General features: G+C 67.7%; 56 protein-coding genes, 1 tRNA gene and 3 pseudogenes. 24 read left to right on the forward strand and 36 right to left on the reverse strand.

The annotated features are described in order from the left end of the window. A partial coding sequence (gene cysS / locus ACFE87_RS16420; protein ID WP_375460733.1) for a cysteine--tRNA ligase occupies positions 1–919 on the reverse strand: 919 nt, incomplete at its 3' end. Between the two features lie 257 nt (positions 920–1,176). Between cysS and ACFE87_RS16425 the strand changes: the two genes are divergently transcribed. Further along, a complete protein-coding gene (locus ACFE87_RS16425) occupies positions 1,177–1,482 on the forward strand; it encodes a hypothetical protein (RefSeq protein ID WP_375460734.1) in 306 nt (101 codons plus the stop codon). A 3-nt stretch (positions 1,483–1,485) separates the two neighbouring features. Here ACFE87_RS16425 and ACFE87_RS16430 read toward each other — a convergent pair whose 3' ends face one another. The 3 genes from ACFE87_RS16430 to ACFE87_RS16440 form a co-directional block, all read right to left on the reverse strand. Then, entirely contained in the window at positions 1,486–1,989 is a 504-nt protein-coding gene (locus ACFE87_RS16430; RefSeq protein ID WP_375460786.1) for a CreA family protein, read from the reverse strand. A 170-nt stretch (positions 1,990–2,159) separates the two neighbouring features. After that, the gene (gltX, locus tag ACFE87_RS16435; RefSeq protein WP_375460735.1) at positions 2,160–3,497 is read right to left on the reverse strand and encodes a glutamate--tRNA ligase; all 1,338 of its coding nucleotides are present in this window, start codon (positions 3,495–3,497) and stop codon (positions 2,160–2,162) included. Between the two features lie 9 nt (positions 3,498–3,506). Further along, positions 3,507–4,292, reverse strand: coding sequence for a hypothetical protein (locus ACFE87_RS16440; RefSeq protein ID WP_375460736.1), 786 nt, complete (start codon positions 4,290–4,292; stop codon positions 3,507–3,509). A gap of 41 nt (positions 4,293–4,333) precedes the next feature. Here ACFE87_RS16440 and ACFE87_RS16445 point away from each other — a divergent pair, with 41 nt between their 5' ends. After that, positions 4,334–4,480, forward strand: a complete 147-nt coding sequence (locus ACFE87_RS16445) for a hypothetical protein (protein ID WP_375460737.1) — start codon at positions 4,334–4,336, stop codon at positions 4,478–4,480. 60 nt (positions 4,481–4,540) lie between these two features. Here ACFE87_RS16445 and ACFE87_RS16450 read toward each other — a convergent pair whose 3' ends face one another. Beyond that, a complete protein-coding gene (locus ACFE87_RS16450) occupies positions 4,541–5,929 on the reverse strand; it encodes a class II 3-deoxy-7-phosphoheptulonate synthase (RefSeq protein ID WP_375460738.1) in 1,389 nt (462 codons plus the stop codon). Positions 5,930–6,085: 156 nt separating this feature from the next. On the opposite strand from ACFE87_RS16450, the gene ACFE87_RS16455 reads away from it, so the two are divergent. Together ACFE87_RS16455 and ACFE87_RS16460 are read left to right on the forward strand one after the other, a co-directional pair. Then, positions 6,086–6,838, forward strand: coding sequence for an SDR family oxidoreductase (locus ACFE87_RS16455; RefSeq protein ID WP_375460739.1), 753 nt, complete (start codon positions 6,086–6,088; stop codon positions 6,836–6,838). A gap of 477 nt (positions 6,839–7,315) precedes the next feature. Beyond that, the gene (locus ACFE87_RS16460; RefSeq protein ID WP_375460740.1) at positions 7,316–7,672 is read left to right on the forward strand and encodes a hypothetical protein; all 357 of its coding nucleotides are present in this window, start codon (positions 7,316–7,318) and stop codon (positions 7,670–7,672) included. A gap of 18 nt (positions 7,673–7,690) precedes the next feature. On the opposite strand, the gene gor is transcribed toward ACFE87_RS16460, so the two are convergent. After that, complete coding sequence (gene gor, locus ACFE87_RS16465; protein ID WP_375460741.1) at positions 7,691–9,079, reverse strand: glutathione-disulfide reductase; 1,389 nt, start codon at positions 9,077–9,079, stop codon at positions 7,691–7,693. 223 nt (positions 9,080–9,302) lie between these two features. Here gor and ACFE87_RS16470 point away from each other — a divergent pair, with 223 nt between their 5' ends. Next, positions 9,303–10,259, forward strand: a complete 957-nt coding sequence (locus ACFE87_RS16470) for a Bug family tripartite tricarboxylate transporter substrate binding protein (protein WP_375460742.1) — start codon at positions 9,303–9,305, stop codon at positions 10,257–10,259. Between the two features lie 9 nt (positions 10,260–10,268). Here the strand turns inward: ACFE87_RS16470 and ACFE87_RS16475 are convergent, their stop codons facing one another. Together ACFE87_RS16475 and rpiA are read right to left on the reverse strand one after the other, a co-directional pair. Beyond that, positions 10,269–10,769 (reverse strand): DUF2059 domain-containing protein, encoded by a 501-nt coding sequence (locus ACFE87_RS16475; RefSeq protein ID WP_375460743.1) that lies wholly within the window; start codon positions 10,767–10,769, stop codon positions 10,269–10,271. After that, positions 10,766–11,494: a ribose-5-phosphate isomerase RpiA gene (rpiA, locus tag ACFE87_RS16480; RefSeq protein ID WP_375460744.1), complete on the reverse strand. Its 729-nt coding sequence runs from the start codon at positions 11,492–11,494 to the stop codon at positions 10,766–10,768. Before rpiA ends, ACFE87_RS16475 begins: the two co-directional genes overlap by 4 nt. Before the next feature lie 100 nt (positions 11,495–11,594). Here rpiA and ACFE87_RS16485 point away from each other — a divergent pair, with 100 nt between their 5' ends. Beyond that, entirely contained in the window at positions 11,595–12,317 is a 723-nt protein-coding gene (locus ACFE87_RS16485) for an HAD family hydrolase (RefSeq protein ID WP_375460787.1), read from the forward strand. On the opposite strand, the gene ACFE87_RS16490 is transcribed toward ACFE87_RS16485, so the two are convergent. After that, positions 12,274–12,348, reverse strand: a tRNA-Val gene (locus tag ACFE87_RS16490). The two genes, ACFE87_RS16485 and ACFE87_RS16490, sit on opposite strands and share 44 nt — an antisense overlap. Positions 12,349–12,551: 203 nt before the next feature. On the opposite strand from ACFE87_RS16490, the gene ACFE87_RS16495 reads away from it, so the two are divergent. Next, positions 12,552–13,130 (forward strand): L,D-transpeptidase, encoded by a 579-nt coding sequence (locus ACFE87_RS16495; RefSeq protein WP_375460745.1) that lies wholly within the window; start codon positions 12,552–12,554, stop codon positions 13,128–13,130. A 39-nt stretch (positions 13,131–13,169) separates the two neighbouring features. Here ACFE87_RS16495 and ACFE87_RS16500 read toward each other — a convergent pair whose 3' ends face one another. After that, positions 13,170–13,547 carry a gamma-butyrobetaine hydroxylase-like domain-containing protein gene (locus tag ACFE87_RS16500; RefSeq protein WP_375460746.1) on the reverse strand — a complete coding sequence of 126 codons (378 nt, stop codon included), beginning with the start codon at positions 13,545–13,547 and terminating at the stop codon, positions 13,170–13,172. An 89-nt stretch (positions 13,548–13,636) separates the two neighbouring features. Between ACFE87_RS16500 and moaA the strand changes: the two genes are divergently transcribed. From moaA to ACFE87_RS16525, 5 genes are all read left to right on the forward strand, one after another. After that, positions 13,637–14,668 (forward strand): GTP 3',8-cyclase MoaA, encoded by a 1,032-nt coding sequence (gene moaA / locus ACFE87_RS16505; protein WP_375460747.1) that lies wholly within the window; start codon positions 13,637–13,639, stop codon positions 14,666–14,668. Between the two features lie 203 nt (positions 14,669–14,871). Further along, a complete protein-coding gene (locus ACFE87_RS16510) occupies positions 14,872–15,456 on the forward strand; it encodes a TRAP transporter small permease subunit (protein WP_375460748.1) in 585 nt (194 codons plus the stop codon). A gap of 26 nt (positions 15,457–15,482) precedes the next feature. Further along, positions 15,483–17,378, forward strand: coding sequence for a TRAP transporter large permease subunit (locus tag ACFE87_RS16515; protein WP_375460749.1), 1,896 nt, complete (start codon positions 15,483–15,485; stop codon positions 17,376–17,378). Continuing rightward, positions 17,375–18,169 carry a transporter substrate-binding domain-containing protein gene (locus ACFE87_RS16520; RefSeq protein ID WP_375460750.1) on the forward strand — a complete coding sequence of 265 codons (795 nt, stop codon included), beginning with the start codon at positions 17,375–17,377 and terminating at the stop codon, positions 18,167–18,169. The genes ACFE87_RS16515 and ACFE87_RS16520 overlap by 4 nt, the downstream gene beginning before the upstream one ends. Before the next feature lie 64 nt (positions 18,170–18,233). Beyond that, positions 18,234–19,100 carry an NAD(P)-dependent oxidoreductase gene (locus ACFE87_RS16525; RefSeq protein ID WP_375460751.1) on the forward strand — a complete coding sequence of 289 codons (867 nt, stop codon included), beginning with the start codon at positions 18,234–18,236 and terminating at the stop codon, positions 19,098–19,100. Between the two features lie 218 nt (positions 19,101–19,318). Here the strand turns inward: ACFE87_RS16525 and ACFE87_RS16530 are convergent, their stop codons facing one another. From ACFE87_RS16530 to ACFE87_RS16565, 8 genes are all read right to left on the reverse strand, one after another. Next, positions 19,319–20,617, reverse strand: a complete 1,299-nt coding sequence (locus ACFE87_RS16530) for a peptidoglycan DD-metalloendopeptidase family protein (RefSeq protein ID WP_375460752.1) — start codon at positions 20,615–20,617, stop codon at positions 19,319–19,321. Between the two features lie 87 nt (positions 20,618–20,704). Next, positions 20,705–21,418 carry a protein-L-isoaspartate O-methyltransferase gene (locus ACFE87_RS16535; RefSeq protein WP_375460753.1) on the reverse strand — a complete coding sequence of 238 codons (714 nt, stop codon included), beginning with the start codon at positions 21,416–21,418 and terminating at the stop codon, positions 20,705–20,707. A 234-nt stretch (positions 21,419–21,652) separates the two neighbouring features. Continuing rightward, positions 21,653–22,414 carry a 5'/3'-nucleotidase SurE gene (gene surE / locus ACFE87_RS16540; RefSeq protein WP_375460754.1) on the reverse strand — a complete coding sequence of 254 codons (762 nt, stop codon included), beginning with the start codon at positions 22,412–22,414 and terminating at the stop codon, positions 21,653–21,655. 25 nt (positions 22,415–22,439) lie between these two features. After that, positions 22,440–23,951, reverse strand: coding sequence for a serine--tRNA ligase (serS, locus tag ACFE87_RS16545; RefSeq protein WP_375460755.1), 1,512 nt, complete (start codon positions 23,949–23,951; stop codon positions 22,440–22,442). Between the two features lie 182 nt (positions 23,952–24,133). After that, positions 24,134–24,946 (reverse strand): twin-arginine translocase subunit TatC, encoded by an 813-nt coding sequence (tatC, locus tag ACFE87_RS16550; protein ID WP_375460756.1) that lies wholly within the window; start codon positions 24,944–24,946, stop codon positions 24,134–24,136. Beyond that, positions 24,943–25,623 carry a Sec-independent protein translocase protein TatB gene (gene tatB / locus ACFE87_RS16555; RefSeq protein ID WP_375460757.1) on the reverse strand — a complete coding sequence of 227 codons (681 nt, stop codon included), beginning with the start codon at positions 25,621–25,623 and terminating at the stop codon, positions 24,943–24,945. Before tatB ends, tatC begins: the two co-directional genes overlap by 4 nt. A 67-nt stretch (positions 25,624–25,690) precedes the next feature. Continuing rightward, the gene (locus ACFE87_RS16560; RefSeq protein ID WP_375460758.1) at positions 25,691–25,963 is read right to left on the reverse strand and encodes a twin-arginine translocase TatA/TatE family subunit; all 273 of its coding nucleotides are present in this window, start codon (positions 25,961–25,963) and stop codon (positions 25,691–25,693) included. A gap of 256 nt (positions 25,964–26,219) precedes the next feature. After that, positions 26,220–27,800, reverse strand: a complete 1,581-nt coding sequence (locus ACFE87_RS16565) for a cryptochrome/photolyase family protein (protein WP_375460788.1) — start codon at positions 27,798–27,800, stop codon at positions 26,220–26,222. Between the two features lie 84 nt (positions 27,801–27,884). Between ACFE87_RS16565 and ACFE87_RS16570 the strand changes: the two genes are divergently transcribed. Further along, positions 27,885–28,265 carry a hypothetical protein gene (locus tag ACFE87_RS16570; protein ID WP_375460759.1) on the forward strand — a complete coding sequence of 127 codons (381 nt, stop codon included), beginning with the start codon at positions 27,885–27,887 and terminating at the stop codon, positions 28,263–28,265. A gap of 203 nt (positions 28,266–28,468) precedes the next feature. Beyond that, positions 28,469–28,723, forward strand: a complete 255-nt coding sequence (locus ACFE87_RS16575; RefSeq protein ID WP_375460760.1) for a hypothetical protein — start codon at positions 28,469–28,471, stop codon at positions 28,721–28,723. 62 nt (positions 28,724–28,785) lie between these two features. Here ACFE87_RS16575 and ACFE87_RS16580 read toward each other — a convergent pair whose 3' ends face one another. Beyond that, positions 28,786–29,631, reverse strand: a complete 846-nt coding sequence (locus ACFE87_RS16580) for an AAA family ATPase (RefSeq protein WP_375460761.1) — start codon at positions 29,629–29,631, stop codon at positions 28,786–28,788. A 101-nt stretch (positions 29,632–29,732) separates the two neighbouring features. Between ACFE87_RS16580 and ACFE87_RS16585 the strand changes: the two genes are divergently transcribed. After that, positions 29,733–31,547 carry a cation:proton antiporter gene (locus ACFE87_RS16585; protein WP_375460762.1) on the forward strand — a complete coding sequence of 605 codons (1,815 nt, stop codon included), beginning with the start codon at positions 29,733–29,735 and terminating at the stop codon, positions 31,545–31,547. A gap of 73 nt (positions 31,548–31,620) precedes the next feature. Here ACFE87_RS16585 and purQ read toward each other — a convergent pair whose 3' ends face one another. The 8 genes and pseudogenes from purQ to ACFE87_RS16625 form a co-directional block, all read right to left on the reverse strand. After that, positions 31,621–32,313 carry a phosphoribosylformylglycinamidine synthase subunit PurQ gene (gene purQ, locus ACFE87_RS16590; RefSeq protein ID WP_375460763.1) on the reverse strand — a complete coding sequence of 231 codons (693 nt, stop codon included), beginning with the start codon at positions 32,311–32,313 and terminating at the stop codon, positions 31,621–31,623. 155 nt (positions 32,314–32,468) lie between these two features. Next, a pseudogene (gene purS, locus ACFE87_RS16595) lies at positions 32,469–32,702 on the reverse strand (phosphoribosylformylglycinamidine synthase subunit PurS); the annotation flags it as partial. Between the two features lie 379 nt (positions 32,703–33,081). After that, positions 33,082–33,648, reverse strand: coding sequence for a hypothetical protein (locus ACFE87_RS16600; protein WP_375460764.1), 567 nt, complete (start codon positions 33,646–33,648; stop codon positions 33,082–33,084). 684 nt (positions 33,649–34,332) lie between these two features. Next, positions 34,333–35,061, reverse strand: coding sequence for an anti-sigma factor domain-containing protein (locus ACFE87_RS16605; protein ID WP_375460765.1), 729 nt, complete (start codon positions 35,059–35,061; stop codon positions 34,333–34,335). Then, entirely contained in the window at positions 35,061–35,609 is a 549-nt protein-coding gene (locus ACFE87_RS16610) for a sigma-70 family RNA polymerase sigma factor (protein ID WP_375460766.1), read from the reverse strand. Before ACFE87_RS16610 ends, ACFE87_RS16605 begins: the two co-directional genes overlap by 1 nt. Before the next feature lie 75 nt (positions 35,610–35,684). Next, the gene (locus ACFE87_RS16615; RefSeq protein ID WP_375460767.1) at positions 35,685–36,626 is read right to left on the reverse strand and encodes a phosphatidate cytidylyltransferase; all 942 of its coding nucleotides are present in this window, start codon (positions 36,624–36,626) and stop codon (positions 35,685–35,687) included. Next, the gene (locus ACFE87_RS16620) at positions 36,623–37,219 is read right to left on the reverse strand and encodes a lysophospholipid acyltransferase family protein (protein ID WP_375460768.1); all 597 of its coding nucleotides are present in this window, start codon (positions 37,217–37,219) and stop codon (positions 36,623–36,625) included. The genes ACFE87_RS16615 and ACFE87_RS16620 overlap by 4 nt, the downstream gene beginning before the upstream one ends. Next, positions 37,216–37,841 (reverse strand): annotated as a pseudogene (locus tag ACFE87_RS16625) (CDP-alcohol phosphatidyltransferase family protein). Before ACFE87_RS16625 ends, ACFE87_RS16620 begins: the two are co-directional and overlap by 4 nt. Positions 37,842–38,073: 232 nt before the next feature. Between ACFE87_RS16625 and ACFE87_RS16630 the strand changes: the two are divergent. Continuing rightward, positions 38,074–38,412 carry a hypothetical protein gene (locus tag ACFE87_RS16630; RefSeq protein ID WP_375460769.1) on the forward strand — a complete coding sequence of 113 codons (339 nt, stop codon included), beginning with the start codon at positions 38,074–38,076 and terminating at the stop codon, positions 38,410–38,412. A gap of 66 nt (positions 38,413–38,478) precedes the next feature. Further along, the gene (locus ACFE87_RS16635; protein ID WP_375460770.1) at positions 38,479–39,339 is read left to right on the forward strand and encodes a hypothetical protein; all 861 of its coding nucleotides are present in this window, start codon (positions 38,479–38,481) and stop codon (positions 39,337–39,339) included. Here the strand turns inward: ACFE87_RS16635 and ACFE87_RS16640 are convergent. Continuing rightward, positions 39,321–40,019, reverse strand: coding sequence for a hypothetical protein (locus ACFE87_RS16640; RefSeq protein ID WP_375460771.1), 699 nt, complete (start codon positions 40,017–40,019; stop codon positions 39,321–39,323). The genes ACFE87_RS16635 and ACFE87_RS16640 overlap by 19 nt on opposite strands. Before the next feature lie 377 nt (positions 40,020–40,396). On the opposite strand from ACFE87_RS16640, the gene ACFE87_RS16645 reads away from it, so the two are divergent. Then, positions 40,397–41,479: a hypothetical protein gene (locus ACFE87_RS16645; protein ID WP_375460772.1), complete on the forward strand. Its 1,083-nt coding sequence runs from the start codon at positions 40,397–40,399 to the stop codon at positions 41,477–41,479. Positions 41,480–41,538: 59 nt separating this feature from the next. Here ACFE87_RS16645 and ACFE87_RS16650 read toward each other — a convergent pair whose 3' ends face one another. Beyond that, a complete protein-coding gene (locus ACFE87_RS16650; protein WP_375460773.1) occupies positions 41,539–43,065 on the reverse strand; it encodes an acyl-CoA carboxylase subunit beta in 1,527 nt (508 codons plus the stop codon). A gap of 657 nt (positions 43,066–43,722) precedes the next feature. On the opposite strand from ACFE87_RS16650, the gene ACFE87_RS16655 reads away from it, so the two are divergent. Continuing rightward, positions 43,723–44,289: an outer membrane protein gene (locus ACFE87_RS16655; RefSeq protein ID WP_375460774.1), complete on the forward strand. Its 567-nt coding sequence runs from the start codon at positions 43,723–43,725 to the stop codon at positions 44,287–44,289. A 295-nt stretch (positions 44,290–44,584) separates the two neighbouring features. Here the strand turns inward: ACFE87_RS16655 and ACFE87_RS16660 are convergent, their stop codons facing one another. From ACFE87_RS16660 to crcB, 5 genes are all read right to left on the reverse strand, one after another. Continuing rightward, positions 44,585–45,319, reverse strand: coding sequence for an ATP12 family chaperone protein (locus ACFE87_RS16660; protein ID WP_375460775.1), 735 nt, complete (start codon positions 45,317–45,319; stop codon positions 44,585–44,587). Then, positions 45,312–45,983, reverse strand: a complete 672-nt coding sequence (locus ACFE87_RS16665; RefSeq protein ID WP_375460776.1) for an HAD-IA family hydrolase — start codon at positions 45,981–45,983, stop codon at positions 45,312–45,314. The genes ACFE87_RS16660 and ACFE87_RS16665 overlap by 8 nt, the downstream gene beginning before the upstream one ends. 8 nt (positions 45,984–45,991) lie before the next feature. Further along, positions 45,992–46,291, reverse strand: a complete 300-nt coding sequence (locus tag ACFE87_RS16670; protein WP_375460777.1) for a hypothetical protein — start codon at positions 46,289–46,291, stop codon at positions 45,992–45,994. Positions 46,292–46,323: 32 nt separating this feature from the next. After that, positions 46,324–47,340, reverse strand: coding sequence for an RluA family pseudouridine synthase (locus ACFE87_RS16675; protein WP_375460778.1), 1,017 nt, complete (start codon positions 47,338–47,340; stop codon positions 46,324–46,326). Positions 47,341–47,525: 185 nt separating this feature from the next. After that, positions 47,526–47,909: a fluoride efflux transporter CrcB gene (gene crcB / locus ACFE87_RS16680; protein ID WP_375460779.1), complete on the reverse strand. Its 384-nt coding sequence runs from the start codon at positions 47,907–47,909 to the stop codon at positions 47,526–47,528. Positions 47,910–47,980: 71 nt separating this feature from the next. Between crcB and ACFE87_RS16685 the strand changes: the two genes are divergently transcribed. The 4 genes from ACFE87_RS16685 (at position 47,981) to ACFE87_RS16700 (ending at position 49,998) form a co-directional block, all read left to right on the forward strand. Further along, positions 47,981–48,307, forward strand: a complete 327-nt coding sequence (locus ACFE87_RS16685) for a hypothetical protein (RefSeq protein ID WP_375460780.1) — start codon at positions 47,981–47,983, stop codon at positions 48,305–48,307. After that, the gene (locus tag ACFE87_RS16690; RefSeq protein WP_375460781.1) at positions 48,304–48,594 is read left to right on the forward strand and encodes an SH3-like domain-containing protein; all 291 of its coding nucleotides are present in this window, start codon (positions 48,304–48,306) and stop codon (positions 48,592–48,594) included. Before ACFE87_RS16685 ends, ACFE87_RS16690 begins: the two co-directional genes overlap by 4 nt. Further along, positions 48,591–49,175: a nitrile hydratase subunit alpha gene (locus tag ACFE87_RS16695; RefSeq protein WP_375460782.1), complete on the forward strand. Its 585-nt coding sequence runs from the start codon at positions 48,591–48,593 to the stop codon at positions 49,173–49,175. Before ACFE87_RS16690 ends, ACFE87_RS16695 begins: the two co-directional genes overlap by 4 nt. Before the next feature lie 160 nt (positions 49,176–49,335). Then, positions 49,336–49,998 (forward strand): cell wall hydrolase, encoded by a 663-nt coding sequence (locus tag ACFE87_RS16700; protein ID WP_375460783.1) that lies wholly within the window; start codon positions 49,336–49,338, stop codon positions 49,996–49,998. A 2-nt stretch (positions 49,999–50,000) separates the two neighbouring features. On the opposite strand, the gene ACFE87_RS16705 is transcribed toward ACFE87_RS16700, so the two are convergent. After that, entirely contained in the window at positions 50,001–50,537 is a 537-nt protein-coding gene (locus ACFE87_RS16705; RefSeq protein WP_375460784.1) for an ankyrin repeat domain-containing protein, read from the reverse strand. A gap of 144 nt (positions 50,538–50,681) precedes the next feature. On the opposite strand from ACFE87_RS16705, the gene ACFE87_RS16710 reads away from it, so the two are divergent. Beyond that, a complete protein-coding gene (locus tag ACFE87_RS16710; RefSeq protein WP_375460785.1) occupies positions 50,682–51,464 on the forward strand; it encodes a cell wall hydrolase in 783 nt (260 codons plus the stop codon). Positions 51,465–51,599: 135 nt separating this feature from the next. Here the strand turns inward: ACFE87_RS16710 and ACFE87_RS16715 are convergent. Further along, positions 51,600–51,748 (reverse strand): annotated as a pseudogene (locus ACFE87_RS16715) (replication-associated recombination protein A); the annotation flags it as partial.

Consider the following 51,748-nt stretch of genomic DNA (forward strand, 5'->3'; position numbering starts at 1 on the left):
TCAGGGCATCCCGGATCGTGACGAAGTTGCCGAGCGACTTCGACATCTTCTCGCCCTCGACCTGCAGGAAGCCGTTATGCAGCCAGGTATGCGCCATCACCGGTGTGCCGAAGCAGCAGCGCGACTGCGCGATCTCGTTCTCGTGGTGCGGGAAGATCAGGTCGAGGCCGCCGGCATGGATGTCGAAGGTCTCGCCCAGATGCTTCCACGACATGGCCGAGCATTCGATATGCCAGCCCGGCCGCCCCGGCGCCTCGATCCCGGCCGGGGACGGCCAGGACGGCTCGCCGGGCTTCGACGGTTTCCAGAGAACGAAATCGAGCGGCGATCGCTTGTAGGGCGCGACGTCGACCCGCGCGCCGGCCTCCATCTCGTCGAGCGGCCGGCGCGAGAGCGAGCCGTAATCCGGCATCGACGGCACGTTGAAGAGGACATGCCCCTCGGCCGCATAGGCGTGACCCGCCTCGACCAGCCGGTCGATGAGGCGGCGCATCTCGTCGATATGCTCGGTCGCGCGCGGCTCGATCATGGCGACGCGCCGGCCCGGAAGGTTGACGTCGTCCGGCATCAAGACGCCGAGGGCGGCGATGTCCTCGTGGAACTGGCGCTCGGTTTCGGTCGTGACGCGCCGGATGGCCTCGTTCAGCGGCATGCCGGGGAAGTCGCGGGCGGCGCGCGCGTTGATCTTGTCGTCCACGTCCGTGATGTTGCGGACATAGGTGACGTGCGCCTCGCCGTAGAGGTGACGGAGGAGCCGGAACAGGAGGTCGAAGACGATCACCGGCCGGGCGTTGCCGATATGGGCGAAGTCGTAGACCGTCGGCCCGCAGACATACATCCGCACATTCGCCGGATCGATCGGGGCGAAGGGCTCCTTGCGCTTGGTCAGCGTGTTCGTGAGCCGCAGGCCGGGCGCCATTTCAAATCCTCACGGCAGGCGGGTGGGCGTACCGGCGACGGGATGCAAGCTGGCCACACCCCTGGACCAACTTGGCCAGCGGGCGCATCGGCGATTGCCCCACCCCCTCGAATCCGTCAAGACGCGCTCGCCTTGAAGGTCCGACGCAACAAATGCGCGCGACCGTGAAACATGGCGAAGGCTCGCCGGTTTAAGGCTTTGTTGAGGCGTGGCACCGACACTCCGCCACATTCTGGGATCGGGTTCAGGAATTGGTCATGATGCGACGCAAGCTCGCCGTTCTTGGATGTGCCGCGGCGATCGTGGTCGGAACCCTGTCCTTCACCGCCATCTCGACCGAGACAACCCAGGCGGCGACCGTGTCGACGTTCGTCGTCCCGTCGAATGACGGCTACGGCATCGCCGACTGCGTGCAGTCGGGTTGCGGCCAGGTCGTGGCCGATGCCTGGTGCGAGGCGCAGGGCTTTGCGCGCTCGTCCTCGTTCGGCCCCGCCGACGTCGACGTCACCGGATCGATCGCGCCGGGTTCGACGCGGCCGATCTCGGTCACCTGCTCGAACTGATCCTCAGCCGCCGACCCATTCGGAACAGCGCGGTGCCGCGGTCTCCGGCGCCCACGGCATGATCGGCACGCTCGAGGTCGAGTTCTTGGGCGAACCCTCGATCACCCGGTCCGAATAGACGAGGTAGACGAGCACGTTGCGCTTCACGTCGCAGCCCCGCACGATCTGCATCGACTTGAACAGGAGCGAGCGGCGCTCCTTGATCATCACCTCGCCCTGATCGAATTTCGCCTTGAACTTGATGGGTCCGACCTGCTGGCAGGACAGCGAGATGTCGGAGACCTCCTCGGCGAGGCCGAGGCCGCCCTTGATCCCGCCCTTTTCCGGCACGGTGTAATGGCAGGCGACCCCCGACACGAGCGGGTCGTCGACGCCGTAGACGGCGAGCTTGTCGTTCGGCGTGAGGGGCCGCCAGACGGTGGATTTCTTGAAGATCGGATCGGGATCCTCCGCCTGCGCCGGAGAGAGCACACCCAGAACCAAAACCGCCGCGATCAGGTAGCGCATCATCACATCATCCAACTTCGAACCCTGGAGCTATGTGGGGATCGGAACGGGATGTGAAAGCCATTACCCAACCTGCCCGACGCCTCTGGTTCCGACACGTGGTGCGTCCTTCGAGGCCGCGCTTCGCGGGGCGAGCGTCGAAGCACCTACCGACCCCCAGCAGCACCTCGTCAGGCCGTCTCTCCGGACAACCGCCGCCTGGCGCGCTCCGGCCCGATCAGCGGCAGCAGGCTTGCGAGTTCCGGGCCGTGATCGAGCCCGGTCAGGGCGAGGCGGAGGGGCTGGAAAAGCGTCCTCCCCTTCTGGCCGGTCCTGGCCCGAACCTCTCCCGTCCAGTCGCGCCAGGTTTCCGTCGACCAGGGCGGCTCCGGCAGGAGCCCGGCGGCCGCGGCCGCGAGGGCAGAATCCTGGATCACCGGCTCCACCGGACCTTCCACGATCCCCCACCAAAGCCGCACGTCGTCGAAACGCGCGAGGTTGCCCCGCACCGCGAGCCAGAACGGCTCCCCGCCGCCGATCCCGAGCGCCTCGAGCCGTGGCCGCGCCTCGTCCCACGGCATGCCGTGCAGGAGCCGCGCATTCAGCGTCTCGAGATCGGCCTCGTGGAACTGGGCGGGCGCGCGCGAGATGTGGGCAAGGTCGACGAGGCCCGCCAGTTCGTCGAGTCTTGCCACGGGACGCACCGCCTCGGCCGACCCGACGAGGACGGCGAGCGCGTTCACGGCCATCGGCTCGAGCCCGGCCTCGCGGAGGCTCCGCAGCGAGAGCGCGCCGGACCGCTTCGAGAGGCCTTCGCCGCTCGCCGTCGTGAGAAGGTTGTGGTGCCCGAAGGTCGGCACCTGCCCGTTCAGGGCCTCGAAGAGCTGGATCTGGACGGCCGTGTTGGTGACGTGGTCCTCGCCGCGGATGACGTGCGTGATCCCGACCTCGATGTCGTCCGCAACGGAGGGCAACGTGTAGAGGTAGCTGCCGTCCTCGCGGACCAGGACCGGGTCGGACAGCGAGGCCGTCTCGACATGGGAGGGGCCTCGCACGAGGTCGTCCCATTCCACGCGGCGGGATTCGAGCCGGAAGCGCCAATGCGGCCGGCGGCCCTCGGCCTCGAGGCGCGCGCGATCCTCGTCCGAGAGCGCGAGGGCAGCCCGATCGTAGACGGGCGGCTGCCCGCGCGCGAGCTGGATGCGCCGGCGCCGCTCCAATTCGTCCGCCGTCTCGTAACAGGCGTAGAGGCGGTGCTCGGCCCTGAGCCAGGCGGCGGTCTCCTCGTAGATCGCCAGCCGCTCCGACTGACGGATGGTCCGGTCGGGCGGGATGCCGAGCCAGGCGAGGTCCACCTCGATCGCATCGGCGTAGTCGCGCCGGGAGCGCTCGAGGTCGGTGTCGTCGAACCGGAGCACGAAGGTGCCGCCCTGGCGCCTCGCGAAGAGCGCGTTGAGGAGGGCGGTCCGGGCATTGCCGATATGGATCAGCCCGGTCGGGGACGGGGCGAAGCGGACGGTGACGGTCATCAGGCCGGTTTAGCCGGCCCGCCCCCGGATGTCGCGCCAGGCATGGACCCGGTGGATCCGGCGAAAGCCGCGGTCGATCTCGCCCGGCGGCGCCACCTCCCAATCCCAAACCTCGTCAGGTGCCGGGAGCGCGCATTTTACGAGAGCCGTCTCGCCCTGCGCCACGTCACCTCCGCGAGCGACATCGCGATACGAGACGTCGCTCAGGAGGCAGACCGGCGCTCCGAAACCGGCAAGGTCGGCGAGATGTCCCTCCTGGATGACGCGGCCGAGATCGGCGGGCCAACGTCTCGCGGCCTCGGGTCGGCGGTCGAGCCAACGAGCCGGCGCCATCGGAAGCTGGGAGAGGAGATTCGCCGAGACGACCAGATCGATGGCCGGATCCGCCTGCAACGCGGCGAGCGGGGCGACGCGCCCGGCCTCCTCGCCGGAGAGCGACGCCGCGAAGCCGGTCAGGTCGGCGACCCGCGTTTCCGCACGGACGCGGCCCGCCCTCAGGCGAGCCGGCCAGAGATGCACGGCATCGACGAGGATGGTGCGCTCGAACGTGGCGGCGAGGAATGCCAGCGGGACGTCCCGAATCAGGCCGGAGCCGAGCACGAGCAACGTCCTGTGCCGGGCCAGGCTCTCCGCGAAGGACCGCACGAAGGCGCATGAACGCTGCTCGTGCGGCGACCACGCCTTGCGCCTGCGCGTCGCCCGCGACCACAACCCGACCGCGTCGCCGACGAGGCCCAGCGCCCGGAGTTCGGCGGAGGATTTCGCGGTCAGATGAAGCAGCGCTTCGGCGAGCATATCGCGATCAGGAAGATGGGCGGGATCAGCCTCGGAAAGCCGTGGAACCGGTCAAGCATGTCGCGGTTGTCGCACCATTCAGTTCTCGAAGGACCACGACCATGATGAAGGGCGGACTTCTCTGGCTCATCGGCATCCCGCTGCCGATCATTCTCCTCATCGCCCTGTTCACCAACTGGCTGAAATGAGACGAGCGCTCCCATAGCGAGGAGCTAGGGGCGGCGCGAGCCGCCCCTTTTTCTTGACCATTATTCGGCGGCGACCGGCAGGACCGCGCCGCGCAGGAGCCGCTCCCGTTTGATCAGCTCCGCCGTCATGAAGGCGACTTCGAGCGCCTGATCGGCGTTCAATCGCGGGTCGCAATAGGTGTGATAGCGGTCCTGGAGGTCGGCATCCGAGACCGACCGGGCGCCACCGCCGGTGCATTCGGTGACGTCCTTGCCGGTCATCTCGAGATGCAGGCCGCCGGCATGGGTTCCCTCCGCCTGGTGGACGGCGAAGAAATTCTCGATCTCGCCGACGATGAGCTCGAAGGGGCGGGTCTTGTAATTGCCCGACTTCACCGTGTTGCCGTGCATCGGATCGCAGGACCAGACGACGGTGCGGCCCTCGCGGGTCATCGCCCGGATGAGGGCCGGCAGATGGTCGCCTACCTTGTCGGCTCCGAAACGGCAGATCAGCGTCAGGCGGCCGGGCTCGCGAGCCGGATCGAGAATGTCGGCCAGCCTCAGAAGGTCGTCCGCCTTGAGCGACGGACCGCATTTCAGCCCGATCGGGTTCCGGATGCCGCGCGCATATTCGACATGGGCATGGTCCGACTGGCGGGTCCGATCGCCGATCCAGAGCATGTGGCCGGAGGTGGCGTACCATTCGCCGCTCGTCGAATCGACGCGCGTGAAGGCCTCCTCGAAGCCGAGCAGCAGCGCCTCGTGGCTCGTGTAGAAATCCGTCGTCCGCATCTCCTGATGCATCTCGGGATTGATCCCGATCGCCCGCATGAAGGACAGCGTCTCGGTGATCCGGTCGGCCAGCTCGACGTAGCGCGAAGCCTGGGCGGGGTCGCGGGCATAGCCCAGCATCCAGCGGTGGACGTTGTCGAGATTGGCGTAGCCGCCGGTCGCGAAGGCGCGGAGCAGGTTCAGCGTCGCGGCCGATTGCCGGTAGGCCTCGAGCTGGCGGCGCGGGTCGGGCCGGCGCGATTCCTCGTCGAAGGCGATGTCGTTGACGATGTCGCCCCGATAGCTCGCCCATTCGGCGTCGCCGATCCGCTCCGTCGGGGCCGAGCGGGGCTTGGCGAACTGGCCCGCGATGCGGCCGACCTTCACGACCGGCGACGCGCCCGCGAAGGTGAGCACCACGGCCATCTGCAGGAAGACGCGGAAGAAATCCCGGATGTTGTCGGCCGAATGCTCGGCGAAGCTCTCGGCGCAATCGCCGCCCTGCAGCAGGAACGCGTCGCCCGACGCGACCTTCGCCAGCGCCGTCTTCAGCTTGCGGGCCTCGCCGGCGAAGACGAGCGGCGGAAAGCCTGCGAGCTGCCGCTCGACGGCGGCCAGTGCCTCGGCCGGCTCATAGGCCGGCATCTGCTGGACGGGCTTCTCGCGCCAGCTCCCTGGCGTCCATCTCTCGTGTGACATCGTTCTCCGCCCCTGCCGCGCGTGGAGGTTGGGCCTGCCTTGTCGCGGAGGCGGGCTTATAGCGACGCCGCGCCGAGATGGCGAGGTTTATGGCCGAATCGCTCTTGGTCTGCGCCGTGGCCCTCCGCTAAGGAGGCAGCGGGAGGACGTGAAATCATGACAGATACGAACAAGGTCGCGCTGGTGACGGGCGCGGGAACGGGGGTCGGCAAGGCCGCCGTGCTGTCGCTGCTGCGGGACGGTTTCTCGGTCGTGCTCTCCGGCCGCCGCCGCGAGCCGCTGGAGGAAGTCGCCGCGCAGGCCGAGGCCGGCCGCACGCTCGCGGTGCCGGGAGACGTGACGAGGCCCGAGGATGTCGAGGCCTTGTTCGCGCAGACGAAGGAGCGTTTCGGCCGCCTCGACGTGCTGTTCAACAATGCCGGGCGTGGCGCGCCGGCCGTGCCGATCGAGGACCTGCCGCTCGAAACCTGGCGAGTCGTCGTCGACACGAATTTGACCGGCATGTTCCTCTGCATCCAGCAGGCGTTCCGGATCATGAAGGACCAGGATCCGCGCGGCGGCCGCATCATCAACAACGGCTCGATTTCCGCGCATGCGCCGCGCCCGCTTTCGATCGCCTACACGTCGACGAAACACGCCGTGACCGGGCTCACCAAATCCTGCTCGCTCGACGGACGCGTCTACGACATCGCCTGCGGGCAGATCGACATCGGCAACGCCGACACCGCCATGGGCGGCCGCATGAAGGCGGGCGTGCCGCAGGCGGACGGGTCGGTCCGGCCCGAGGCCGTGTTCGACCCGGCCATCGTCGGAGACGCCGTCGCGCACATGGCCTCGCTGCCACTCGGGGCGAACGTGCAGTTCATGACCGTGATGGCGACCAAGATGCCGTTCGTCGGGCGGGGCTGAGGTCCAGGATGTAGCAGCAAACAAATGCCTGGTGTCTGTCAGCTTACCGGAACTCGAGGTAAGTTGGTCAAGTCTCATCTTATTCCAAAGGCCTTCACTCGCCCTACACGGCGCGGCGCACCCCTCGTTCAGGGCGGGTTAGATCATCCGCCCCAAACGAGGTGGGACAGCTGGTACGACCCTGACATCGTTACCAAGGAAGGAGAGCGCATCCTCGCGGAACTTGATGATTGGGCAGTCAGAACGTTGAGGACATTCCGGCTCGTCTGGAGTGGTTGGGGCCCGATTCAGAAGTTGCCTTCTTCGGATGTGGACGAAATAATTGGCACTCCTTGGGGTGTCCGTCGTATTCCTAGCTTTGACACACGTCGGCTTCGACTTTTTTACCTGAGTCTATTGTGGAGAGCTGCAGTAAGCGGTCGTTACGAGTTCGCCTTCGTCAGATTGCCCGAAGCGGACGTTGCGCGTCTACGGGACATGATCATCTCTAGCGAAGCAGGCCCACCAAGCTTTTACCCGCTCACTTTGACACAGCTGTCGACCTTGGGTGAGCGACACAATCAAGCGCCCTCAAAATTTTTGAAGAACATCCCGGCTGTCGATGATGCCGATGGCGTTTCTGTACCGACAAACCGATTCTACTTCGACGGGCTCGCATGCCATGTGGCGCTTGAAGGATGGTCTTCGGACAAAGTTGAGGACGCAGGAGCCTTTGTAGTTGGTAATGACCCCGATGTTCTGATCGTGCAAACTGTAACCTGGGAAGAATCGTCTCAAAAAATCTTTTTGAGCGAGGCAATAGAGGACAGCTTTAGGCATATATCAAGGTATTAAATCTGCCGGGCGACACTTTTAACCCACCGCCACGGACTTCTTCGTCACGAACGGCGTGCGCAGGGTCACGAGTTCCTCGGACGAGGTCGGGTGCACGGCGACGGTTCGGTCGAAATCGGCCTTGGTCGCGCCCATGCCCAGGGCCACTGCGGCGAGCTGGATGATCTCGCCGGCATCGTGGCCGAGGAGGTGGACGCCGAGCACACGGTCGGTCGGGCCGTCCACGACGATCTTCATCATCGTGCGCTCGTCCCTCCCCGTGATCGTCGCCTTCATGGGCCGGAAGCTCGCCTTGTAGATCACGACGTCGTCGCCGTGGCGGGCGCGGGCCGCGACCTCGCTCATGCCGACCGTGCCGATCTCCGGCGTCGAGAAGACGCCCGTCGGAATGAGGCCGTGATCGACCGCGGTCGGCTTGCCGCCGAAGACGGTGTCGGCGAAGGCGTGGCCCTCCCGGATCGCGATCGGGGTCAGGTTCGCCCGGTTCGTGACGTCGCCCACGGCCGAGATCGTCGGGACCGACGTGCGGGAATAGACGTCCACCGGCACGGCGCCGATCTCGTCCGTCTCGATGCCGACCCGCTCGAGTCCGAGCCCGCCCGAATGGGGCCGGCGGCCGGTCGCGACCAGGATGTCGTCGACCTCCAGCACCCGGCCATCGGACAACGTCGCCCGCAGAACCTCACCGGCTCGTTCGATCCGCTCGAGCGTCGTTCCGAGCGCGAGCGCGATGCCGCGTTTCGGATAGGCCTCGCCGAGACCGTCCCGCAGGTCCTCGTCGAAGCCGCGCAGGAGCTTGTCGCCCCGGTGGAGGAGCGTGGTCTCCGAGCCGAGGCCTGCGAAGACGCCCGCGAACTCGACGGCGATATAGCCGCCGCCGATGACGAGGATCCGATCCGGGCGGCGCTCGAGGTCGAACACGCCATTCGAGGTCATGGCGAGCTCTCCTCCGTCGATCGGAGGATCGAGGGTCGGCGTCGCGCCGACCGCGATCAGGATATGGCCCGCCTTGATCCGGCGTCCGGAGCCCGGCAGGACGACGGTGCCGGCATCCTCGATCAGGGCACGTTCGTGATGGGTCTCGACCCCGGCGGTATGAAGGAGCGAGCCGTAGATGGTTTCCAGCCGCGCGATCTCGGCATCGCGGTTCCGCTTCAGGATCGACCAGTCCAGCCGCGGCTCGCCGACATCCCAGCCGAAGCGGCGCGCATCCTCGAACTCGTCCGAGAACCGGCTCGCATAGACCATCAGCTTCTTCGGCACGCAGCCGCGGATCACGCAGGTTCCGCCGAGCCGATACTCCTCCGCGAGCGCGACTCGGGCGCCGTGGCCGGCCGCGATCCGGGCCGCCCGGACGCCGCCCGACCCGCCCCCGATCACGAATAGGTCGACCTCGTCTCTCGCCATCACACGCGTCCCAGGGTTGGCGGCGACTTAGCGGCTCGCGCCGGACTTGGATAGGCGGTCGCCCGGGCCCGCCCGGAAGCGCCGGCCGAGCCGAGCGGGCCATCCCATGCTGACGGCGCGAGGCTCGACCGGTGAAACTATCCTCGGCCTGCGCCGTACGGGTGCTTGTCCGGTCCTGAAGCGCCGTCTAGCGTGATGAAGGGGGGATGGTTCACGTGAGACGATGAGGGGACCGGCCCTGTCACGAACACCGTTTGCCGCTCTTCTCTGCCTCGTCGTGGCGACCACCGCCTGGGCAGGCGATCTCCGTATCGTCGCGCCGGCCGCGCCGGGCAGCAGCTGGGACCAGCTGGCACAGGCTCTGAAGGCCGCGCTCGCCGACGAGCGAGCGGTGTCGAAAGTCGAGGTCGTGAACGTGCCGGGCAGTGGCGGCACGGTCGGGCTCGCACATTTCGTGGCCGACCCGTCCGACGACGCGCTCCTGGTCACCGGCCTGACGATGCTGGATGCGACCTTCGTGCACCGGTCGACGGTCGGGCTGGACCAGCTCACCCCGATCGCTCGACTGAGCGCCGAATATTTCGCACTCGCCGTACCGGCCGCCTCTCCGTTTCGCGATCTCCACGAGCTTCGGGCGGCCGCGGTCGCGGATCCCGGCAAGGTCACCTGGGCCGGAGGGCCGAGCGCCGGGATCGACCACGTCGCGGCTTTGCTTCTCGCGCGTGCGATCGACAGCGACTCGTCGCGCGTCGTCTACGTGCCGTTCCTGACGAGCGCCGAGGCGGCCCTCGCCGCCGCGGAGGGGCGGGTCTCGGCCGTGTTCGTGTCGTCGGGCGAACTCGCGGCCGAAGTGAAGGCCGGCCGCATCCGGCTTCTCGGCGTCGCATCGCCCTCCCGGATCGACACGGTCGACGCGCCGACCTTCGCCGAGAGCGGGATCACCCTCGACCTCGCCAATTGGCGCGGCGTCATGGCGAGACCGGGCATGCCCCCCGACCGCCGCGCCCTGCTGGAAGGCCGCGTCGCCGGCCTCGCGGCGTCGGCGGGCTGGCGCGAGCTGCTCCAGCGGAAGGGCTGGCAGAACGCCTATCTGCCGTCGGAGGAATTCGGTCGCTTCCTCGCGGCGGAACTGGAGCGGGTGAAGACGGCGCTGAAGGAGGTCGGCCTCATCAAGCGCTGAGCCGGCGGGCTACTGCATCTGGTGCCCGCGCTTCATCATCTCGGCGCGGGTCCGGGCCATGACGTAGTCCGAGGCGAGTTGCGACCAGGCCGTCACCGACTGGACGATGTCGTCGGTCAGGTCGGGCTGGACCATCACGTATTTCATGCCGGACGGGGATTTGAAGAAGGTGAGCGCGTCGCGAACCTCCGCCTCCGTGAGCCATTTGGCGTAGGCGCGCGCGGCGAGGTTCATCGCCTGCTGCTTCTGGGTCTCGAGTTCCGGCTGGAGCGCCTTCACGACCTCGTCCAGGTCCTTCGCGATCTCGGGCCGTGTGATCGCCTGCTGGCGGATTTCGGTGATGAGGGCCGGGAAGATGTTGTCGATGCTCGACCCCGCCCCGGTCGCGACGACGAGTTCGCGGGCTGCCGCCATATGCGCGGGGCCCGGTTCCTGGGCGTGGCTCGGACCCGCCGCGAGAACGAGACAACCGAGAAGGGCGGCAGCGAGCTTGACCGGTCTCATCCTCATGATGCGCGTTCTCCAGAGAGCGGACTCGTCCGTCGAGCGATGTCCATGACGCCGTCCTGCGCTCCAATCAAGGCGCGGGTGGCGAGGTCGATGAAGAGGCCGTGCTCGACCACCCCGAGGATGGCCTTCAGCGCACGCCCCGTCTCGGCCGGCGAAGGTATCGCCGAGAGGCGGGCGTCGAGGATGTAATGCCCGCCGTCGGTCAGGAAGGGCGTCCCCGAGGGGCCGAGCCGCAAGGCGAGCGTGCCGCCCGGCGCGAGCCGGTCGAGCGCGGCCGCGACACGGCGCCGCGTCGTCTCGAGCCCGAACGGCACGATCTCGATCGGCAGCGGGAAGCGGCCGAGCCGGTCGACCCGCTTCGTCGCATCCGCGATGACCACGAGTTTGCGGCTCGCGGCCGCGACGAGCTTCTCACGCAGGAGCGCGCCGCCGCCTCCCTTGATCAGGTTCAGCTCCGGATCGATCTCGTCCGCACCGTCCACCGTCAAGTCGAGCTCCGGCTGTTCGTCCAGGGTGGCGAGCGGGATCCCGAGCGCTTCCGCCTGCGCCCGGGTGGCCTCCGAGGTCGGCACGGCCACGACCGCGAGCCCCGAGGCGACGCGGCGGCCGAGCGCCTCCACGAAGAGTGACGCGGTTGAACCGGTCCCGAGCCCGAGCCGCATCCCGCCCTCGACGAGACCGACGGCCCTCTCCGCCGCGGCGCGCTTCTGTTCGGCGGGGTTCATGGACATCGTGGGACGATTCTCGGAGCGCGGCCTCTCTGGCCGGGGGCCTCGTACACGGCCGCGGGTTGATCGCGCCAGCGCCCGCCGCTAGCGAAGCCGGATGTCGCTCCCCCCCATCGTCGTCTTCGATCTCGACGGGACCCTCGCCGACACGGCGCCGGACCTGATCTCCACCCTGAACGTCATCATGGACAGGGAGGGGCTGCCGCATGTGCCCTTCGAGACCGCGCGCGAGATGATCGGAGCCGGGTCGCGCGCCCTCGTCGAGCGGGGCTTCGAGGCCGCGGGTCGCGAGATGACGCCGGCGCATTCCGACGAACTGTTCCGGCTCTTCCTCACGATCTACGCCGACCGCCTCTGCGTCGAATCGCGGCTCTTCCCCCATGTCGAGGAGGCGCTCGCGACCCTCGCCGATCGCGGATACCGCCTCGCGGTCTGCACGAACAAGGTCGAACTTCATTCGCGGCGGCTCCTCGAAGGGCTCGGCATCGCGGGCCGGTTCGCGGCCATCTGCGGGCGCGACACCTTCCCGTGGTTCAAGCCGGATGCCCGCCATCTCACCATGACGATCGAGGCCGCCGGCGGCGATCCGAACCGCGCCGTGATGATCGGCGATTCCCGCACCGACATCGACACGGCGAAGGCGGCCGGCATCCCGGTGATCGCGGTGCCGTTCGGCTACACGGACACGCCGGTCTCGGAACTCGGCCCGGATATTGTGATCGACGATTTCGACGAACTTGCCGCGGCGGTTGAGCGGCTGCCCGGGCATGGCCGAGTGGTGGGCGCGACAGGGATTGAACCTGTGACCCTTCGCGTGTGAAGCGAATGCTCTCCCGCTGAGCTACGCGCCCGGAGGCCGACCGTCCGGCCAACCCGTGCCGTCTCTATGGGCGAGGTCGCGGAGCGTCAAGCGAGCGCGTGTCGGACCGGCCACGCTTTCCGGAAGGTGGCTAAATCGCGTCATATTCGTGGCGACAGTGGATCGAATGGTCAAGCTCGGTGTTATAGAGCTGCCTGGCTTGCCAAGGCAAGCTGATTCACACGAGGCACATCGATGAGCCGCTTCACACACCTCTTGGCCGGGCTCGCCTGCGCCTTCGCCGCCTTTGCCGCGCCGGCATCGGCCTATGAGATCGATCCCCTGACCCGGGAGCCGATCGTTCCGTTCCAGAACCTGATCCCGCAGGCGACCGCGATCCCCCGCGAAGTCGTGTCCTTCCAGGGCCGCTACGCTCCCGGCACGATCGTGATCTCCACGATCGAGCGGCGCCTCTATTTCGTCCTCGGCAACGGCCAGGCCATCCGCTACGGGGTCGGCGTGGGCCGGCCAGGCTTCGACTGGGCGGGCACCAAGCTGGTCACCCGCAAGGCGGAATGGCCGACCTGGACGCCCCCGGCCGAGATGCTGCGCCGCCGCCCGGACCTGCCGCGCTTCATGAAAGGCGGCCCCGACAACCCGATGGGCGCCCGCGCCATGTATCTCGGCTCGACCCTCTACCGCATCCATGGTTCGAACGAGCCCGACACGATCGGCCAGGCCGTCTCCTCCGGCTGCATCCGGATGATGAACGAAGACGTCGTCGACCTCTACGAGCGCGTCCGGGTCGGCACGCGCGTGGTGGTCCAGCGCTGACGTCGATGTGGCCGGCGAGAGCCGGCCACATTCCGCCGGTCAGCCGAACCTTGGCGGCAGCGGCTCGTGGGATAGGCCGGCCGCGGCTAGTCCGTCCCGGTACTGCCTGACCAGGCCGTTCGGGTCGCGCCCGAGTTCGGCGAGATAGGCCCAGCCGTAGATGCCGGTGGAATGGCCGTCGTCGAAGGTGAGCCGCACCGCGTAATTGCCGACGGCCTCGACGGCCTTGATCCTGACCCCGCTCTTGCCCGGCACGAGCTTCTTCTCTGCGGGCGAGTGACCCCTGACCTCGGCCGAGGGGCTTTCCACCCTCAGCAACTCGGCCGGCAGCGTCAGGAGGCGGTCGTCGAACCGGACCAGCAAGGCCTGGCGGTCGGCGACGAGCCGGATCTCAGAAGGCCAGATGTCGTCCGCCATACCGTCCCCGCTGCCCGACGCGTTTGACCGCCGGCATCCGATCCCCACATAAGGCTTCCAGCCAGCCCAAACGAGGTGCCGAGCGCGCCGTGACGGATCGGACCATCCAGCTTCCTCGACAGAGTGCCGAACCGGCCCTCGTCGACCCTTTCGGTCGGCACGTCACCTATCTGCGCGTCTCCGTCACGGACCGCTGCGATCTTCGCTGCGTCTATTGCATGTCGGAGGACATGGAATTCCTGCCGAAGCGCGAACTGCTGACCCTCGAGGAACTCGACCGGGTCTGCTCCGTCTTCGTGGGCAGGGGCGTGCGAAAGCTTCGGATCACGGGCGGCGAGCCCCTCGTCCGGCGTGACGTCATGCAGCTGTTCCGCTCGCTCTCGCGCCATCTCGAGACCGGCGCCCTGCACGAACTCACATTGACGACCAACGGGACGCTGCTCGAACGTTATGCGGCCGACCTCGCCGCCTGCGGCGTGCGCCGCGTCAACGTCTCGATCGACTCGCTCGACCCGAAGCGCTTTCGCGAGATCACGCGGCGGGGCGACCTCGCCCAGGTGATGCGGGGCATCGATGCCGCACAGCGCGCCGGGCTGAAGGTGAAGCTGAACGCGGTCGCGCTGAAGGGCGTGAACGAGGACGAGATCGTCCCGATGATCGAATGGGCGCACCGCCGGTCGATGGACCTGACCATGATCGAGGTGATGCCTCTCGGCGACATCGAGCCGGGGCGGCTCGACCAGTTCCTGCCACTGTCGCTCGTGCGCGAGCGGCTCGCCTCGCATTTCACGCTGACGGACCTGCCGGAGCGGACCGGCGGGCCGGCGCGCTACATGCGGGTCGAGGAGACCGGGGGCAAGATCGGCTTTATCACGCCGCTGACCCACAATTTCTGCGAGGGTTGCAACCGCGTCCGCCTCACCTGCACCGGCCAGCTCTACCTCTGCCTCGGCCAGGAGGATTCGGCCGACCTGCGCAGCCCGATGCGAATGTCCGAGGGCAACGAGCGGCTCGAGGCGGCGATCACCGAGGCGATCTCGCGCAAGCCCCGCGGCCACGACTTCGTCATCGAGCGCGCGGCTCCGGCCGTCGTCCGGCATATGAGCGTCACGGGCGGTTAGGCCCCGCCGCCGTTCCGGCGCGGGCCAGGATTGCGAGGCCCGGACGGCCTGTCGGAACCATCCCGCGCGGAGTCGTCGGCCCTGCTTGTTCGATCCCGGGCCATGCGTTATCGCCACCCCGAGCAAGTCGACCCAGGGAAGATCGAGCGCTCGCAGGGAACCCTATGGCAGGACTGATCCGGCTAAGCCGAGGCATCGATGCTTTGAACACGGTCGTTGGCCGCGCGGCAGCGTGGGCGATCGTGGTCGCGATCATCGTCTCGGCGCTGAACGCGATTGCCCGCAAGACGCTCGGCATTTCGTCCAATGCCTGGCTCGAACTGCAATGGTACCTGTTCGGGGCGGTGTTCATGCTGTGCGCGCCGTGGACGCTCGCCATGAACGAGCACATCCGGATCGACATCGTGTCGTCGCGGCTCAAGCCGCAGACGCGCAACTGGGTCGAGATGTTCGGGCATGTCTTCTTCCTGCTGCCCTTCGCGCTCGTCCTGACCTACCTGTCGATCCCGTTCTTCCGTCTGTCGTTCGTGAGCGGCGAGGTCTCGTCGAGCGCCGGTGGTCTCGCCATCTGGCCGGCCAAGCTCCTGATCCTCGTCGGCTTCGCGCTCCTGCTGCTCCAATGGCTGAGCGAGGTGATTAAGCGGGTCGGCGTCATGCGCGGCCTGATCGAGGATGAACATACCGCCGCCGGCCATCAGGCCGCGGCCGAGGCCGAAGCCGCCCGCCTCCTCGCCTTGCAGGAAGAGGCCGGGCTCGCCCCGACCGCGCCCCCCGCCCCTCGCGCCTGAAGCACCCTTCCTTCGAAAGTCTGCCCGTGGCCGTCCTGATCGCTCACAATCTCGCGCCGATCATGTTCGGCGCGCTGGTCGTCTTCCTGCTCCTCGGCTACCCGGTCGCCTTCGCGCTCGCCGCGAACGGCCTCGCCTTCTTCATCATCGCGACCGAACTCGCGCCCTATGCCCCGGGCGAGATCACGCTGAGCTGGCCGCTGCTTCAGGCCCTGCCCGAGCGCGTCTTCGGCGTGATGTCGAACGAGGTCCTGCTCGCGGTGCCCTTCTTCACCTTCATGGGGCTCGTGCTGGAACGGTCCGGCATGGCCGAGGACCTGCTCGACACGATCGGGCAGCTCTTCGGCACCGTGCGGGGCGGTCTCGCCTATGCGGTCGTCTTCGTCGGCGCGCTGCTCGCCGCCACGACGGGCGTCGTCGCCGCCTCCGTTATCTCGATGGGGCTGATCTCGCTGCCGATCATGCTGCGCTACGGCTACGACCGGCGCGTCGCCTCCGGCATCATCGCGGCATCCGGCACGCTCGCGCAGATCATCCCGCCGTCGCTGGTCCTGATCGTCATGGCCGACCAGCTCGGCCGCTCCGTCGGCGACATGTACGAGGGCGCCTTCATCCCGGGCCTCGTCCTCGCCGGCATGTATGCGGGCTACATCTTCCTGATCACGCTGATCTATCCCAAGGCCGCGCCCGGTTTGCCCGTCGATGCGATCGGCTTCCGGGAGCCCAGCGGAGCCCGGGGCGTGTGGCAGCTCGGCGTGCTGGTCCTCTTCTCAGGCGTCGTCGGCTATTACGTCATGAGCCAGACCTCGGTGAAGGGCGGCGCCGACTTCGTCATCCTGACGATCTGCGTCTCGACGGTGGTGGCCCTCATCTGCGCGGTCCTCGACCGGCTTCTCGGCGCCAGCCGCGTCCTTCTCTCGATCGTGCTCTCGCTCGCCCTGGTCGTCGCCTATGTCTGGACGATCAGGACGTCGCCGGCCTCGTCCGGTACGGTGATCTTCCTCGAGATGGTGGGCGCCGCCGCGATCTACGCCACCGTGGTCGGCCTCCTGGCGAAAATGACCGGCTTCCACCTGATGTCCCGGATGGCGACCCAGGTCACCTTCGTGATGGTGCCGCCGCTCCTCCTCATCTTCCTGGTGCTCGGCACGATCTTCATCGGCCTCGCGACCCCGACGGAAGGGGGCGCCATGGGCGCGCTCGGCTCCATGATCCTGGCCGCCGGCAAGCGGCGGCTCGACGGCAATCCGGCGCGGTTCAACTGGGCGCTCGTCAAGGCGGCGACGGAATCGACCGCGCGGCTCTCGGCCTTCGTGGTGTTCATCCTTCTCGGCGCGCGGGTCTTCTCGCTCACCTTCTACGGCGTCAACGGCCACCTCTGGGTCGAGCACCTCCTGACCTCCCTGCCCGGCGGCCAACTCGGCTTCCTCCTCTTCGTCAACACGCTCGTCTTCCTGCTCGCCTTCTTCCTCGACTTCTTCGAGCTCGCCTTCATCATCATCCCGTTGCTCGGGCCGGCGGCGGACAAGCTCGGCATCGACCTCATTTGGTTCGGGGTCATGCTGGGCGTGAACATGCAGACGAGCTTCATGCATCCGCCCTTCGGCTTCGCGCTCTTCTTCCTGCGCTCGGTCGCGCCCAAGGTGCCCTATCTCGATCGGGTGACCAAGAAGCAGATGGCACCCGTGACGACGGGCCAAATCTATTACGGCGCGATCCCGTTCGTGATCATTCAGCTGATCATGGTCCTGATCGTAATCTTCTACCCGCAGATGGTCATGCACTATAAGAAATCAGGAACGACGATCGATCCTGCCGCGGTCGAGAAGAGCCTGGAAGGCATCCAGATCCCGGGCCTCGATCTTCCCGGTGGCGGCGGTGTGCCCGGCTTCGACCCGCTGCCGCCTCCGAAGATCGAGTGACCGCCCGACGATCTTTCCCGGCCCGGGCTTTTCTCGGGCTGGCAGCGGCGCTGGCCTTCGCCGCCTCTTTGCTCGTCGCCGCCCCGGAGGCGGCGGCACAGGGCGCGCTCCGCATCGCGACGGAGGGTGCCTATCCGCCCTTCAACTATGTCGAGGGCACCGAGCCGGCCGGGTTCGAGGTCGATCTCGCCAAGGCGCTGTGCAACCGGATGGGCCTGCCCTGCACGATCGTGCTCCAGGATTGGGAGGGCATGTATGGCGGGCTGAAGGCCGGCCGGTTCGACGCCATCCTGTCGTCGATGGAGATCACGCCGGAGCGCCGCACCCGCTACCGGTTTTCGCGCCGCTATTACCGCATCCCGGCCGCGCTCGTCGGCACCCGGAACGGCGACGACGCCGCCATCGTGAAGCCGGACGATCTCGAGGGTCGCAGCGTCGGCGTGGTGAAGGACAGCGAGTTCGCCGATTATCTCGCGACCCTGCCGAAGCCGCCCGTCGTGCGGACCTATCACAAGCTCGACGAGGCCCAGCTCGACCTCCTTACGGGCCGGATCGACTACGTGCTGGGCGACAAGCTCGCGCTCTCCCGCTTCCTCGAAAGCCGCGAGGGCATGGCCTGCTGCCGCGTCGTGGCGGACCTCCCGGTCGACCGCGGCGAGGGTATCGGCGTCGCGCTCCGCAGGGGCGATCGCGGGCTGGCCGAAATGTTCGACCGGGCCATCGAGGCCGTGATGGCGGACGGCACCTACGACCGCATCCGGGCGAAATACATCCCGTTCGACATCAAGTAAGCGGCTCCGCAGAGCTGCGACGGCACGACCGGGCGATGCGCCCGCTACCGAGGGAGATCACGACATGGCGAAGGTTGCGTTCCTGGGGCTCGGCGTCATGGGCTACCCCATGGCCCGGCATCTCGCGGCGAAGGGGCACGAGGTCACCGTCTATAATCGCACGGCGGCCAAGGCGGAAAAGTGGGTCTCGGAGAATGGCGGACGCCATGCGGCGACGCCGGCCGAGGCAGCGACGGGGCAGGAGATCGTGTTCTGCTGCGTCGGCAACGACGACGACCTGCGCCAGGTGACGGTGGCCGACGGCGGAGCCTTCGCGGCCATGGGCAAGGGCACGGCCTTCGTCGACCACACGACGGCGTCGGCCTCCATCGCGCGCGAGCTCGATTCCGCCGCGCGGTCCGCCGGATTCGGCTTCATCGATGCCCCGGTCTCCGGTGGGCAGGCCGGGGCCGAGAACGGCGTGCTGACCGTGATGTGCGGCGGCCAGTCAGACGTCTACGCCTATGTCGAGCCCGCGATCATGAGCTACGCCCGCGCCGCGCGCCTCCTCGGCCCGACGGGCTCCGGCCAGCTCGCGAAGATGATGAACCAGATCTGCATCGCCGGCCTGGTCCAGGGCCTGGCCGAGTCGATCCATTTCGGCCAGCGCGCCGGGCTCGATATCGAGGCCGTGCTGGACGTGATCTCGAAGGGCGCCGCCGGCTCCTGGCAGATGGAGAATCGCGGCAAGACGATGAACCAGGCCAAGTACGATTTCGGCTTCGCCGTCGACTGGATGCGCAAGGACCTGTCGATCTGCCTGGACGAGGCCAAGCTGAACGGCGCGCTCCTGCCCGTCACCGCCCTGGTCGACCAGTTCTACGCCGAGGTGCAGGGGCTCGGCGGCAAGCGCTGGGATACGTCGAGCCTGCTGGCGAGGCTGAACCGCTAGCTGATCTTGCCCCGCGGAGCCGGGACCTCACCGCTCACCCCGGCGAAAGCCGGGGTCCAGGACGTCCGGCTCTGGATGCCGGCTTTCGCCGGCATGAGCGGGTTTTTCGCCCGTCTTCCGATCGACCGCTGAAAGGAAGAAGTCCGCTCACCCCGGCGAAAGCCGGGGTCCAGGACGTCCGGCTCTGGATGCCGGCTCTCGCCGGCATGAACGGAGCCTCAGCTGGCGCTGGCGAGGTACTTCATCGGGTCGACCGGGGTCGAACCCTTGCGGATCTCGAAGTGGAGCTGCGGCGAGGTCACGTTGCCGGACTGGCCGGACTTCGCGATCGTCTGGCCCCGGGTCACCTTCTGGCCGCGCTTCACGTCGAGGTCGCCGTTATGGGCGTAGGCGGAGACGTAGCCGTTGTCGTGCCGGATGAGGACGAGGTTGCCATAACCCTTCACCTCGGAGCCCGCATAGGCGACGGTGCCGTCGCCGGCCGCCTTGACCGGGGTGCCGTCCGGCACCGCGATGTTGATGCCCTCGTTCGACCCGCCACCGCCAAAACCGGTGATGACGCGGCCGCGGGCCGGCCAGCGGAATTCGGCACCGGTCGCGGCGACCGGGATGGCGCCGGTCGATTCGGGCTCCTTCGGAGCGGGCTTCGGCGTCTCGACGGGCGTCGCCTTGGCGGGCGCCGCGACCGCGACCTTGGTCGGTGCGGGAGCCGCGACCTTCGCGGGCTCGATCGCCTTCTGGGCGGCGACCTTGGCGGTTTTCGCGACCGGCTCCGGGGCCGGCGCCGGCTTCGCGGCCGCGACCTTGGCGGCGGGCGGGGCCGCCCGGACGACGTTCTTCGCATCCACATTGCTGCGCGAGGCCGTCTTCACGGGCTCCTTGGCCGGCGCGGCCTTGGCGACGACGTCCTGCTTCGGCTGGCCGGGCCGCACGCGCGGCTTCACCAGCGTGGCCTCGGCCATGGTGCGGGGCGGTGCGGCCTTGGCCGGGGTCAGCTTCGCGGTCGAGACGACGCGGCCCTGGCGCTCGGGCTCGGCCTGGGACACGCGGCTCGGCGAGCCCGAGCCGCCATGGGCGCTGTAGACCGGGATCACGATGCGACGGCCGGCCGTGACCTGCGACGCCGTGATGCCGTTCGCCGACAGGATCGCGCTTGACGGCACGCCGTAGCGGTTGGCGATGCCGGTCAGGCTGTCGCCGCTTCCGACCGTGATGCTGGAGCCGCCGCTCGCGGACCAGCCCGAGGGCCCCGAGGAGGCCTGGCGGGAATAAGGCGCGGGAGCCGGCGCGGAAGACGGGGTCGCGCTGCGGACCGGCGCGATCGGCTCCGACCGGATGGATTCGCGCGGTGCGGGCGCGATCCTGGCCGGCTCGCTTCGCGGCTCGTCGATGCTCCCCGTCATGGCCGGTTCGGCGCCGCTGCCGGAGCTTGCGAAGGGATTGGCGAAGGGCGTTTCGGAGAAGCGCACACTATCCGTGGTGCAGGCTGCAGCGAGCGAACCGACGACGCCGATCATGGCGATCCGAGACGCGGCCCTCAGCATTTCGGACATCACACGGTTACGCATTTCACCACCCGCACGCGACGCAACTGACGCTCATGATTAAAGCGCCGTTGGCGTTAAGCTTCCGTTGCCCGACACGGGATTTTCCGGCACCCGGAGCCGCGAGAGGCGCAAGGCCGCGCCGGTGCGGCTCGTCAATCCGCCATCGGGCTCGCGCGACAAGACGAGGAGCCGCGACGCGAAACGCTCGGCCGCGAGCCCCGCGACCAGTCGGCCGCCGGCCGCGAGCCGCGAGGTCAGGCCGGCCGGCAGCGAGGCGACGCTGCCATTCAGGAGAATGCGGTCGTAGCGCGTCTCCCCGCTCGCCGGGCCGAGCCCGTCCTCGCAGCTGAGTTCGCAGCTCCCGGCGAGCCCGGCCGCCCGGAGGCGCTGCGCGGCGCTCTCGGCCAGGGTCCGATGCCGCTCGACCGAATGGACCGCCGCGCCCATGCGGGCGAGGAGCGCGGCGACATAGCCCGAGCCGGTGCCGATCTCGAGCACCCGCTGTCCCGGCTGCACGCCGAGCGCCGCCAGCATCTGGGCGACCGCGGCCGGCGCCGTCATCGTCTCGCCGCAGGCGAGCGGAAGCGCCACGTCCTGGCGGGCGAGGTCCCCGTAGCGGCGCGGCGCGAACAGCTCGCGCGGCACCTGCTCCATGGCGCGGAGCACGCGCAGGTCGAACACGCCCCGGCTGCGGAGCGCGAGCATGAAGGAGGCGGCCTCGATCCCGTGCGAGACCTCGAATTCGTCGGCGTGATGAAGAGCGGCTGACACCCGTGGCGGCCTCGATCCTGGCTGAGCCGGATCATGGGGCCTGCATGTTGACGAAGCGTGTCGGGCTGGGGCGCGGCCGACGCGGCGATCCCTCCCCGGAGGGGAGGGCCGAGTCGGCGAAGCCGAACCGGGGTGGGGACAACCCTGCCCCGTGTCCCCACCCCGGCTCGAAGCTGCGCTTCGACTCGCCCTCCCCTCCAGGGAGGGATTCCCGCGTGATGTCCCGTTGGGGCCTTACCGGAACGCCTGCGCGAGCAGCGTCATCGTCGGCTCGTCGGTGAGGTCTAGCCGCAGCGGGGTCACGGAGATGCGGTTCTCGGACACCGCCTTCAGGTCGGTGCCGTTCCCGGGCTCGTACGGTTTCCGGGCGAAGCCGACCCAGAAATAGGGGTTGCCGCGTCCGTCCTGGCGCTCGTCGATGGCCAAAAGTTCCTTGTCGCGCTTGCCCTGCGCGGTGACCGCCATGCCCTGCACCTCGGCCGGCTCGCAATCGGGGAAGTTGACGTTGAGGAGCACCCCGTCCGGCACGCCCTGGTCGACGATGCGGCGGATGACGTCGGCGGCGTGATGCTCGGCGCAATGCCACTTGATGTTCGCCCGCCCGCTCTTTCCATAAGCCTGGCTCAGCGCGACCGACGGGATGCCGAGGATCGTGCCCTCCATCGCGCCCGCGACGGTGCCGGAATAGATCACGTCCTCGGCGACATTCTGGCCGTGATTGATGCCCGACAGGACGAGATCCGGACGTCGCTCCTTCATCACGTGGCGGGTGCCCAGGATGACGCAATCGGTCGGCGTTCCCTTCACGGCGAAATGCCGGTCGGAGATCTCGCGCAGCCGGAGCGGGTCGGAGAGCGACAGGGAGTGCGAGACGCCGGACTGGTCGAATTCCGGCGCCACGACCCAGACGTCGTCGGAGATCTCGCGCGCCACCTTCTCGAGCAGCTTCAGGCCGTGCGAGTGGATGCCGTCGTCATTCGTGACCAGGATGCGCAAAGTTCAGCCTCTCTTGGCGAAGATACTAGACGGCCCCGATCCGCTCGAGCCCGCCCATATAGGGAAGCAGCGCCGACGGCACCGTGACGGTGCCGTCCGGCTCCTGGTAATTCTCGAGCACCGCGATCAGCGCCCGGCCGACCGCGACGCCGGAACCGTTGAGGGTGTGGACGTGGCGGGGCGCGCCGGGCTTGCCGCCCGTCTCCGGCTTCGGCCGGTAGCGCGCCTCCATCCGGCGGGCCTGGAAATCGCCGCAGACCGAGCAGGAGGAGATTTCGCGGTAGGTCCCCTGCCCCGGCATCCAGACCTCGATGTCGTAGGTCTTCTGGGCCGCAAAGCCCATGTCGCCGGTGCAGAGCGTCATCACCCGGAACGGCAGGTCGAGCCGCTTCAGCACCTCTTCGGCGCAGGCCAGCATGCGCTCGTGCTCGTGGGCCGACGTGTCGGGCGTCGTGATCGAGACGAGCTCGCATTTCGTGAACTGATGCTGCCGCAGCATCCCGCGCGTGTCCCGCCCGGCCGCTCCGGCCTCGGCCCGGAAACAGGGGGTGAGGGCCGTAAAGCGGAGGGGGAGTTCGTCCGCGGACAGGATGCTCTCGCGGACGAGGTTCGTGAGCGGGACTTCGGCCGTAGGGATGAGCCAGAGCCGGTTGTAGTGAGTGTTTTCAGCAACGAAGCGTTCGTGCCACTTGCGGGTAGATTCCAGGGCGATCTCACGGACAAGTCTGAAATCTGCCTGAGACCTTGGCGACGTGCCGAGCCGTCGCTCGATCTCACGGGTAATCTCTGACTGCGCTTTCTCCTGATACGGCTCCTTCCAGAATAAGGCGTCGGATAAGGTTGCCTCCCGCGATGTTGCGAATTGATCGTCGACGAACTTCGGCAGCTGCGCCGTCCCGAACATCGCCTCGTCCCGCACCATCAGCGGCGGGCTCACCTCCGTATAGCCGTGCTCGGTCGTGTGCAGGTCGAGCATGAACTGGCCGAGCGCCCGCTCGAGCCGGGCGAGCTGGCCGCGCAAGACGACGAAGCGCGAGCCCGACAGCTTCGCGGCCGCCTCGAAATCCATCATCGGCACCCCGCCGATCCGCCACGCCTCGCCCAGCTCGAAATGCTGCTTGCCCGAGCCGAGCTGCCGGCCGCCCTCGAAGCGATGCTCCTCGCGCTGGACGTTGCCGTGCTCGTCCCGGCCGACCGGGACGTCCGGGCCGGGGATGTTCGGGATCTCGGCCAGCTTCTTGTCGAGCTCCGCCTTGGCGGCCTTCTCCGTCTCTTCCAACTCGGGCACGTAGCTCTTCAGCCGCGCGACCTCCTCCATCAGGGTCGCGGCGCGCGCCTCGTCGCGCGCCTTCTTGGCCTGGCCGATCTCCTTCGACAGGCTGTTCCGGCTCTCCTGCGCCACCTGCAGCGCCGACACGGCCGCACGGCGGCGCTCGTCCTGCGCGATCAGCTCGGTGGAAAACGGTTCGAGCCCGCGGCTCTGCAGCCCCGCATCGAAGGCGGCCGGGTTCTCGCGGATGAGGCGGATGTCGTGCATGGCTCGATCGGTTCGCTGCAACTCTTCTCCCCGCGCGCGGGGAGACGTCGAGTCGCTCGTCAGAGCGACCGGATGAGGGGCAAGGGCGCCCGCCATCTCATGGCGAGTCTCCCCGGCCCCTCACCCGGTCCGCGTGACCGCGGACTCGACCTCTCCCCGTTGGCACGGGGAGAGGCGGAGCGCTACTCCGCCGCCGCCGCGGCCGCTGCCGCGTCGGCTGCCGATTTCTTCTTCTCCGCCATCACCACGGCGATGATCGAGGCCTCGTAGAGAAGCAGCGTCGGCACCGCGAGGGCGATCTGGCTGATGACGTCGGGCGGCGTCAGGACGGCGGCGATGATGAAGACCCCGACGATCGCGTAGCGGCGTTTCTCCTTCAGGAAGGTCGAATCGATGATCCCGGCCCGGGCGAGGAGCGTCAGGATCACGGGCAGCTGGAAACAGATGCCGAAAGCGAAGATCAGCGTCATGATCAGCGACAGGTATTCCTGCACCTTGGGCAGGAAGGTGATCTGCGCCTCGCCCGGTTCGGTGCCGAATTGCTGCATGCCGACGGAGAAGTTCATCACGAGCGGCATCGCGATGAAATACACGACCATCGCGCCGACGAAGAACAGGACCGGGGTGGCGACGAGATAGGGCAGGAACGCCTTGCGCTCGTTCCGGTACAGCCCCGGGGCGACGAACTTGTAGATCTGCGACGCGATCACCGGGAAGGCCAGGAAGGCCGCGCCGAAAACCGCCACCTGGATCTGGGTGAACAGGAATTCGAGCGCGTGGGTGTAGATCATGGGCGCGTTCTTCGCGCCGCCCACGGCCCAGACATAGGGCTGCACCAGGATGTTGTAGATGTGCTTCGCGCCCGCGAAGCAGGCGAAGAACATGATCACGAAGGCGATCAACGCCTTGATCAGGCGCGAGCGCAGCTCGATCAGGTGGTCGAGGAGCGGGGCGCGCGACGCCTCGACCTCGGCCTCGTCCTCCTCGTCTCTCACGTGCTGTGCTCCCGGGCGCCGGCGTCGAGAGGTGCGGGTTCCGCGCGCGGAGAGGGGAGCACGGGTTCGTCGACGGGAAGTGGCACGAGGGGCTGGGTTTCCGGGAATGCTACCGGCGCGGCCGGTCCGGCGACCGGCGCGGCCGGTCCGGCGACCGGCGCGGCCGGTCCGGCCGGTCCCGCGACCGGAGAAGCGGGTTCGGCCATGGGCGGGAGGGCCGGAACGATGGGATCCGGCATGGCGGGCTCGTCGAAGGCAGTGGGCTGCCGATCCTGCAGCGGGCCGGCCGTGAGTTCGGATGGGCCGGCGCTCCAATCGCCGGCGACCGGGAGGTCGGGCCCCGCGGGACCGGGCTCATAGGCCGAGGGCGACAGGGCCCCGGGGCGGGTGTCGGCGGAAGTCTTGATCTCGTCCCGGATCGACTGGAGCGGATTGAAGGCGGTCGAGGTGGCCGTGGCCACGTCGCGGTTCAGCCCCTCGACCTCCTTGCGGACATCGTCGAGCTCCGCCTCCCGCATCGCCTCGGAGAATTGCGACTGGAACTCGCCCGCCATGCGGCGGACCTTCGTGGTCATCTGCCCCACGGTGCGGAGCGCCTTCGGGAGGTCCTTGGGGCCGATCACGATGAGGGCGACGCCGCCGATCACCATGATCTCGCCCCAGCTCATATCGAACATGACACGGTCTCACCCCGGCCGCGAGCGGCGCGGCCGGTTGCAACGGGCCCGGAGGGCCTTTCGGAGATCAGCCGAGCTTGCGGTCGGCGAGGGTCGTCGTGGCCGAGGTCGCGACAGGCTCGTTGCGGTGTTCGAGCGTCCGGACCGGTTCGGCATGCGCCGCGGTCGGCGCCGTGGTCGGGGCGGTCGCGGCCGCCGTGTCGTCTTCGGCCATGCCCCTCTTGAACGCCTTGATGCCCTTGGCGGCGTCTCCCATGATCTCGGAGAGCTTGCCGCGGCCGAAGAAGACCATGATCAACAGGCCGACGACGATCCAATGCCAGATGCTTGCGCCACCCATGGCGATCCTCCTGCGCCCATGACGGCGCGCTGCCCAACGTTGGCCGGCAAACTAGGGTCGACGCGCGCCGAAGACAAGGATGACGCGACGACGCGCCGGGGGTGATGTCACAGCACGTCATTCCGGGGCTCGCGTGTCGGCGAAGCCGGCGGGCGAGAACCCGGAACCCATGGAAGCACGAAGCGGTCCACAGGTGGTGCGACCCGCGGATTCCGGGTTCTCGCTTCGCGAGCCCCGGAATGACGGTCGGAGCGCCTCAGAACAGCTCCGCCTGCCCGGCTGGCCTATCCGCCGCCACCCCGGGCTCCGGCGACATCTCGGCCGAGGCGAGGAACCGGGCCGAATCCTCCGCGATCTCGGTCCTCCGGGCCGGCTTCATGCGGTCGAGGGTCCGGTACGGCATGTCGAGACGGTGATTGCCGCGCAGCGTCGCCTCGTTCCGGGCCATGAAATCCCAATAGAGATAGTTGAACGGACAGGCGTCCGGCCCCGCCTTCTTGCGGACGTCGTAGCGGCAGGAGCCGCAATAATCCGACATGCGGTCGATATAGGCGCCGGAGGAGGCATAGGGCTTGGAGCCGAGCACGCCGCCGTCGGCGAAGAGGATCATGCCGTGGACATTCGGCAGCTCGACCCATTCGTAGGCGTCGGCATAGACGACGAGATACCAGTCCTCGACCTCGCTCGGCCGAAGCCCGGCGATGAGCGCGAAATTGCCCGTCACCATGAGGCGCTGGATGTGGTGCGCCCACGCATGTTCGGCCGTGTTCCGGATCGCCTCGGAGAGGCAGTTCATGCGGGTCTCGCCGGACCAGTAGAACCAGGGCAAAGGCCGATCCGCGCCCAGCGCGTTCGAGGCCGCATAATCAGGCATGCGGAGCCAGTAGACGCCGCGCACATATTCGCGCCAGCCGATGATCTGCCGGATGAAGCCCTCGACGGCGTTCAGCGGCGCGAGCCCCTCCCGGTAGGCCCGCTCCGCCTCTCGCGCGACCTCCTCGGCCGTGAGCAGACCGGCATTGAGATAGGGCGACAGGACCGAGTGGAACAGGAAATCCGCGCCCTGCCGCATCGCGTCCTGGTAGTCGCCGTAGAGGGCGAGGCGATACTCGACGAAATGCCGGAGCGCCCGGAGCGCATCCGCCCGGGTCACGGCCCAGCGGAAGGGTTCGAGCCGGCCGAAATGGGCGCCGAAGCGGCGTCGGACGAGGTCGAGGACGTCGCGCGTGATCGCATCCGGCTCGAAGCGCGGCGGCTCCGGAGGCTCGACCTGTGCCGGCAGGGGTTTCCGGTTCTCGCGGTCGAAGTTCCAACGCCCGCCCTCGGGAGCGTCGCCGTCCATGAGGAGGCCGGTCTTGCGGCGCATCTCGCGGTAGAAGGTCTCCATCCGGTAGCTCGCCCGGCCCTCGCCCCAGCGGGCGAATTCCGCCCGGGAACACAGGAAGCGGTTATCGTCCCGGATCTCGACCGGGATGCCGAGTTCGCTCGACCAGCCGCGCATCATCTCCAGCACGCGCCATTCGCCGGGCTCGGTCACGACGATGCGGTCCGGCCGCAAGCGCTCGGCGGCCCGCGCGACTTCGCCACCGAGCGTGCCGGTATTGCCCTCGTCCTCGAGCCGCATATATCCGACGCGGATCCCCTCCCCGCGCAGTTCCTCGGCGAAATGGCGCATGGCCGAGAACAGGAAGGCGATCTTCTGCTGGTGGTGGCGGACATAGGTCGCCTCGCCCATCACCTCGGCGATCAGCACCGTGTCGCGTTCCGGGTCGATGTCGCCGAGCGAGGCGATGCGGCGGTGGAGCTGGTCGCCGAGGATGAGGCGCAACGTCGTCATGGTCGCGCCAACGGCCTTCTTCGCGCCCACGTTCCGGTGCTAAGCGGATCGTGAACGGCCGCAGGTGCGGCCAAGGACCCGCCCATGCCTCTTCGCCTTCTCCTCCCCCTCCCCCTCGCCGCCACGGCCGGGCTCCTGCTCGCCGGAACGGCCTACGGACAATCCGCGGCTCCGCTCTCGACGATGCCGATGCCGCCCTCGGCCTCCGAACCCGCTCCGAAGGAGACGAAGAAGAAGCCGGCGAGCGACCGGCCGGCCCGGAAGCGCGCGACGGAGCGGAGCACCGAGCAGGGCGAGCCGACCACGGCCCAGCGCCGGTCGAATGCGGCGAGCTCGGGCGCGACCGCGGATCGTCCGCGCCGCCTGGTGCCGGAGGAGTATGACCGCAGCGGATCGGAAGAAGGCTCGCGCGCGAAGCCCTTCGTGACCGAGGGCGGGCGTCCGGGCATGGGCATGCGCTTCTAGGCGCAGCGCCCACGCTGCCATGACTTGCCTCGCCGGGCCTAAAACAAACCTGACGTTGTTGAATGCCAGATGAACACGCGGCGGCACACTCTATTCATCTCGCAAACTCAAGGAACCGGCCCGGAAGAATGCGGTGCAGTCTGACGGAACTCGCGCCGGCCATGCAGCGTTGCTGGCGTACTTTTCGGATCCAGGAGATCATCATGAAGACCGTTGCAATCGCCGCCGTCGCGATCCTGTTCGGCACCGCTGCCATGGCGCAGTCCAGCTCGACTACCATCCAGCGCGAGGAAGGTCCGCTCGGCGACCGCACGACCGTGATCAAGAAGGAATCCGACGACCTCGGCACCACCCGCAGCCGCGTCGACACGACCGGTAACGTGGGCTGCGACACGAAGTCGGTGACGCGGACGAACGAGGACGGCGATTCGAAGACGAAGACCACCACCCGCTGCTGATCGCGCTCGTCATCCTGTTCTGAGGAAGGCCCGGCATTGCCGGGCCTTTTTGATGTCCGGGGCTAGCGGGACTCGCGCCGGTTCATGAAGGCGAGCTTCTCGAACAGGCTCACATCCTGCTCGTTCTTGAGCAGCGCCCCGTGCAGCGGCGGGATGAGCTTGCGGGGATCCCGCTCGCGCAGCTGCTCCGGACCGATATCCTCCGACATCAGGAGTTTCAGCCAGTCGAGAAGCTCCGAGGTCGAGGGCTTCTTCTTCAGCCCGGGAACGTCCCGCACCTCGAAGAACATCCGCAAGGCCTCTTCGACGAGGCGGCGCTTGATGCCGGGGTAATGCACCTCGACGATCCGGGCCATCGTGTCGGGATCGGGGAAGCGGATGTAGTGGAAGAAGCAGCGCCGCAAAAAGGCGTCCGGCAGCTCCTTCTCGTTGTTCGAGGTGATGATGACGATGGGGCGGCGCTCGGCCCGGATCGTCTCGCCGGTCTCGTAGACGTGGAACTCCATCCGGTCGAGCTCGAGAAGGAGGTCGTTCGGGAACTCGATATCGGCCTTGTCGATCTCGTCGATGAGGAGCACCGGGCGCTCCGGGGCCCGGAACGCCTCCCACAGCCGGCCGCGCCGGATGTAGTTCGCGATGTCCGAGACCCGCGGGTCGCCGAGCTGGGAATCGCGGAGCCGCGAGACCGCGTCGTATTCGTAGAGCCCCTGGGCGGCCTTGGTGGTCGACTTGACGTGCCAGGTCATCAGGGGCGCGCCGACCGCCTTCGCGATCTCCTCGGCCAAGACCGTCTTGCCGGTGCCGGGCTCGCCTTTCACGAGAAGCGGCCGCTCGAGCACGATCGCCGCATTGACCGCGATCTTCAGATCCTCGGTCGCGACATAGTCCCTGGTGCCCTCGAAACGCATGCGCCTGTCCGATCCTGCCCGAGCCGGCCTTGTAGGGATCGCCCGAAGCAGGGACAAGCATGAGACCTCTGCACCGGCACGGGTCGCGACAGGCGTGAGGCATGGCGGAAGCCGCGAATATCGGGGCCTACAAGGAGATCATCCTTTTCCTGGCGACGGCCGGGATCGTGGTGCCGCTGTTCGGCCGCTTCCGGATCAGCCCTGTCCTCGGCTTCATCGGGGCTGGCGCCCTGATGGGGCCGTTCGGTCTCGGCCGGCTCGCGCCCTCGACGCCGTGGCTCGGCTATTTCACCATCTCGAACAGCGATGAGGTCGCGCATCTCGCCGAATTTGGCGTCGTCTTCCTCCTGTTCACGATCGGGCTCGAACTCTCCTGGGAGCGGCTCCGGACCCTGCGCCGGCTGGTTTTCGGTCTCGGCAGCGCCCAGGTGATCCTGTCGACGCTGGCGCTGGCTGCGATCGGCATGGCGCTCGGCCTGCCGCCGACGGTCGCCGGGATCGGCGGCGTCGCGCTCGCGCTCTCCTCGACCGCCATCGTCATCCCGATCCTGGCCGAGCAGCGGCGGCTGAACTCCCCGACGGGCCGCGCGAGCTTCTCCATCCTCCTGTTCCAGGACCTCGCGGTCGCGCCGATCCTGTTCACGCTGGCCGCGCTCAATCCGGCGAAGGCCGGCGACGACCTCGGCTTCGGGCTCCTGGTCGCGCTCGGGCAGGCCGCGGCCGCGCTCGCCCTCATCGTCGTCGCGGGCCGGCTCGCGCTCCGGCCGATGTTCCAGCTCGTCGCCCAGACGCGCTCGCCCGAGCTCTTCATGGCGGCCTCCTTCCTGATCGTGATCACGGCCGCGGTCTCGGCCGCCTCGAGCGGCCTCTCGATGGCGCTCGGCGCCTTCGTGGCCGGGCTCCTGCTCGCCGAGACGGAATACCGGCGGGCGATCGAGGCCGTGGTCGAGCCCTTCAAGGGCCTCCTCCTCGGCGTCTTCTTCCTCTCCGTCGGCATGGGGCTCGACGTGACGGCGCTCGGCCGCACGCCCTGGGCGATCCTGGCGATCTCCGTCGGCATCGTCGTGGTCAAGGCGGCGCTCATCGTCGGCCTCGCTCGCCTGTTCCGGCTGCCGTTCCGGGTCGGGCTCGAATCCGCCCTGCTGCTCGGGCCCGGCGGCGAATTCGCCTTCGTGATCATCGGCGCCGCCCTCGCGACCCGGATCCTGCCGGCCGATGTCGGACAGGCGCTCTTCGTCGTGACGACCGTGTCCCTGATCTCGATCCCGTTCCTGGCGCGGGCCGGCCGCAAGCTCGGACGCCGGCTCGCCCAGGCGGAAGCCGTGCTTCCGCAGGAGGCCCCTCCGCCCTCGCAAGGCCAGGTGATCATCGCCGGCTATGGCCGTGTCGGACAGCTCGTGGCCGACATGCTGCAGCGCCACGGCGTGCCCTATGTCGCGCTCGATTCGAACCCGGCCCTGGTCGCCGCCGGCCGGTCGGCCTCGCAGCCGGTCTATTTCGGCGATTCGACCTCGGACGCGGTGCTGCGCGCCTTCTCGCTCGATTCGGCCCGCGCCCTCGTCATTACGCTCGACCAGCCGTCCGCCATCCAGACCGTGGTCGAGGCGGCGCGCCGGGCCCGCCCCGACCTCACCATCGTGGCCCGCGCCCGCGACGCACGCCACGCCCGCCAGCTCTACCGCCTCGGCGTCAACGATGCCGTGCCGGAGACGATCGAGGCGAGCCTGCAGCTCTCCGAGGCGGTGCTCGTCGATATCGGAATCGCCATGGGACCCGTCATTGCCTCCATCCACGAGCGCCGCGACGAGTTCCGGCGCAACCTCCAGAAGGCAACGGAGGGGGCCGTGGACGAGGGCCAGGCCCGCCGCTCGGGCGAGTTCAGGGGCCGGCGTACGGTCGGGAAGTCCGTGAACTGAGACGCTGACCGAGATCCTGCCTCCAGCACGAGAGGGAGGGAGGCTCGGCTCAGGAAGGCTCCGGGACCGTCGTTCAGGCCGCGATGGCGGCGACGAGGCCGTCGAACATCGGCTTCCCATCCGTGCCGCCGACGATCGGGTCGACGAAATTCTCCGGATGCGGCATCAGGCCGAGCACGTTGAGGCCCGGCGAGTAGATGCCGGCGATCGCGTTCAGCGAGCCGTTGCGGTTCGCATCCGCCACGAGGCGTCCGTCGCGGGTGGAATACCGGAAGGCGACGAGCCCTTCCCCCTCCAGCCGCTCCAGCGTCCCGGGATCGGCGGCGTAATTGCCCTCGCCATGGGCGACGCAGATGTCGATCGCCTGCCCGGCCTCGTAGCCCCTCGTGAAGGCGGTGTCGGCCCGCTCCACCCGGACCGACTGCCGGTGGCAGATGAAGCGGAGATTGGCGTTCCGCATCAGGATGCCCGGAAGCAGGCCGGATTCGCACAGGATCTGGAAGCCGTTGCAGATGCCCAGCACGAGGCCGCCCCGCGCCGCATGCGCCCGCACGGCATCCATCACCGGCGCGCGGGCCGCGATGGCGCCGCATCGCAGGTAGTCGCCGTAGGAGAAGCCGCCCGGGAGGACGACGAGATCGGTCCCGTCCGGGAGCACCGTCTCGGCATGCCAGACGGTCGAGACCTCGGCACCCGAGCGGCGCAGGGCGCGGGCGACATCGCCGTCGCGGTTCGAGCCCGGAAAGACGAGAACGGCCGCCCGCATCAGGGATGGCCCTCGGTCGGCATGTCGGAATCGGCGGCCGCGATCTCGGTCGCGGCAGCCGGATCGATGGCGGCAGCAGCCATGGCCGCCGGCGCGACCGGGGGCGGGCCGGCGGCGGGCGCCGGCTCCTCTGCGCGGGACGGCGCGGGCTCCTCGATGGCGATCCGGTACGTCTCGATGACCGTGTTCGCGAGCAGCGCCTCGCAGGCCCGCCCGAGCGCCGCCTCGATGGCGGCCCGGTCGGCCCCGTCGACCTCCACGTCGAACAGCTTGCCCTGGCGGACGGAGGTGATGCCCGGCACGCCGAGCGAGCGGAGAGCGCCCTCGATCGCCTTGCCCTGCGGGTCGAGCACGCCGGACTTCAAGGTCACCGTCACTCTGGCTCTCATGCCTGATCCTGGGCCGGGAATGGGATCGCCTCTCTACGTGGGGGGACCGGTCTTGTCATCCGGGCGGCGGGTGAAGCCCCCTCCGTTGCAGACGTGGTCGAAGTCGAGGTAGCCGAGCCGGGGACGGCGAGGCCGGAGCGTAAAGAGCGAGCGGCGCGACTCCAAACCCGACGGTCGCAGTGACTGGTTGCGACCGATACTGTTTGAACAACTCAGGTAGCCTCTCCGAGCGCTTCCGAACAGGTCTCGCGCGGACCACCGAACGAGACGAGCGCCGGTGCCGACCTGTTCAACAGTATCGACCCCGGTCGGACGTTGAGCCTAGCCAGACGCGAGGTCGCTCCTGCCGAGGGCGGGCTGCGGGCGCGGTGCCCTGGTTCTAGGGTAAAATATCTACTTCGACGTCCGTCAAATCATTGAGCGCGTCTATTATCGATTGGTCAACGCCCACCTTCTGCATCGCTTCCTCGGGGGTCTGCTGGTTCTTCAGCCAGTCGACCGCCTGTTTGATCCAGCTCCGCTTAGGCTTAGCAGCGGATGGCCCGATCTTGATGTGATACCATTGTCGGTTCTTTCTGGCCGCTGCATAGAGCGAGTCATCCCAAGTTATATAATTGAGGATGACATTGCTGTGCGCGTCGGCGCCAGAGGGAAATCGCGCGTGTGCAAAAGTTTTCGATGCATCATCCCACTTGGCCTGCCAGCAACCGCCATCCCATGTTATATAGTTGATAACCGTGTCACCGTGGGTAGTCCCGCCCTCCCTGGTGTGAGAGAAATTTGATCCACTAAGAACAGCGGAGTACCTCGGGCCTTTATTTGTCCCGTCGCAGGCCCAGTATGCGATTATTTGGTCAAAGTGACCGGTCTGAGCGAAGCATGGACAAACGCCAGATGCTGTCAGCACTAATAATATTGCAGTTGCTTTGCGGCTCCGTAACACCATGTTCTCACCCCATTGCCACGATCGCGCCCTCCCGGCTATCGGGCGTCATGCTCCTGGCGCATCTATCAGGCGGAAGCGCCACGCCTCTGTCGGACCAGTCACAACGCTGTTTGACCGGCCGTAGATCAATGCGAGAGTGTGAATTGGTCAAGAGGAATCGATTATGACATTTGCCAAATGCGCCTTCGTGGCGACAATGTTGATCGTCTTCTCGTCGAATCTGCCCGTTGCAGCCCAGCCATCACCGAAAGATAACCCGACAGACATCAAGGCAGACGAGACGCCCCACTCTGGCACATGCAGCTCAGGTGGAAACTGGGCTTGCACGTCCGGAACCTGCGTGAAAGTCGGCTCAACGGCCGGACAGTGCTGCCCAGCAAGCCATCCGAATTACTCAAGAACAGGTTGGTGCAAGAAATAGGGTCCAGCATCCGCAGCGTAATTGCCGGTTTCAGCTTCGTCGAGGTCGAACCCTCGACCTCGTTCACAGCCTGACCGGAAAAAGGGATCATGTCCGGTCTAAGTGCGACCAGCTCAGATGCTGAAGCTTCTATCAGGCCTGGATCAGCGCTCCTTAACGGCTGTCGTTCGGCACGAAGCCGAAGTCTTCAATGAGCATACTAGGAGCCCGCGCAACTCCCCATTTCAAACCGACCCACGACCGAGCCGCAACGAGACTCTCTCCTACGGCGCCTCGACGAACAGCTTCCCGGAATACACCACCGGCCCGGTCGGGCCGCCGGTCGGCGATCCTCCGGCGGGCTCCACGGTGACCGCGATGGTCGCGCCGTCGAGGCGGGCGCGGTCCGCGGCCGGGACCGAGACGCGCGTCGCGCCCGGCGCCAGGATGCCGAGGGAGTGCGGGGCCTCGGTCCCGACGATCGACCACAATTCCAGCGATTGGCCGGCCGGCGTCTCCGTCTGGACGGCGCGGACCTGAACGGTGCCGGCGCGCTGGTCCACCCGCACGATCAGGGCCGGCAACTCGCCCGACCGGTTCACCACCGCGACGAGCGCCTTCGATCCGTCGGACGGGATCAGGTTCGGGGAGGCCACGAACAGGGCGAGCGCGGCTGCCATCGAGGCGGCCGCGACCGCCGCGCCGCGCCAGAGGGCGCGCGAGCGCCGGAGACGCACGAGCTCGGCCGGCCACGGCACGATTGTGCCGGCCGTCTCCGGGCGGGTCTGGCCGATCGCGGCAAGGATCGAGGCCCAGAGCGTCGCCGAGGGTTCGAGCGGCGGCACCTGGTCCGCGAGGGGCACGAGACGCTCCTCCCAGCTTCGCACGACCCCGGCCAGGGAAGAATCGGCCGCCATCTCGCGCCCGAACGCCTCGCGTTCGGCGAGCGGCAGGGTGCCGAGCACGTATTCGGCGGCCTCGGCGTCGCGCGGATGGATGGGTTCGGCCACCATCAGGTCTCGCCCAGGCAGGCGCGCAGCGCGTGCGCGGAGCGGTGCAGCCAGGTCTTGATGGTATTCACGGGCCGCGCGAATCTCTCGGACAGCTCCTCACGCGAATAGCCCATGTAATAGGCCTCCAAGAGACATCGTCGGTGGGTCGCCTCGAGGCGGCCGAGGCAGACGGTCAGGCGGTCGGCATCCAGGAACTCCGTCTCGCGGTCGCGCGGCTCCGGGACGCCCTCGAGCCAGTCGAAACCGTCCTCCGTTTCCGGCGCCGCAACCTCGCGACGCCGGCGCACCACGTCGATCGCGCGATTGCGGGCGATGGTGATGAGCCACGTCATCGGCCTGCCTGCCTCGACGGAATACGATCCCGCTCCCTGCCAGATCTTGAGGTAGGAATCCTGGACGACGTCTTCCGCCACGGATCTGTCACGAACGATACGGAAGGCGACGCCGAGAAGTTTCGCCGCGGTCAGCCCGTAGAGCCGCTCGAACGCGGCGCGCTCGCCACGGGCGGTGGCGGCGATGAGCTGGGCGAGATCGGGCGAAGGCGGCACGGGCGGGTCGAAGGCTCGAAGGGCGCCCTGTCTAGTCGGAAGCCCCGCGCGCGTCGATGCCGGACGTGCCCGCCGTCAGGTGTAGAAGTACCGGGTCAGGTGGAAGAACACGGGGGCCGCGAAACAGACCGAGTCCATCCGGTCGAGCACGCCGCCATGGCCCTCGATCGAGGCGCCCCAATCCTTGACGCTGAGCGAGCGCTTGGCGGCGGAGAGGACGAGGCCGCCGAAGAAACCCATGACGGCGATGGCGGCCGACATGCCGGCGGCCGCGAGCGGCGAGAAGGGCGTCATCCACCAGAGCCCGGTGCCGATCAGGATGGAGGCGCCGACGCCGCCGACGAGCCCCTCGACCGTCTTCGACGGGCTGACGATGGGCGCGACCTTGGTCCGGCCGAAGAGCTTGCCGAACACGTATTGCATCACGTCCGAGAGCTGCACGACGACGATGAGGAAGACGAGGAGGAGCGCGCTTCGCCCATCCTGGCCCGGGATGCGGAGCACCAGCAAAGCCGCCGCGTGGCTGATGCAATAGACGGTGAGGATCACGCCCCATTGGATGCGGGCCATGCGGGGCACGAAATCCTCGGTGTCGCCCCGCACGACGCCGAGGATCGGCAGGAGCAGGAAACCGTAGGTCGGGATCAGGATCGAGAAGAGCCCATACCAATCCGCCCAGATCAGCCCGTATTGCGCCGGCAGGAAGAGGTAGAAGGCGGCCAGCAGCGGCCAATGGTCGGCCGGCTTCGTCGGCGTCAGCGAGAGAAATTCGCGCAGCGCATAGAAGGACAGCAGCCCGAACAGAAGGATCGTGGCCGTCCAGCCGAGCAAGAGCGCTCCGGCCAGGATCGTCACCATCACCCACCAGGCCCGGATGCGGGCGTTCAGGTTCTCGACCGTCGCCCGGCCGCCCTCGCTCGCGACGCGGCGGGACAGCGCCCAGCCGATGGCGGAGGCGAGCGCCAGGAAGGTGTAGATGCCGGCGAGAAAGAGGAGGAAGCCGCGGTCGGAGATCATCCGGCGAGCTCCGTCACGGCCGCCCGCGCCCGGTCCAGGAAGGCCTCCTTCGTCTCCTCCGGGCCGAGCGCAAGCGGCGCCCCGAACCGGGCGGTGCAGGCGATCGGGGCCGGGATCAGCTCGCCCTTGGGAAAGGCGCGGGACAGGTTCTCGAGATAGACCGGGATCAGCTCGACCTCCCGGTGCGCGGCAGCGAGGTGATAGAGGCCCGATTTGAACGGCCCGGGCAGGCGCTCGTTGCCGCGCGTCCCCTCGGGAAAGATGATGAGGGAGCGCCTGTCCGCCAGCACGTCGTGCAGCGGCCGGAGCGCGTCGCCGGGCGCACCGCCCTTGCGGTCGATGAGGATGGAATTCAGCACCTCGCAGCCGATGTGGCGCCGAATCCGGCCGGTGCCCCAATAGTCGCGCGCCGCGACCGGGTGCGTCGTCGCCCGCAGCGCCGACGGCAGCGCGAACCAGAGCACGATCGTGTCGAGATGGCTGCCGTGATTGGCGAAATAGATGCGCTGGCGGTTGGTCGGCCGGCTCCCGACCCAGCGCGCATGCCCGCCGACCAGGAAGCGGGTCAGCCCGTAGAGGATGGTGCCGATCACGGCCCGGCCTTGAGCTGCTGGGCGATGGCGCGGGTGCGGGTGGCGCAGGTGAGGAGCGCGCCGAGGAGGATGATCCAGCATGCCGCCGGCAGGGCGGTGCGGGTGCCGGACAGCGTGGCCTCGGCCAACGCGAAGAGGCAGGCCAGCGTCAGGACAGCCATCCGATGCTGCTTCGCCATCGGCCCGCGGAAATCCTGCGGCAGCCCGAGCGCGCCGCCCGCGAGCCGGACATAGGCCGTCAGCGCGGCCGCGAGCGCTCCGGCCCAGCCGAGCCAGGGCTCTTGGGCCGCATAGCCCGCTGCGACGATGAGGAGGCTGTCGGCGACCCGGTCCGGGAACTCGTTGTAGAGCGCGCCGAGCTTGACGAGCGCCCGCCCTCGACCGCGACCAGCCCGTCCATCAGGTTGCAGAGGAGCCGGAGCTGGATCGCGCCCGCCGCGAGGAGGAACAGCCAGGGCCGCCCCGGCGCCGCGACCAGCACCCAGGCGCCGAGCCCCGCGAAGACGATCGAGAGGAGCGAGATCCCGTTCGGCGTGACCGGGGTCGCGAGCAGCCACCGCAGCAGCACCCGCGTCCACCCCGCCCCGCGCGCCGCGATCGGGCGGCGTTCCTGTTCCGACATGGTCCTCGTTCCGTCGTCTGGTGTGCTAGCGTCCAATGATTGCTGGACGATGTCACGGTGCAGGAGGCCCATTCACCCCGATCGCTGGAGCGTGGGCACGGCTGCGACGGTGAGACGGTGTCCGGGTCGCTTCGGAGCTCGGCCGATCCTGCACTGCGATCACCGATCTACGACTATACTTGACGTCCAAGACTCGGACCAGTAATGCCATCACGCGTGACAGGAGCATTCGATGGTTAAAGCGCCCAACGTCCCGAAGCTGTCAGACGCCGAAGAAGACCGCGTCTACAACAGCCTTCAGCGCAAGTTTCCATCGCTCGACGACGATGTTCTTCGCAGCCTGTCCCAGGGCAATCACCGGGCCGCCCAGGTCAAGGCGACGGGAGGAGCAAACCGTCCGGAAAGCAGCAACGAAGCCCTGGAAACGTGCCTGGCCTTGGCCAAGGATATGCGCGACGGGCTCCTGCAGGCCGCCGACGGTCTCAGCGGCTGGCAAAAAGCGCTGGCGATCGCGGGAGCCCATGCAACCTACATCGTGGCCCAAATCAGCTGCCGCGACGACCACGGCTGAAGATCATCCGCGTCGTCGGATCAGTCCACTCTCCGCTTCCACCCGTCAGACAGAGGACATTGCTCCATGCCGCTCGACAACGCGAGTTGGGAACGTGTTCGGCTTGCCTGGAACAAGCTCAAGTTTCGGAAGAACCATTTCCAGATCGACAAGCGACGGATCGACCAGTCGAACGACTTCGACGCGGGTCTCGTGCCTGCGCTGAATGAGGCTTGGGATCGTCCCGCGATCGGCGACCAGCGTGTCAGGGGCATGATCGAACGCCTCGTCACCCTCGCAAACCAGGAGTTGAGCGGGCATGACATCAACATCCTGGTCAAGACCCAGCCCGCCGGCACGATCGAGTTGAAGGCCCGGCTGTCGGCGACCGGCGACGCCGGATCAGCGGAGGCCGGCGATGGCGGATCGGCGGCGGCCGGCGATGCCGAACCGGTTTACGAAATAGGCGAGGTCCGCGACGTCGCCGATACCGGGCTTCTCGAGCTTGATCCGTTCACCGCCCAAGTCATCGCGTTCGCGATCAAGGAGGGGCTGCCGGTCGTCGCCGACATGGTGAAGCGGCTTGCGACCGAGACGGGCGTCGAGTTTCGCCAAGGCTACAGCGACGTGGTCGTGAACAGGGCCGACAGGTTCCAGATGTGGATCGGGCAGACCGACGACACAGGCAGCCTGTGGGTGAACGGGACGCGCGTCGGCGGGCCGGTCGGGATCAACACGGGGCCGTTCACCTTCGAGGTGGGACGCCATCTCAAGCCGGGCGGCAACGTGATCCTCGTCGAATGCGACAATTCCGGCCGCGGCCGCTTCAGCGTCGGCTTCGGCTTCTTCAAGAACGGCCGAGCCGAGCCGCGCGGCACCAAGTGGGTCGGCGACGACCAGCTTGCGATGCGGCGCTGGTTCTTCGGCTTCTACGTATTCGTGGATTGAGGGGAGCAGGCGCTCTCCTTCTCTTCCGCGTCGACCTTCCCGACGTTCAGGTCCTCCTCCTCCTCCGGCTCGGGCGGAAGTCCGCGCTGCTTGCGGCGCTCCGCGCGACGCACCCGCTCCTCGCCCTGGATCCGGGCGAGATGACCGTAGAGCTCGTCCCGCAACTCGCTCAGCGAACGGGTCGGCGGGCCGCCGCTGCAATGCGGGCAGGGCTCGGGCTCGCCGCCGAGCTGCTCGATCGTGACGAGTGTGCGGGCGTTGAGGTCGATCGCGCGCGCATTCGCGTCGATATCGACCGCCACCCCGGCCATCGCCTCGTGTTCGAGCAGCGCGATGCGGTGCTCGACGAGCCGCCTGAGCCGCTGCTTCAGCGACGCCCGCGGCGCCGGCTGCCAGCCCGCCGCTTCCCGGTCGGTGTCCCGCGCGACCGCGGCAACGGGAGCCGCCGCCCGGGCCGTGCCCGGCCCGCCGGTCCCGAAGACGGGCCCGGGCCCGACCGCCCGGCTCCGCATCGGCTTCCTGAGCGGCCAGCCCCAGGCGTGGAACCAGCGATACAGCGTCGACCGCCCGACGCCCGCCACCGCCTCGACCTCCCCGATCGGCATCTCCTCCTCGTAATAGGCGACCCGGATGCGCTCCTTCAGCGCGAGGTCGATCGGGGCTTTGGGGGCGAAGGGCATGGAAACGGTTTAGGCGGGTACGGCAGGGCTGTCAAGGACTTTATTCTTAGACTCAAGAACAACTCGGCTACGCTGAAAGTTTAGGAGCCTTGCCTTCTAGCGCTCACATGCTCCGTCCGAACTCGGACGAGAAGGCGGAATAACAGTTTCCGGGCGAGTTATGAGGGAGCTTTGCGCCGGACGGATACTCTCCGGCTACTCGCGCGCCTAGAAGCCGAGGCAGCATACATAATCTAGTGCTCTAAGACGGATGGCTTTAGCAGCATCGGCGGAGGTGCGGGCTTGGCAACTGCCGAACGTTGATTTTCCTGGCGGCGTTCGGGCGAGAGGAATAGGATAATTTGCGCCGGCAATCGTCGGCGTGACGGAGCTTGATCGTGGCAGCGCGCGACCCTGTTAAGACGGCCCGAAATCGATTAATCAATAAAATGACGACAGACCTCCGGGCGAAGCTTCCGCAAGTATTGAAGGAAACGGGTTTCAGCTCAGAGGCGTCGTTGAACGCAAAAATTGGCGGAAAGGCGGCTGAATTTATCGATCTACATCACGCGGTAATCTTGTCTCCCGATCAATATGTCACTTTCTACATGAAAGGCTTCATGGCTGGAATGACGGCAGCGGGCCACCCCTATCCTAACTCTCATCGTGAGAATTATGATCGCCTGAAATCGTCGCCTGCTGCGCAAGAATATTTCATGCTTTTTTTGAAAAGATCCTATCTAAAACATTTCGAGGAACTGTCCCGTAAGCGCCCCTTATTAGCTGAATCTGAGATTTGGATAGGCCAAAACAAGGCCGATTACGGCTTACTAATAACACCACGATACAACAAAAGTAGCTGTGAGTGGAGTAATGATCGCAGCGAAATAAGACATTTTCCGAAGCTATATTGGACAATCGGCCACGTACTGCAGACAGGACTGGTCGTCGATGGCGACGAGGACCCGGTCAAATTTGGCACGGTCGGCGATTACTTAACTTTTTTTAAAAATGTCCTCGTGCGGGCATCCGGATCGCCCTACGAACAAGGCATCGCGAAGCGGTACATCGAGTTTGTGAAAGCAGCTCACGATCCGGAGTCGGTTCCACTGCTGATCCCGGAGTACCGCTTCGAGGGCAAATCTAAGAAGCATAAGTATAGATTAGACTTCTGCATCATAGACCCCTTTACAATGCAGAAAGTAGGATATGAACTATCGCCCTGGTCAACGCACGGATACCTGAGTAAATTGGCTGGCTTAACTCAGGCAAAGATCAATGAAATGGCCAAAGACAATTTTGAAAGAGAGATGTCAAAGCACAAGTCGTTTTTCAAGAAGCACGGCATTTACGCTTTGATATACACAGACAAAGACCTAAGTGATTTGGACGCACTGTTTGATGAATTTAGACAGTATCTTGAGCCTGTCGACGAGGTAGTACAGCTGGACTTCCATCTTCTGGATAAGTTTTTTAAGTAGCAGAGATGAAGATACGAGAGAAACACATCCCTTCATCTAAGGTTCCTGCTGCGCCCCCTCTACAACGGAATATTGTCGTGCTTCTTCCACGGCGTCTCGACCTGCTTCTCCCGCAGCATCGCGAGCGCCCGCGCCACCCGGCGCCGCGTGGAGCGGGGCATGATCACCTCGTCGATATAGCCGCGCTCGGCCGCGACGAAGGGTGAGAGGAAGCGGTCCTCATATTCCTTGGTCTTCTCGGCGATGCCGGCGGCGTCCATGCCCCGGAAGATGATCTCGACCGCGCCCTTGGCGCCCATCACGGCGATCTGGGCGGTCGGCCAGGCGTAGTTCACGTCGCCGCCGATATGCTTCGAGGCCATCACGTCGTAGGCTCCGCCGAAGGCTTTTCGGGTGATCACGGTGACGAGCGGCACAGTCGCGTCGGAATAGGCGAAGAGGAGCTTCGCGCCGTGCTTGATGAGGCCGCCATATTCCTGCGCGGTGCCCGGCAGGAAGCCCGGCACGTCCTCGAAGGTGACGATCGGGATGGAAAAGGCGTCGCAGAAGCGCACGAAGCGCGCGGCTTTTCGCGAGGCGTCGGCATCGAGGACGCCGGCCAGCACCATCGGCTGGTTCGCCACGAAGCCGACACTGCGGCCCTCGATCCGGCCGAAGGCCGTGACGATGTTCCTGGCGAACGCCTCCTGGATCTCGAAGACGTCGCCCTCGTCCGCGACCTTCGTGATCAGCTCCTTGATGTCGTAGGGCTTGTTCGGGTTCGCCGGCACGAGCGTGTCGAGCGAGGGATCGGTGCGCTCGGGATCGTCGAACGAATCCCAGATGGGCGCGCCGTCCTGGTTGTTCGCCGGCAGGAAGTCGACGAGGCGCCGCACCTCGAGCAGCGCCTCGACGTCGTTGTCGAAGGCGCCGTCCGCAATCGAGGATTTCGACGTGTGGACCTTGGCGCCGCCGAGCTCCTCGGCCGTGACGATCTCGTTCGTCACCGTCTTCACGACGTCCGGGCCGGTGACGAACATGTAGCTCGTGTCCCGCACCATGAAGATGAAGTCGGTCATGGCCGGCGAATAGACGTCGCCGCCGGCGCAGGGGCCCATGATGACGGAGATCTGCGGGATGACGCCGGACGCGATCACGTTGCGCTTGAACACGTCGCCATAGCCGCCGAGCGCCGCCACCCCCTCCTGGATGCGGGCGCCGCCGGCGTCGAAGAGGCCGATGATCGGGGCGCGCGCCTTCAGCGCCATGTCCTGGACCTTGGTGATCTTGCGGGCATGCGCCTCGGAGAGCGAGCCGCCGAAGACGGTAAAGTCCTTCGAGAAGACGAAAACCGTGCGGCCGTTGATACTGCCCCAGCCGGTCACGACGCCGTCGCCCGGGATCTTGTGGTTCTCCATGCCGAAGTCGGTGCAGCCGTGCTGCACGAACATGTCGAATTCCTCGAAGGAGCCATGGTCGAGCAGCAGCTCGAGCCGCTCGCGCGCGGTGAGCTTGCCGCGCCGGTGCTGCGCCTCGATCCTGCGCTCGCCGCCGCCGAGGCGGGCGCCTTCCCGGCGCTCCTCGAGGAGTTCCAGCATGTCCTTCATTCAAGGCGTCTCCGGTGGCGAGATCGGGCCGTAGCATGCCGAGCCGGCTCTCCCAATCCGGCTCGCAAACAAGGCGGTGGCCGTCATGCGCGCGACGGCAATCCTGTGTTGCAGTCCGGGCACATTGCTTCCAGCCACAATAGGCTAGTGCCACGCGACTTGGGAGGATCGGTCGTGCGGTTGAGGATTGCGGGCATCGCGTTGTTCGTGGGGACGAGTGCGGCCGGCGCGCAGACGCCGAGCAACGAGGAGCTGTTCCAGGCCTTGCAGGCGCTGCGATCCGAGGTTCGGGAGCTTCGCCAGCAATCCGCGCGAGATCGCCGAGATGCGGACCAGGCTCGGGCGGAGCTGCGAGCCCAGCGGAGTCAGCGCGCTGGGGCAGCCGATCCGGTCGTGGTTTCGCGACGGAGTGCGGCCCCCCCCGTCGATGCAGGCCCCGCGGCGACATCCCCCTCGGGCGGCGGGCTGGTCCCGTTTGTCGGGGCGGCCTTTGGGGTCGGCACGACACCGGTCACGAGCCGGGGCGTATCAGACTTTCAGTCGAGTTCACGGAGCGTATCTTCGTTTTCGCCGCTCTTTCCGCCTTCCGTGACGTCATCCTCCTGGTCACAGTCGTCTCTTCTCCAAGGGAAATCGCGGGAAGAAGCTGAAGCATCGATGTCGCTGACGGTTGGTGTAAAGTACCCGGTATCCGAGCACGTCTACATCGGGACGCAGCTGGACGGTTCGCTACACCAAGGCACGTCCCGCGTTGCAGGCTCGAGTACGGTTTTGCCCAGCACTTCCATCTCGAACGGCGTTCCCATTCCGCAGCCTCCCGCCACGGCTATCATCAGCCGCGTCACGAGCTTCTCGCCTGAATGGAGCACAGCCGCAGTCGCCATGATCGGGACCAAGCTGACCGAGGATATCGGCATTTACGCGCTCGGCGGCGTCACCTACGCCCAATTCCGCCGCGAAGATGGAGATCCGAAACGGGGCGAGGGCGTCGGCCCGACGGTCGGTGCAGGCGCCGAGTACCGAATCTACGGTGGATGGTCGCTTTCTGCGGAATACAGGTTCACGCAATTCGATCCGATCACGAATAGGACTCGCTCGTCCGCGTCCTCGTTCCTCGCGTCGCCCACCCAGAGTAGTACCGGAATCTCCAGCACGGTCGTGTCTGAGAAATTCACGTCCGACATGCACGTCGCCCGCTTCGGCTTGAAGTATTATTTCGAATAGCGGCCGGGATCGTAGCCGGAGCCGAAGCCTCCTTCCGTTCTCATCCTGAGTTGCCGAGCACAGCTCGGCGTCGAAGAACGCACCACGGCTTCCCCTGCTTAGAGGCTCGGCTTCGCCGGGCACCCCAGATAGATGCTTCTAGGTGAGTCGTCCGCCGCGTCATTGCGAGGAGCGTGAGCGACGAAGCTATTCAGGGGCCTCTGCGCTGAGTTCTGGGTTGCTTCGCTGCGCTCGCAATGACGAAGGGACGTCAGATTGCGCGAGATCTTCTAGCAAGAGCCGCCTGACGGGCGATTCAGCTCAGCGCGTGAAGCCTGGACGCGCTGTCGAACTCGCCGCGGCGGCGTGCCCTTCGGTCGAGCGCGTCGTGGTCCGTGCCCCAGCGGGTTTCCTGGAAGACCTCGTCCACATGCGCGGCGTCCCAGGCGGCGGCCGTATCGATCTGCCCGGCGACATGCATCAGCGGGATCAGGATCGAGCCGGTGAGCGTCGTCATCACGTGCAGCGCGGCGAGGCGGAAGGGCGAGCGTTGCTCGTCGAGCCGCTCCCGGATGCGAGCGAGCGACGAATCCGGCTGCGCCACGAACATCACGCCCTCGCTCAGGATGAACCTCGCCCCGAGATCAGCCCGCGCCCAGTGGAGCACCGGGTCCCAGGCTCTCGCCTGCGCGGCGACAAGGCCCTCCGGCTCGCCGGCCCGGTAGACGACGAGATCGGACCCGCCGTAGCGGGCGATGTCGGCCCGGACCGCGTCGATCTCGGCCGCGACGCCGTCGATCGCCGTGTTGCTGAGCCGGGTGAGCGGCATCGTGGCGGGGTCGATCGTGTCGCCCTGGGCCGCCCATTCCGCCGCCACGACGTCGCCGAGGGCCTGCGTCGGCAGGGCGAAAAGCGCGCGGCCGGGCGTGCGGGCCGGGCGGCCGTCGAGCGTGAGGACATAGCCGCCCTCCCCCGCCTGGGCCCGGGCCTCGCGGTAGAAGCGTTTCGGGCCGGGTGCGGGCCGCGCATCGGTGCGGGTGGCCTCAACCATGGGCGGCCACCGCCTCCTCCAGCCCGATCAGCGGCGCCAATTCCTCGATGGTGCGAATCACCGTCTCGGCGCCCGCCTCGATCAGCGCCGGCACGGGATGGTAGCCCCAGGCGACGCCGATCGGCCGGACGCCCGCGGCTCCGGCCATCAGCATGTCGAAACTGGTGTCGCCGACCATCGCGGTCGCATCCGGCCCGATGCCGGTCTCGGTCATGGCCTGCAGCAGCATGCCGGGATCGGGCTTCGAGGGCGCATCGTCCGCCGTCTGCACGGTGGCGAACAGCCGGTCCCAGCCATGGCGTTCGACGAGATGCGCGACGCCACGGCGCGACTTGCCGGTCGCGATCCCGAGCACGATGTCGGGATGGGCGGCGAGGCGGCGCACCATCCGCTCGATCCCGGGAAAGAGCGGCTCCTCGCAGGCCGGATCGGCCCGGAGCCGCCCGAAAGCCTGGCGATAGGCCTCGGCCAGTTCGGCCACGGGCCCGAGCGGCCCGACCAGCGCCGTGAAGGCCTCGTTGAGCGACAGCCCGACGATGGAGAGCGACCGCTCGCGCGTCGGCGCTGGCAGCCCGCAGGCCGCGAAAGCCTCGCGTTGCGCGGCGACGATCAGGCCCTGGCTGTCGACGAGGGTTCCGTCGACGTCGAGCACGACGAGCTGCAATGTCGCGCTCAGATCGCGTCGGGCCTGACCGTCCGGCGTCGGAAGAGCCGCTGGCCGTAACCCAGCCGGCAGCGCTGCACGAAATGGCGCCGCTCGGCGCCGCGCAGCCGGCGCTTCAGGGCCTCCGCGTTGCAGCGCGCGAAAGTGCGGGCTCCGCGCGGCACCGCCTGCGAGGCGGGCGGCAAGGGCGCACGACCCTGGACCGTGCCGGGCGCCAGCGGCTTGCCCTGCATCCGCACATCCGCCCCGGCGGCGTGTGTCCCGACCAGCAGCAAGGCCGCCAGCGCCAAGAAAACGGTCCGGTTCATCATCGTCCTCGGTTCATCCCCATCCGCGGCCCTCAAACCTCGGGCGCGTCCTCGATCGGATCGAATCGCGCGACGTCGAATCCGAGGAGGTTGAAGCTCTGCTGGATATGGGGCGGCAGCGGGGCGGTGACATCGACCGGTTTCCCGGTCCGCGGATGCGGCACGACGATGCGTCGGGCGAGAAGATGCAGCCGGTTCTGGATGCCGCCGGGCAGTTCCCAGTTCTCGACGGCGAAGTATTTCGGGTCGCCGACGATGGGATGCCCGATATGGGCCGCATGTGCCCGCAACTGGTGCGTGCGGCCGGTCACCGGCTTCAAGGACAGCCAGGCGAGTTTCTGGGCGGCCTGGTCGACCACGGCGTAATAGGTGAGAGCGTGGGTCGCCCCGTCGTCGCCATGCGCCGCGACCGCCATCCGGGTCTCGGTCTCGTCACCCTCCTCGCGGGCGAGGTAGGTCGAGACCCGGCCCTGCTTCACCCGGGGTACGCCGGCGACGAGCGCCCAGTAGATCTTGCGGGTCGAGCGCGACCGGAAGGATTTTGCCAGCGCGGCGGCTGCGAAGCGGCTCTTCGCGATCACGAGGCAGCCGGCCGTGTCCTTGTCGAGCCGGTGCACGAGGCGCGGCTTCTGCCCGTCGCGGCTCCGCATCGATTCGAGCAGCCCGTCGACATGGCGGCGCAGGCCCGGCCCACCCTGGACGGCAAGGCCGAAAGGCTTGTTGATGATGAGCATGTCGTCGTCTTCGTAGAGCGCGAGCCCCTGCAGGAAGGCGGCATCCTCGTCGGCCTCGGTCGGCGGACGGCTCGATTCCGGCTTGTTGTCGATGCGGAGCGGCGGGACCCGGATGCCCCATCCGGCCTCGAGCCGGTCGCTCGGCTTCGCCCTGTGTCCGCTGACCCGGACCTCGCCCTTGCGTACGATGCGCTGGATGTGGGTCAGGGCGAGCATCGGGTAGCGGGCCGACAGGAAGCGGTCGAGCCGCATGCCGGCCTCGTCCGGCCCGACCGAGACGATCTGCACACCGGCCGGCACGGGAGCATATTCCACGGGCGCCGGCTTCGGCACGCGCGCCGGCACGGGAGGCGGGGGCGCGGGACGGGCCGGCGGGGCCGGACGCGGCGCCGCCTTGCGGGCCGGCCGTGACCGGGCCGCTTTCGCCGTGGCGGCCGAAGGTGCCGTTCGGGGCCGACCCGCCCTTCCGACGCCGCCGCGGCCCGGACCCGTGCCGCGGCTCACGTGAAAGCCCTCATCGCGGCCAATCCCAAGGCGAGCGCGCCGATCGAGACCGCGACGGAGCCGCCGACATAGGCGAGCGCAGCGCCCATGTGTCCGCGCTCCCAGAGAAGAATCGAATCGAGCGAAAACGCCGAGAAGGTGGTGAACCCGCCGAGGATTCCGGTCGTGAGGAAGAGGCGGAGCGGCTGGCTCCAGGCGGCGTCCGACCGGAAAGCCAGCCAGCCGACGATCAACCCCATGGCGAGGGAGCCCACCACGTTCACGGTGAGCGTCCCCCACGGGAAGGCTGTCCCGGCGATGCGCGCGCATCCGAGATTGACGCCGTGACGAAGGGCGCCGCCGAAGCCCGCTCCGAGAAAGACCAGAAATGTCGCCTGCATCACTCTCTGTAGCCCAGGTCGACGCCAGGAAAAACAAGGCTATGCTGGCGATGCCAAAAAGGGGGCTCGACATGAGCGACAGCGACACGCAGGAGCGTCCCCGCGCCCACCACGACATGGGCGGGGTGCCGCGCTTCCTGTGCGAGGAGATCGACACATCCTCGCACGAGCTGACGGCCTTCGACCGCGAGGTCGACGCTCTGCGGCAGGTCCTGGCCCTCAAGGGCCTGATGACCGTGGACGAGCTGCGCCGCGGGATCGAGGAGATCCCCGAGGAGGACTATCTCCGCCTCAGCTATTACCAGAAATGGATCCGCTCGATCACCGCGACCCTGATCCGCCGGGGCGTGATCGACGAGGCCGAGATCGGGGCGAAGCTCGCCGAGGCGGCCTCGTGACCTTGTCGGCCGGCATGGCGGTCCGGGTGAAGGATGCCTGGCCGGAGGCGGACGGCCCGGTCCATGTCCGCACACCGCATTACGTGCGCGGAAAGCCGGGCACCATCCTCCGGCATCTCGGCGATTTCCCCGATCCCGGCGACATCGCCTTCAGGCGGGAACCCGCGATCCGCAGCCTCTACCATGTCGCCTTTCCGCTCCGCGCGCTGTTCCCGGACGGCACCGGCGACGAACTCGTCATCGAGATCTACGACCATTGGCTCGAGCCCGAGGAGCGCCGGACATGAATGTGCGCGAGGCCGAGAGCGGCAGGCTGCTCGCCGCCGTGAGCGCGATCCTGGCCGAACGGGGGCTCGTGAGCGCGGACGAACTCGCCGAGCGCGTGGCGGTCACGGAAGCCGCCTCCCCCGCCCAGGGCGCCCGCATCGTGGCCCGCGCCTGGCGCGAGCCGGATTTCCGCGCCCTCCTTCTCCGCGACGGCACGGCAGCCGCGGAGGCGGCGGGCGTGTTCATGCGAGGCATGCCGCCCCTCGGCGTGCTCGAGAATGCGCCCGAGATCCACAACGTCGTCGTCTGCACACTCTGCAGCTGCTACCCGCGCGCCGTGCTCGGCTACCCGCCCTTCTGGTTCAAGTCGCCCGCCTACCGGGCCCGGACGGTGCGCGATCCGCGCGGCGTCTTGGCGGAATGGGGTACCGTCATCCCGGACGACGTCCGCATCCGGGTCGTCGATTCCACCGCCGACTATCGCTGGATGGTGCTGCCGACGCGGCCGGCCGGAACGGAGGGCTGGTCCGAGGAGCGGCTTGCCGGTCTCGTGCGGGCGAGCGACATGATCGGCGTGACATGCCCGGACGCCCAGGGCTGATCCGACCCGGACGGGCGGATCGCGACAGGGCCGGAGTGTTGTCCGCCGGCATCAGGCGCTTGGGAACCGGCCCTGTTCGGCTCCGATCGGTACGCCGCGGCTTGACCGCGCGGGCGGCCGGGAGGGAAATCGGTCGGCTTCGGACCGGAGAGACCAAGCATTGCCGACCTGGGCTACGATCGCGGCCACGACAGCAGCCCTGGCGGCCCTCGCCTCGGGCGGCTGCGTTCAGACCCAGGCGCCGGCCAACAATCTCCTGGCCTTGAACGCCTCGACCGAGGACCGCGATTGCATGGCGCGGGCCATGTATTTCGAATCGAAGCGGTCCAGCACCGACGGCATGCTCGCGGTGGGCACGATCGTCGCGAACCGCCTTCAATCGGGCAAATACCCGAAGACGATCTGCGGCGTCGTCGGGCAGGAACGCCAGTTCGCGAAGGGCGTCCTGTCGAAGCCGGCGGAAGGGCGCGCCTTCGCTCTCGCACAGGAGGTTGCCGACGCCGTGATCGACGGCGAACGTCACGACGTGGTCGGTGCGGCGACGCATTTCCACACGGCCGGGCTGTCATTCCCGTATCCGAACATGGCCTATGTCGCCAAGGCGGGCGGCAACGTCTTCTACGAGAAGAAGCCTCCCGGCACCTTCGAGCCCGTACGGCCCCACATGCTCGTCGCTCGCGACGAGGCTCCCGGGTCGCGCGATCGCGAATTGGCCGACCCGGAGGCGAAGCAGACGCCGGCCACGCGGATCACCGAGGCGACATTGCGGATCCCTCTCCCCCCGAGGCGGGACATCGCCATCGCGAGCGCGGACGAGGAGTAGCTTCAGTCCGCCGGAGGCCGGGTCAGGGCGGCCGCGAGGCGCCGGGGCGTTCCGTAGGCGCCCATCTGGGTGGCGAGCGAGGCTGCGTCGCGACCGTCGGCATCCTGCCGGGCCGGATCGGCGCCCCGTGACAGCAGCAGATCGACCGCGTCCGTCCGGTCGAACATGGCCGCTGTCATCAACGCGGTGCGGCCCTGCGGACCGCATCCGTCGACCGCGGCCCCACGCTCCACCAGAAGCTGCATCACGCGGAGCGCCCCCTTGAAGGCCGCGGCCGCGAGCGCGTTTTGGCCGCGGTCGTTGACCCGGTCCGGATCCGCGCCTCGGTCGAGCAGAAGCCGCACGCTCTCCTCGTGGCCGTGGTAGCTCGCGAGGATCAGGAGCGTGTCGCCCTTGCCGTTAGTGAGGTTCGGCGGGACGCCCTGGGCGAGGAAGTCTGCGAGTTCGGCCTCGCGGCCGCCTCGGGCCAGGTCGAAGACGCGGCCGGCAAAGGCGATCGTGTCGGCGTCGAGCGCCGGCGGGTCGGTCTCGCCTGTCATGCCGCCTCTTCGTGCCGGAGAGTTAACCCGATCTCAAGATGGTCGGAGCGTTCTGATCCTTCAGTGGCAGAACGCGCGCGGTCTCGGCAGCCCTGCCGGTTCCGCGTGCGCTCGCTCCCGTGTTGCGTATTCGGAGTCGAAGCCTTGGCGAGACCGCTCAAGGCCGCGCCCGCGGCAGCCGTCGTCGTGACGGCCCTGTCGCTCGGTGGTTGCGGCCATATCCCGTTCGGGAACCAGATGTCGCTGACCGATCGCGACTGCCTCGCGCGGGTCATGTACTTCGAATCGAACCGCTCCAGCCCGGACGGCATGCTGGGCGTCGGCACGGTGGTGATGAACCGGCTGCAATCCCGGCGCTACCCGAAAACCGTCTGCGGCGTCGTCGGGCAGCAGAACCAGTTCGCCGAGGGCGCCCTGACGAAGCCCATGTCTGGCCGCTCGCAGGCCCTCGCCTACAAGGTGGCGGACGAGGTGCTGGCGGGAGAGCGCCACGACAAGGTCGGCGGCGCCATGTTCTTCCATACCTCCGGCCACACCTTCCCCTATCGCAACATGGCCTATGTGGCGGCGGCCGGCGGCAACGTCTTCTACGAAAAGCGGCCCGCGGGCACCTTCGACCCGATCCATCCCGCCACGCTCGTGGCGCGCGCTGAACCCGGCACGGCCGCGCCGCGGCCGGCGCCCGTTCGGGTTGCAGCGGCGGCGGTCGAGGAGGACGACCAGCCAGCGCCGCGCAGCACGCGCCAAATCCGTCCGGAACGGAGTGCCCGGCTCGAGCCCGACCGGATCGTCGTTGCCTCCGCAACCCCGGCTGCACCCCGTAAGCCGAGGCCGCAACCCTCCATTACGGAGCTGATCGAGACGGATCTGGGCCAGGCCGGTCCGGTCTCCTCCGCAGGAGTTGGCTCGTCCCGCAGGCGCGATTGAGCGACGTCCAGCTGGCCCGGGTCATCCGTCGGGGCCCGATCTACACGGTCCAGTGCATCGGAACGACCGTCGCCAGCGGCCGTGACGTGACGGACCAGATCGTCGGTCGACCCGCGTGAACTAGCGCCGCCTTGGTTAGCCCTCCCTCTCCGTCCGCAACGCGGCCCAGCGCTCCAGCCGCTCGCCGATCCGGGCCTCGAGGCCGCGGCCAGTCGGGCGGTAGAAGCTTTGCCGCCCGAGCTTGTCCGGCCAGTAATCCTGGCCCGAGAAGGCGTCCGGCTCGT

Origin of the sequence: uncultured Enterovirga sp., from assembly GCF_964242715.1 — a bacterium.
Classification (GTDB): domain Bacteria; phylum Pseudomonadota; class Alphaproteobacteria; order Rhizobiales; family Beijerinckiaceae; genus Enterovirga.

Bases quoted from the DNA above. Each gene is read 5' to 3' on its own strand.
- ACFE87_RS16640 (WP_375460771.1), bottom strand. From the start codon at position 40,019: ATGCCCTTCGCCCCCAAAGCCCCGATCGACCTCGCGCTGAAGGAGCGC.
- ACFE87_RS16635 (WP_375460770.1), top strand. From the start codon at position 38,479: ATGCCGCTCGACAACGCGAGTTGGGAACGTGTTCGGCTTGCCTGGAAC.
- ACFE87_RS16460 (WP_375460740.1), top strand. From the start codon at position 7,316: ATGATCATCTCTAGCGAAGCAGGCCCACCAAGCTTTTACCCGCTCACT.
- ACFE87_RS16705 (WP_375460784.1), bottom strand. From the start codon at position 50,537: ATGACAGGCGAGACCGACCCGCCGGCGCTCGACGCCGACACGATCGCC.
- ACFE87_RS16600 (WP_375460764.1), bottom strand. From the start codon at position 33,648: ATGGTGTTACGGAGCCGCAAAGCAACTGCAATATTATTAGTGCTGACA.
- serS (WP_375460755.1), bottom strand. From the start codon at position 23,951: ATGCACGACATCCGCCTCATCCGCGAGAACCCGGCCGCCTTCGATGCG.
- ACFE87_RS16440 (WP_375460736.1), bottom strand. From the start codon at position 4,292: ATGCTCGCCGAAGCGCTGCTTCATCTGACCGCGAAATCCTCCGCCGAA.
- ACFE87_RS16525 (WP_375460751.1), top strand. From the start codon at position 18,234: ATGGCGAAGGTTGCGTTCCTGGGGCTCGGCGTCATGGGCTACCCCATG.
- ACFE87_RS16650 (WP_375460773.1), bottom strand. From the start codon at position 43,065: ATGAAGGACATGCTGGAACTCCTCGAGGAGCGCCGGGAAGGCGCCCGC.
- ACFE87_RS16560 (WP_375460758.1), bottom strand. From the start codon at position 25,963: ATGGGTGGCGCAAGCATCTGGCATTGGATCGTCGTCGGCCTGTTGATC.
- ACFE87_RS16450 (WP_375460738.1), bottom strand. From the start codon at position 5,929: ATGTCACACGAGAGATGGACGCCAGGGAGCTGGCGCGAGAAGCCCGTC.
- ACFE87_RS16630 (WP_375460769.1), top strand. From the start codon at position 38,074: ATGGTTAAAGCGCCCAACGTCCCGAAGCTGTCAGACGCCGAAGAAGAC.
- crcB (WP_375460779.1), bottom strand. From the start codon at position 47,909: ATGCAGGCGACATTTCTGGTCTTTCTCGGAGCGGGCTTCGGCGGCGCC.
- tatB (WP_375460757.1), bottom strand. From the start codon at position 25,623: ATGTTCGATATGAGCTGGGGCGAGATCATGGTGATCGGCGGCGTCGCC.
- rpiA (WP_375460744.1), bottom strand. From the start codon at position 11,494: ATGAACCCCGCCGAACAGAAGCGCGCCGCGGCGGAGAGGGCCGTCGGT.
- ACFE87_RS16660 (WP_375460775.1), bottom strand. From the start codon at position 45,319: ATGGTTGAGGCCACCCGCACCGATGCGCGGCCCGCACCCGGCCCGAAA.
- gltX (WP_375460735.1), bottom strand. From the start codon at position 3,497: ATGACCGTCACCGTCCGCTTCGCCCCGTCCCCGACCGGGCTGATCCAT.
- ACFE87_RS16500 (WP_375460746.1), bottom strand. From the start codon at position 13,547: ATGGCGGACGACATCTGGCCTTCTGAGATCCGGCTCGTCGCCGACCGC.
- ACFE87_RS16530 (WP_375460752.1), bottom strand. From the start codon at position 20,617: ATGATCGGCGTCGTCGGTTCGCTCGCTGCAGCCTGCACCACGGATAGT.
- ACFE87_RS16670 (WP_375460777.1), bottom strand. From the start codon at position 46,291: ATGAACCGGACCGTTTTCTTGGCGCTGGCGGCCTTGCTGCTGGTCGGG.
- purQ (WP_375460763.1), bottom strand. From the start codon at position 32,313: ATGCGGGCGGCCGTTCTCGTCTTTCCGGGCTCGAACCGCGACGGCGAT.
- ACFE87_RS16470 (WP_375460742.1), top strand. From the start codon at position 9,303: ATGAGGGGACCGGCCCTGTCACGAACACCGTTTGCCGCTCTTCTCTGC.
- ACFE87_RS16685 (WP_375460780.1), top strand. From the start codon at position 47,981: ATGAGCGACAGCGACACGCAGGAGCGTCCCCGCGCCCACCACGACATG.
- ACFE87_RS16655 (WP_375460774.1), top strand. From the start codon at position 43,723: ATGTCGCTGACGGTTGGTGTAAAGTACCCGGTATCCGAGCACGTCTAC.
- ACFE87_RS16565 (WP_375460788.1), bottom strand. From the start codon at position 27,800: ATGACGACGTTGCGCCTCATCCTCGGCGACCAGCTCCACCGCCGCATC.
- ACFE87_RS16580 (WP_375460761.1), bottom strand. From the start codon at position 29,631: ATGCGTTTCGAGGGCACCAGGGACTATGTCGCGACCGAGGATCTGAAG.
- ACFE87_RS16485 (WP_375460787.1), top strand. From the start codon at position 11,595: ATGTCGCTCCCCCCCATCGTCGTCTTCGATCTCGACGGGACCCTCGCC.
- ACFE87_RS16430 (WP_375460786.1), bottom strand. From the start codon at position 1,989: ATGCGCTACCTGATCGCGGCGGTTTTGGTTCTGGGTGTGCTCTCTCCG.
- ACFE87_RS16475 (WP_375460743.1), bottom strand. From the start codon at position 10,769: ATGAGGATGAGACCGGTCAAGCTCGCTGCCGCCCTTCTCGGTTGTCTC.
- gor (WP_375460741.1), bottom strand. From the start codon at position 9,079: ATGGCGAGAGACGAGGTCGACCTATTCGTGATCGGGGGCGGGTCGGGC.
- ACFE87_RS16695 (WP_375460782.1), top strand. From the start codon at position 48,591: ATGAATGTGCGCGAGGCCGAGAGCGGCAGGCTGCTCGCCGCCGTGAGC.
- ACFE87_RS16585 (WP_375460762.1), top strand. From the start codon at position 29,733: ATGGCGGAAGCCGCGAATATCGGGGCCTACAAGGAGATCATCCTTTTC.
- ACFE87_RS16495 (WP_375460745.1), top strand. From the start codon at position 12,552: ATGAGCCGCTTCACACACCTCTTGGCCGGGCTCGCCTGCGCCTTCGCC.
- ACFE87_RS16615 (WP_375460767.1), bottom strand. From the start codon at position 36,626: ATGATCTCCGACCGCGGCTTCCTCCTCTTTCTCGCCGGCATCTACACC.
- ACFE87_RS16575 (WP_375460760.1), top strand. From the start codon at position 28,469: ATGAAGACCGTTGCAATCGCCGCCGTCGCGATCCTGTTCGGCACCGCT.
- ACFE87_RS16425 (WP_375460734.1), top strand. From the start codon at position 1,177: ATGATGCGACGCAAGCTCGCCGTTCTTGGATGTGCCGCGGCGATCGTG.
- ACFE87_RS16570 (WP_375460759.1), top strand. From the start codon at position 27,885: ATGCCTCTTCGCCTTCTCCTCCCCCTCCCCCTCGCCGCCACGGCCGGG.
- ACFE87_RS16605 (WP_375460765.1), bottom strand. From the start codon at position 35,061: ATGGTGGCCGAACCCATCCATCCGCGCGACGCCGAGGCCGCCGAATAC.
- ACFE87_RS16455 (WP_375460739.1), top strand. From the start codon at position 6,086: ATGACAGATACGAACAAGGTCGCGCTGGTGACGGGCGCGGGAACGGGG.